The 57,671-nt window shown below is 69.7% G+C and carries 49 protein-coding genes and 1 riboswitch (1 of these 50 running past the window's edge); of the genes, 33 read left to right on the forward strand and 16 right to left on the reverse strand.

The annotated features are described in order from the left end of the window. Positions 1–726 precede the first annotated feature (726 nt). From B0E52_RS11660 to B0E52_RS11670, 3 genes are all read right to left on the reverse strand, one after another. A complete protein-coding gene (locus B0E52_RS11660) occupies positions 727–1,098 on the reverse strand; it encodes a nuclear transport factor 2 family protein (RefSeq protein WP_077484011.1) in 372 nt (123 codons plus the stop codon). 66 nt (positions 1,099–1,164) lie between these two features. After that, positions 1,165–2,769, reverse strand: a complete 1,605-nt coding sequence (locus B0E52_RS11665; protein WP_077484012.1) for a peptidase S10 — start codon at positions 2,767–2,769, stop codon at positions 1,165–1,167. Between the two features lie 117 nt (positions 2,770–2,886). After that, positions 2,887–3,744: an EamA family transporter gene (locus B0E52_RS11670; protein ID WP_077484013.1), complete on the reverse strand. Its 858-nt coding sequence runs from the start codon at positions 3,742–3,744 to the stop codon at positions 2,887–2,889. 315 nt (positions 3,745–4,059) lie between these two features. Here B0E52_RS11670 and B0E52_RS11675 point away from each other — a divergent pair, with 315 nt between their 5' ends. The 6 genes from B0E52_RS11675 to B0E52_RS11700 all read left to right on the forward strand — a co-directional run bounded on the left by B0E52_RS11675 (position 4,060) and on the right by B0E52_RS11700 (position 8,738). Then, positions 4,060–4,572: a GNAT family N-acetyltransferase gene (locus B0E52_RS11675; protein ID WP_077484118.1), complete on the forward strand. Its 513-nt coding sequence runs from the start codon at positions 4,060–4,062 to the stop codon at positions 4,570–4,572. 15 nt (positions 4,573–4,587) lie between these two features. Beyond that, positions 4,588–4,893, forward strand: a complete 306-nt coding sequence (locus B0E52_RS11680; RefSeq protein WP_077484014.1) for a DUF1272 domain-containing protein — start codon at positions 4,588–4,590, stop codon at positions 4,891–4,893. Positions 4,894–5,064: 171 nt separating this feature from the next. Beyond that, on the forward strand, positions 5,065–5,781 hold the full coding sequence (locus B0E52_RS11685) for a hypothetical protein (protein WP_139351662.1): 717 nt from the start codon (positions 5,065–5,067) through the stop codon (positions 5,779–5,781). A 102-nt stretch (positions 5,782–5,883) separates the two neighbouring features. Continuing rightward, positions 5,884–6,474, forward strand: a complete 591-nt coding sequence (locus B0E52_RS11690) for a DUF2239 family protein (RefSeq protein WP_077484016.1) — start codon at positions 5,884–5,886, stop codon at positions 6,472–6,474. Between the two features lie 37 nt (positions 6,475–6,511). Next, positions 6,512–7,804, forward strand: a complete 1,293-nt coding sequence (locus B0E52_RS11695) for an MFS transporter (protein WP_077484017.1) — start codon at positions 6,512–6,514, stop codon at positions 7,802–7,804. Between the two features lie 61 nt (positions 7,805–7,865). Next, a complete protein-coding gene (locus tag B0E52_RS11700) occupies positions 7,866–8,738 on the forward strand; it encodes a PhzF family phenazine biosynthesis protein (RefSeq protein ID WP_254426780.1) in 873 nt (290 codons plus the stop codon). A 13-nt stretch (positions 8,739–8,751) separates the two neighbouring features. Here B0E52_RS11700 and eda read toward each other — a convergent pair whose 3' ends face one another. The 4 genes from eda to zwf form a co-directional block, all read right to left on the reverse strand. Next, positions 8,752–9,396: a bifunctional 4-hydroxy-2-oxoglutarate aldolase/2-dehydro-3-deoxy-phosphogluconate aldolase gene (gene eda, locus B0E52_RS11705; RefSeq protein WP_077484019.1), complete on the reverse strand. Its 645-nt coding sequence runs from the start codon at positions 9,394–9,396 to the stop codon at positions 8,752–8,754. 92 nt (positions 9,397–9,488) lie between these two features. Further along, complete coding sequence (gene edd / locus B0E52_RS11710) at positions 9,489–11,327, reverse strand: phosphogluconate dehydratase (protein WP_343124505.1); 1,839 nt, start codon at positions 11,325–11,327, stop codon at positions 9,489–9,491. A gap of 371 nt (positions 11,328–11,698) precedes the next feature. Beyond that, complete coding sequence (gene pgl / locus B0E52_RS11715; protein ID WP_077484021.1) at positions 11,699–12,403, reverse strand: 6-phosphogluconolactonase; 705 nt, start codon at positions 12,401–12,403, stop codon at positions 11,699–11,701. A 13-nt stretch (positions 12,404–12,416) separates the two neighbouring features. Continuing rightward, entirely contained in the window at positions 12,417–13,883 is a 1,467-nt protein-coding gene (gene zwf / locus B0E52_RS11720) for a glucose-6-phosphate dehydrogenase (protein ID WP_077484022.1), read from the reverse strand. A gap of 217 nt (positions 13,884–14,100) precedes the next feature. Between zwf and B0E52_RS11725 the strand changes: the two genes are divergently transcribed. From B0E52_RS11725 to B0E52_RS11775, 11 genes are all read left to right on the forward strand, one after another. Further along, positions 14,101–14,853, forward strand: a complete 753-nt coding sequence (locus tag B0E52_RS11725) for a GntR family transcriptional regulator (protein WP_077484023.1) — start codon at positions 14,101–14,103, stop codon at positions 14,851–14,853. Positions 14,854–14,898: 45 nt separating this feature from the next. Next, a complete protein-coding gene (locus B0E52_RS11730) occupies positions 14,899–15,930 on the forward strand; it encodes an SIS domain-containing protein (protein ID WP_077484024.1) in 1,032 nt (343 codons plus the stop codon). Positions 15,931–16,158: 228 nt separating this feature from the next. Next, complete coding sequence (gene nagA, locus B0E52_RS11735; RefSeq protein ID WP_077484025.1) at positions 16,159–17,298, forward strand: N-acetylglucosamine-6-phosphate deacetylase; 1,140 nt, start codon at positions 16,159–16,161, stop codon at positions 17,296–17,298. A 101-nt stretch (positions 17,299–17,399) separates the two neighbouring features. Then, positions 17,400–17,930 carry a transposase gene (locus B0E52_RS11740; RefSeq protein ID WP_254426781.1) on the forward strand — a complete coding sequence of 177 codons (531 nt, stop codon included), beginning with the start codon at positions 17,400–17,402 and terminating at the stop codon, positions 17,928–17,930. 135 nt (positions 17,931–18,065) lie between these two features. Beyond that, a riboswitch (cobalamin riboswitch) is annotated at positions 18,066–18,289 on the forward strand. A gap of 128 nt (positions 18,290–18,417) precedes the next feature. Continuing rightward, positions 18,418–20,319: a TonB-dependent vitamin B12 receptor gene (btuB, locus tag B0E52_RS11745; protein WP_077484126.1), complete on the forward strand. Its 1,902-nt coding sequence runs from the start codon at positions 18,418–18,420 to the stop codon at positions 20,317–20,319. 291 nt (positions 20,320–20,610) lie between these two features. Then, positions 20,611–23,772: an efflux RND transporter permease subunit gene (locus B0E52_RS11750; RefSeq protein WP_077484128.1), complete on the forward strand. Its 3,162-nt coding sequence runs from the start codon at positions 20,611–20,613 to the stop codon at positions 23,770–23,772. A gap of 194 nt (positions 23,773–23,966) precedes the next feature. Continuing rightward, complete coding sequence (locus B0E52_RS11755) at positions 23,967–27,143, forward strand: efflux RND transporter permease subunit (RefSeq protein ID WP_077484130.1); 3,177 nt, start codon at positions 23,967–23,969, stop codon at positions 27,141–27,143. 190 nt (positions 27,144–27,333) lie between these two features. Then, positions 27,334–30,507, forward strand: coding sequence for an efflux RND transporter permease subunit (locus B0E52_RS11760; protein WP_077484027.1), 3,174 nt, complete (start codon positions 27,334–27,336; stop codon positions 30,505–30,507). A gap of 172 nt (positions 30,508–30,679) precedes the next feature. After that, positions 30,680–32,059, forward strand: coding sequence for a pitrilysin family protein (locus tag B0E52_RS11765; RefSeq protein WP_077484028.1), 1,380 nt, complete (start codon positions 30,680–30,682; stop codon positions 32,057–32,059). Next, positions 32,056–33,558: a pitrilysin family protein gene (locus B0E52_RS11770; protein WP_077484029.1), complete on the forward strand. Its 1,503-nt coding sequence runs from the start codon at positions 32,056–32,058 to the stop codon at positions 33,556–33,558. Before B0E52_RS11765 ends, B0E52_RS11770 begins: the two co-directional genes overlap by 4 nt. A gap of 324 nt (positions 33,559–33,882) precedes the next feature. Then, positions 33,883–34,410: an acyloxyacyl hydrolase gene (locus tag B0E52_RS11775; protein ID WP_077484030.1), complete on the forward strand. Its 528-nt coding sequence runs from the start codon at positions 33,883–33,885 to the stop codon at positions 34,408–34,410. A 66-nt stretch (positions 34,411–34,476) separates the two neighbouring features. Here B0E52_RS11775 and B0E52_RS11780 read toward each other — a convergent pair whose 3' ends face one another. The 5 genes from B0E52_RS11780 to B0E52_RS11800 all read right to left on the reverse strand — a co-directional run bounded on the left by B0E52_RS11780 (position 34,477) and on the right by B0E52_RS11800 (position 39,639). Beyond that, the gene (locus B0E52_RS11780) at positions 34,477–36,006 is read right to left on the reverse strand and encodes a DHA2 family efflux MFS transporter permease subunit (protein WP_077484031.1); all 1,530 of its coding nucleotides are present in this window, start codon (positions 36,004–36,006) and stop codon (positions 34,477–34,479) included. 130 nt (positions 36,007–36,136) lie between these two features. After that, positions 36,137–37,333: an efflux RND transporter periplasmic adaptor subunit gene (locus B0E52_RS11785; protein ID WP_077484032.1), complete on the reverse strand. Its 1,197-nt coding sequence runs from the start codon at positions 37,331–37,333 to the stop codon at positions 36,137–36,139. Between the two features lie 9 nt (positions 37,334–37,342). Then, on the reverse strand, positions 37,343–38,824 hold the full coding sequence (locus B0E52_RS11790; RefSeq protein ID WP_077484033.1) for an efflux transporter outer membrane subunit: 1,482 nt from the start codon (positions 38,822–38,824) through the stop codon (positions 37,343–37,345). A 34-nt stretch (positions 38,825–38,858) separates the two neighbouring features. Continuing rightward, positions 38,859–39,317 (reverse strand): MarR family transcriptional regulator, encoded by a 459-nt coding sequence (locus B0E52_RS11795; protein ID WP_077484034.1) that lies wholly within the window; start codon positions 39,315–39,317, stop codon positions 38,859–38,861. A gap of 73 nt (positions 39,318–39,390) precedes the next feature. Beyond that, a complete protein-coding gene (locus tag B0E52_RS11800; RefSeq protein ID WP_077484035.1) occupies positions 39,391–39,639 on the reverse strand; it encodes a hypothetical protein in 249 nt (82 codons plus the stop codon). A gap of 167 nt (positions 39,640–39,806) precedes the next feature. Between B0E52_RS11800 and B0E52_RS11805 the strand changes: the two genes are divergently transcribed. Further along, positions 39,807–40,625 carry a helix-turn-helix transcriptional regulator gene (locus tag B0E52_RS11805; protein WP_077484036.1) on the forward strand — a complete coding sequence of 273 codons (819 nt, stop codon included), beginning with the start codon at positions 39,807–39,809 and terminating at the stop codon, positions 40,623–40,625. An 11-nt stretch (positions 40,626–40,636) separates the two neighbouring features. On the opposite strand, the gene B0E52_RS11810 is transcribed toward B0E52_RS11805, so the two are convergent. Continuing rightward, positions 40,637–40,891, reverse strand: coding sequence for a hypothetical protein (locus tag B0E52_RS11810; RefSeq protein ID WP_077484037.1), 255 nt, complete (start codon positions 40,889–40,891; stop codon positions 40,637–40,639). Positions 40,892–41,196: 305 nt separating this feature from the next. Between B0E52_RS11810 and B0E52_RS11815 the strand changes: the two genes are divergently transcribed. From B0E52_RS11815 to B0E52_RS11850, 8 genes are all read left to right on the forward strand, one after another. Next, positions 41,197–42,069 (forward strand): helix-turn-helix domain-containing protein, encoded by an 873-nt coding sequence (locus tag B0E52_RS11815; RefSeq protein WP_077484038.1) that lies wholly within the window; start codon positions 41,197–41,199, stop codon positions 42,067–42,069. Positions 42,070–42,175: 106 nt separating this feature from the next. Continuing rightward, positions 42,176–42,715, forward strand: a complete 540-nt coding sequence (locus B0E52_RS11820) for a DsrE family protein (protein WP_077484039.1) — start codon at positions 42,176–42,178, stop codon at positions 42,713–42,715. 161 nt (positions 42,716–42,876) lie between these two features. Beyond that, positions 42,877–43,815: a substrate-binding domain-containing protein gene (locus B0E52_RS11825; protein ID WP_077484040.1), complete on the forward strand. Its 939-nt coding sequence runs from the start codon at positions 42,877–42,879 to the stop codon at positions 43,813–43,815. Positions 43,816–43,823: 8 nt separating this feature from the next. Then, on the forward strand, positions 43,824–44,477 hold the full coding sequence (locus tag B0E52_RS11830; RefSeq protein ID WP_077484041.1) for a c-type cytochrome: 654 nt from the start codon (positions 43,824–43,826) through the stop codon (positions 44,475–44,477). Then, entirely contained in the window at positions 44,474–45,421 is a 948-nt protein-coding gene (locus B0E52_RS11835) for a c-type cytochrome (protein WP_077484042.1), read from the forward strand. Before B0E52_RS11830 ends, B0E52_RS11835 begins: the two co-directional genes overlap by 4 nt. After that, positions 45,418–45,849 (forward strand): TIGR01244 family sulfur transferase, encoded by a 432-nt coding sequence (locus B0E52_RS11840; protein WP_077484043.1) that lies wholly within the window; start codon positions 45,418–45,420, stop codon positions 45,847–45,849. The genes B0E52_RS11835 and B0E52_RS11840 overlap by 4 nt, the downstream gene beginning before the upstream one ends. Further along, the gene (locus B0E52_RS11845) at positions 45,849–46,616 is read left to right on the forward strand and encodes a sulfite exporter TauE/SafE family protein (RefSeq protein ID WP_077484044.1); all 768 of its coding nucleotides are present in this window, start codon (positions 45,849–45,851) and stop codon (positions 46,614–46,616) included. The genes B0E52_RS11840 and B0E52_RS11845 overlap by 1 nt, the downstream gene beginning before the upstream one ends. 9 nt (positions 46,617–46,625) lie before the next feature. Beyond that, positions 46,626–47,432, forward strand: a complete 807-nt coding sequence (locus B0E52_RS11850; RefSeq protein WP_077484045.1) for a TlpA disulfide reductase family protein — start codon at positions 46,626–46,628, stop codon at positions 47,430–47,432. Positions 47,433–47,482: 50 nt separating this feature from the next. Here B0E52_RS11850 and B0E52_RS11855 read toward each other — a convergent pair whose 3' ends face one another. After that, positions 47,483–48,040, reverse strand: a complete 558-nt coding sequence (locus tag B0E52_RS11855; RefSeq protein ID WP_077484046.1) for a DUF2059 domain-containing protein — start codon at positions 48,038–48,040, stop codon at positions 47,483–47,485. Positions 48,041–48,105: 65 nt separating this feature from the next. Continuing rightward, a complete protein-coding gene (locus B0E52_RS11860; protein WP_077484047.1) occupies positions 48,106–50,562 on the reverse strand; it encodes a prolyl oligopeptidase family serine peptidase in 2,457 nt (818 codons plus the stop codon). 133 nt (positions 50,563–50,695) lie between these two features. Here B0E52_RS11860 and B0E52_RS11865 point away from each other — a divergent pair, with 133 nt between their 5' ends. Together B0E52_RS11865 and B0E52_RS11870 are read left to right on the forward strand one after the other, a co-directional pair. Continuing rightward, positions 50,696–52,849 (forward strand): prolyl oligopeptidase family serine peptidase, encoded by a 2,154-nt coding sequence (locus B0E52_RS11865; RefSeq protein ID WP_077484048.1) that lies wholly within the window; start codon positions 50,696–50,698, stop codon positions 52,847–52,849. A 23-nt stretch (positions 52,850–52,872) separates the two neighbouring features. Continuing rightward, positions 52,873–53,223, forward strand: coding sequence for a cupin domain-containing protein (locus tag B0E52_RS11870; RefSeq protein WP_077484049.1), 351 nt, complete (start codon positions 52,873–52,875; stop codon positions 53,221–53,223). A 15-nt stretch (positions 53,224–53,238) separates the two neighbouring features. Here B0E52_RS11870 and B0E52_RS11875 read toward each other — a convergent pair whose 3' ends face one another. Then, the gene (locus B0E52_RS11875; RefSeq protein WP_077484050.1) at positions 53,239–54,195 is read right to left on the reverse strand and encodes a helix-turn-helix domain-containing protein; all 957 of its coding nucleotides are present in this window, start codon (positions 54,193–54,195) and stop codon (positions 53,239–53,241) included. A gap of 128 nt (positions 54,196–54,323) precedes the next feature. Between B0E52_RS11875 and B0E52_RS11880 the strand changes: the two genes are divergently transcribed. The 5 genes from B0E52_RS11880 to hemC all read left to right on the forward strand — a co-directional run. Further along, entirely contained in the window at positions 54,324–54,968 is a 645-nt protein-coding gene (locus B0E52_RS11880; protein WP_077484051.1) for a cysteine hydrolase family protein, read from the forward strand. 68 nt (positions 54,969–55,036) lie between these two features. Beyond that, positions 55,037–55,705 carry an alpha/beta fold hydrolase gene (locus B0E52_RS11885; RefSeq protein WP_077484132.1) on the forward strand — a complete coding sequence of 223 codons (669 nt, stop codon included), beginning with the start codon at positions 55,037–55,039 and terminating at the stop codon, positions 55,703–55,705. A 30-nt stretch (positions 55,706–55,735) separates the two neighbouring features. Next, a complete protein-coding gene (locus tag B0E52_RS11890; RefSeq protein WP_077484052.1) occupies positions 55,736–56,806 on the forward strand; it encodes a histidine kinase in 1,071 nt (356 codons plus the stop codon). Next, positions 56,784–57,488, forward strand: a complete 705-nt coding sequence (locus B0E52_RS11895; RefSeq protein ID WP_077484053.1) for a LytTR family DNA-binding domain-containing protein — start codon at positions 56,784–56,786, stop codon at positions 57,486–57,488. Before B0E52_RS11890 ends, B0E52_RS11895 begins: the two co-directional genes overlap by 23 nt. Positions 57,489–57,567: 79 nt before the next feature. Then, positions 57,568–57,671: the 5' end (the start) of a hydroxymethylbilane synthase gene (gene hemC, locus B0E52_RS11900; protein WP_077484054.1), read on the forward strand. It continues 808 nt past the right edge of the window; only the first 104 of its 912 coding nucleotides appear in the window; its start codon is at positions 57,568–57,570; its stop codon lies beyond the right edge, outside the window.

Raw genomic sequence — 57,671 nt, forward strand, 5'->3', positions numbered from 1 at the left:
CTGTTTGCGCTGGTCAACCTATGGATGGCGCGCGGGATACTGCTGCAACCGAGATAGGGTTGCTGCGTCCGCCGTGGCCTGAAAAGGCTGGCGGCGGCACGAAGAACATGGAATGGGGCTCGCGGGCAGGAGCATCTTGCCTGCCGCTGGCTCAAATACGCGCCGAGAGCATGAGGCGGTGATTGATCAGACCATCCCTAATGGGTAATGGGCATGGGTAATTAATCCTCGTGTTTTCGCAGCCGCGCAGCGGTTGCGTCCGAGTGCGCGCTTGGAGCGCGCTGCTTTACCCGGGGCCCCTATGGCGCGGCGGGCGGGTGGAGGAAAGTCCGCAGGATGGCTCGCATGGATGCGAGCCAGTTTTCCGCCGGTACAGGGACGTGCCGTCGGAAAACCCCGTAACCCGCCCGTGCACCCGGAAGGCAGGATGCCTGGAGGGCGCGCCATCAGGGTGGCCTCTCTTTTGGTTACTTTTCTCTGGCCACGCAGAGAAAAGTGACTCGGGCCGCGACAGCGGCTCGAAACCGCTTTGAATCTGGCGGGAGAAGAGCAAGAGCCCCTCTCCCCCGGCCCCTCTTCCTCGCTCCTCAAAGCAGGGCCATCCATGGCCCTTCCCCGCGTCCACAAGTGGGAGAGGGAAATGCAGGGAGTCGCGAGCACCCGCCCCTCACCCCGACACTCTCCCCGAAGGGGAGAGGGAGAAAGTGCGGCGCCCCGCGCTAGCCCTCACTCGCTGTAGTCAGCGATATAGATCAGCTTTCCATCATGCTGGCGAAACTCGCTGCGCCCATCCAGCGCGATCGACTGCCCCGCGCGCACCCCATTCGGCAGGTCGACCGCAAACGTGCCCTCGAAATGGATGCTGGCGTGGGCGCTGTCGCCATCCTCGCGCCACGCGGTGATGGTCTGCCGGCGCATCGAGAACAGGTGGCGCGACCTCTCGGCCAGGTGGCGCAGCTCGGCGATGCCCAGCGTGCGCACGCTGAGCACGCCGGCGGTGTAGTTCTCGAACACCACCTCGTCCTGCATCGTGGCCAGCATGGCGGCGACGTCCATGCGGTTGTAGGCATCGAGGTAGCGGTCGACCAGGGCGCGCATACGTTCGTTCCGGCTTGAGGCGGGCCGTGCATTTCAGCACGGGGCCGCCGAGCCTGCCAGTCGGGTTCAGTGCTTCACGTTGTCGGTGCTCTCGATGAAGCGCGCCACGTTGTCGTGCAGCAGCTTCAGCGAGGGCTCGTGGGCGTAGACCATGTGGCCGGAGGGGTACCAGTGGTAGGAGATGTTCTGCTGCAGCGAGTCGGGGATCGGCAGGTGGTGCATCTCGTACTCGGCGGCGTAGAACGGCGTGGCGAGGTCGTAGTAGCCGCCGTTGAGCATCACCTTGAGGTCCGGGTCGGTCTTCATCGCCATCGCGAGGTCCGGCATCACGTTGGTGGACTGCTGCAACGCCTCGTGGCTGCCCGGCGCCTTGTGCGACATGTCCCAGTGGTGGATGTCGGCGTATTCGCGGTAGCGCTGGCCGTCGCCGAACTTCAGGTCCTTGCGCACGTAGTCGTTGAACGCGGCGATGTAGGCGGAGCTGATCGCCGAGGACTGCGGGTCGTATTCCGACTCCTTGCTCAGCGGGTCCAGCGACGGGCCGGAGAAGCGGGTGTCGAGGCGGCCGGTGGTGGTGTCGTCGTTCGCCTGCAGTTCGTGCTCGAACATGCCGCCGGAGACGCGCAGGTTGGCCTTGACCCAGTACGCCGCGGGCAGGCCGGTGTACTGCTGCAGCTTCTCGGCGACGGCCTGCTTGCGCGCGGCGTCCAGCGTGCTGCCGGCCATCAGCGCCTGCGCGTATTCGCCGGTGGCGAACGGTTCCACTTCGCCCAGCAGGGTGTCGAGGTCGGCGGGCGGCGACGGCAACCGGTGGTGGTAGTACGCGGTGGCCGCATAGGTGGGCAGCGCCAGTTCGTAGGGCTGGTCCACGCCGGGGTTGGTCTCCGGGCCGTCGATGCTGTTGTCGAAGCTGAGGATCTGCGACAGCAGGATCACGCCGTTCAAGTCCACGCTGTCCTCGTTGGTGAGGATGTTGGCCACCACCGCCGAGCGGGTGGTGCCGTAGCTCTCGCCGAACAGGTACTTGGGCGAATTCCAGCGGCCGTACTTGGACAGGAACTCGGTGATGAACTGCGCGAACGCGTGGCCGTCGCCGTCCACGCCGTAGATCGCCTTCTCGCGATCCTTCATCTGTTCGGCACGCTTGGCCGGGTCCTTGTCGTCGGCGATCAGCCGGCTGAAGCCGGCGCCCGGCGCATCGATGAACACCAGGTCGGAGGCATCGAGCAGGCTGTAGCTGTTGTTGACCAGCTGGTAGGGCGCGGCCGGCGTGTGGGTGTCGTCGGCGGTCACCACGCGCTTCGGCCCGAACGCGCCCATGTGCAGCCACACCGTGGCCGAGCCGGGGCCGCCGTTGTAGATGAAGGTGACCGGCCGCTCGCTCGCCTTCGCGCCCTTCTTGAGGTAGGCCACGTAGAACATGCTCACCGTGGGCTCGTGCTCCTTGTCGCCCGAGCCGTGCAGCACCAGGGTGCCGGCCACCGCCTTGTAGCCGATGCTGTGCCCTTCCACCGACACCGAACCCTCGCTGGTCGACGACTGCGGCTTCACCAGGGCCGCGTCGGGCGCCTTCGCCGGCTGCTCCTTGTCGTGCTGCTTGCCGGTGTCGGCGGCGACGGCGGTGCTGAGCAGCAGGGCGGCGACGGCCGCGGCGAGGGGCAGCTTGCGCATGGGTGAAATCCTCGGGATGACGGAGGCGCGCGGCGCCTCGGGAAGCGGCCAGCATGGAGCCGCATGCCCGCCCGTGCATGCCCCGGAAGTCACAGCCGTCACGGCAATACCTTGCGCTCAGGCCCAGGCCAGCAAGGCGATCGCCAGCAGTGCCAGCAACAGGCCGGCGAGGTTGATGCGGCTCAGCCGTTCGCGGAACAGCAGCACGCCGGTGAGCGCGCCCAGCACCACCACGCCCAGGTTCATGCTGGCGAACACCAGCGCCGGGTGCTGCGGCAGCGCGCGGTGCGCGCGCAGGTAGAACAGGATGTTGCCGAAGTTGAACAGGCCCAGCAGCAGGCCGCCCAACGCATTGCGCAGGCGGAAGCGCGCGCCGCCGCGCGCCGCCCGCCACGCCGCCAGCGCGAACGCCACCACCAGCGCCAGCGCGAACATCGCGACCAGCGACGTGCCCAGCGGCACGTGCGCCGCGGCGACGCGCTTGAACAGCACGTCGATCGCGCCGAAGCCGGCGAACACCACGAGCGGCCACAGCCAGCGCGCCGAACCGTTGGCATCGTGGCCGTGTTCCGATCGCCACACCATGCCGAGCAGCGCGGCGAGGCCCAGCACGCAGCCCAGCGCCTTGATGGCATCCAGCCGTTCGTCGAACAGCAGGAACGCCGCCAGCAGCGACAGCAGCAGCGACAGCCGCTGCGCCGTGTCCGAGCGCACGATGCCCGCATGCCGTACCGAGGCGCCCAGCGCGAGGAAGATCACCGGCAGCAGCACGCCCAGCCCGGCCAGCGCGAACCACGGCGCGCCCGCTTGCCGCAGCGGCGCCAGCGGGGCCGGCAGCAGCAGTGCGGCGAGCGCGCCAGCCACCACGTAGTTCCACGCCACCGCCTGGCCGATGTCCAGCCCGAAGCGCCGCGCCAGCTTCAGCAGCACCGACACCAGCACGCTGCAGATCGCGCTCGCCAGCACGTAGATCATCGGAGGTTCCCGTGGCGGAAGGATCGCGAGCTTAACGCCTGCGTCGTCGATTGCGATCGGCGTCATTCCCGTGGAACCATGACTGCGCGGCACCTTTGTCCGCAATGCTTCGAAGTGAAGCGACTTTCTCGCTCGTCATTCCAGCGAAAGCCGGGTTTTCAACAGACGGATGCCTGGTCATCCAGTGCCTCTGCCGCGTGCCGAAAGTCACTGGATGACCGGCTTCGCTGTTGTGAAGCGCTTCCGGCTTTCGCCGGGATGACGGTGAGTGACTTCGGAGCATTGCTCTTCCACATGCAGGCACAGGCGACTTCCATGGAAATTCGGCTGCTCGACCGCCGCGATGCCCCCGCTTATCAGGCGCTGCGCCTGCAGGCGTTGCGCGACAGCCCGCAGGCGTTCAGCGCCAGCGTCGAGGACGAGGCGGACCGCAGCGTCGACGCGGTGGCGGCACGCCTCGTGCCGGCCGCGGACGGCTCGGTCCGCACGCTCGGCATCTTCGTGGATGGCGAACTGGCCGGCTTCGTGGCCCTGCTCCATCCGCAACGGGCGAAGCTGAGCCACGGCGCCGAGCTGGCGGGCATGTACGTGGCGCCGGCGCATCGCCAGCGCGGCTGTGGTGCCGCGCTGCTGCGCGCGGCGATTGCGCATGCGCGGGCCATAGCCGGCGTGCGCCAGCTCGGGCTCAGCGTCAACGCCACGAACACGGCGGCGAAGGCGCTGTACCGAACGATGGGCTTCGTGGGTTGGGGCGTGCAGCCGCAGGCACTGCAGATAGCCGGCGTGTTCCACGACGAGGAACATATGCAGCTGCGCCTGGCCCCCTGAGCCGGAGACCTCCGCATGCTGGAACTGCGCCCCACCTGCGAGCACTGCGACAAGCCGCTGCCGCCCGCCTCGACGGAAGCGATGATTTGCTCCTACGAGTGCACGTTCTGCCGCGACTGCGTGGCGCTCCTGCACGACGTCTGCCCGAACTGCGGCGGCGGTTTCGTGCCGCGGCCGATCCGCCCCGCGCAGGAGTGGAGAGGCGGCGTGTGCCTCGGCCGCCAGCCGGCCAGCGACAAGCGCGTGTTCAAGCCGGTGGATCTCGCGGCGCACGACGCGTTCGCCGCGCGCCTGCGCGAGTTGCCGCCCGAACGGCGCTGATCGGGCGCGCGGAGCCCGTCCTGATTTCCCGGGCACCGATCCGGCGCCCGCCGCTTGCGCGGAACCAATTGGCGCGTGCCCGGTCTGCGTCCAGGCCTGTGCGCCGTTCGACGCCGCACGACCGGGAAGGAAGCTCGCCGCGTGATCGGACGGAAGGCATCGGCAAAACGCGTGACATCCGTGCGGCGGCGCCTGCGCTGGACGCGCATCGCCACGCTGGCAGCGGTGCTGCTGATCCATCTGGGCTTCCTCGCCTTCCTGCTCGCGCCATCGTCGGGCTGGCGCTGGCCGACGCAGGAATCGCGAACCGCCGTGCCGGATGCGTTGCTCGTCCGCTTGTTGCCGGTGCGGATCGAACCGGTCACGCCGCCGCAACCCGCGTTGCCGCGTCCCGTGCCTTCCGTGTCGCGCGCACATCGACCGCCACCCGTGGCCTTGCCCACCCTGCCGACGGCACAGGCGACGGCACCGCTATCGCCGACCACGCCACGTGCCGCCGACAGCCTGATCGCCACGCCATCACCGGCATTCATCACCGGAGGCGGACGCTTCGCGGGCCCGGACTACGGCCAGCAGAACGTGCGCGTGCCGGGCAGCGGCGCGCCGATCCGCGGCATGCCGACCTTCCGCATGGCCGATCCGCGCATGCAGGGACTGGCCGGCGTGGTGCGCATCATCGGCGGCCTGACCGGCGCCGTCGATCCGCACTGTCTCCAGCTTGAGCGCCAGCAGGCGATGTCGGTGCAGGAACGGATCAGCCAGCACGTCGACACCGACGACGCGGGGATGGCCGCCATCGCCGCGCGCTACGGCTGTCCCGACCCGCTGAAACCGGGCGCCGCGATGTACAACTTCTACCGCCCGCGGCAGGTCGTCGGCGCGCATTGAGCGCAGTCGTCGCCGTGTGGACGGGTGCCTATTTTGCCCGGGTAGTATTGACAACACATTTGACCCGGGCAAAATAGGTGGCCGGCCACACCCGGATTGCCCATGTCCCCGCACGACAGCCCCAGCTGCACCGCCTTCGACGGCCACGCGCTGATCGCCACCGGTGCACTCGCCGAGGTGGCGGCGGCGGTGAAGCGCCTGCTCGACAAGCACCCCGCGCGCACGCCGCTGATCCTCGACGACGCCACCGGCCAGCCGGTGGAAATCGACTTCCGCGGCAGCGCGGACGAGGTGTTCGCGCGCCTGCGGCCGACCGCGGGCGACGATGCGCCGCGCGGCGCCGGCCGCCCTCGCCTCGGCGTGGTGGCGCGCGAGGTGACCTTGTTGCCGCGCCACTGGTACTGGCTCAACAGCCAGCCCGGCGGCGCCTCGGTCACCTTGCGCAAGCTGGTGGAGGATGCCCGCCGCCACAGCAGCGCGAAGGACCGCGCCCGCCTCGCCGGCGAAGCCGCCGATCGCTTCATGCGCGTGGTCGCGGGCGACCTCGCCGGTTACGAGGAAGCCTCGCGCGCGCTGTGGCGCGGCGACCGCGACGCTTTCAACCGCCATACCCGCGGTTGGCCGAAGGACGTGCGCGAGCACGCTCGCCGCCTTGCCGCGATCGCCCGCGATGCGCAGGCCGAGGCGGGCTGAACCTCCCGCGCAACGCATCGACCCAACGGAATCCCCCATGTCCTCCGCGACTCCCCAAGCTTCGCCGCTCGCCCACCGCGACTTCCGCCTGCTGTTCGCCGGCAGCGCGATTTCCGCGCTGGGCGACCAGTTCACGCTGGTCGCGTTGCCGTGGCTGGTGCTCAAGCTCACCGGCAGCCCGGCCGCGCTGGGCCTGGTGCTGGCGGCGATGGCGCTGCCGCGTGCGGCCTTCATGCTGATCGGCGGCGCGGTGGTGGACCGGCTGTCGCCGCGCCGCGTGCTGCTGTGGGCGCGCGCGATCAATGCCGTGCTGATCGGCGTGCTGACGCTGCTGGTTTTCGCCGGCGCGATCCGCATGCCCGTGGTCTACGCGCTGGCGCTGGGCATCGGCTTGTCCACCGCGTTCGCCTACCCGGCCGGTTCCGCGCTGCTGCCCAGCCTGCTGCCGCCGCAGCAGCTGCAAGCGGCGAATGCGCTGATGATGGGCGCGCGCCAGTTGAGCCTGTTCGTGGGGCCGGGCCTGGCCGGCCTGGTGATCGGCGCCGGCGCCGCGCCTGCCACGGCACACGGCGTGGTGGACGCCAGCGGGCTCGGCGCGGCGTTCGCCGTCGACACCGCGAGCTTCCTCGTGTCGCTGGCGTCGCTGCTGCTGATCCGCCGGCGCGACGACGTGCACGCACGCGTCACCGAAGGCCACGTGCTCGCGAACGTGCTGGGCGGCTTGCGCGCGATCTGGGCCGACCTGCCGCTGCGCGCCTTCATGCTTTACGTGGCGGTGGTGTCGGTGTTCGTGGGCGGGCCGTTGCAGGTGGGCCTGCCGGTGCTGGCCGACACGCGGCTGGACCATGGCGCCGCCTCCCTCGGCATCCTGATGACCGCGAACGGCGGCGGCATGCTGGTCGGCGGTTTCCTGTCCGGCTGGGTCAGCCGGCGCGCGCGTGGACAACTCGGCCTGATGATCCTGTGCATCGACAGCCTCGCCGGCCTGGCGCTGGCCGCGCTGGCCTTCGATCACTCCACCGTGACCGGCGCGGCATTGCTCGCCACCACGGGCCTGCTCGCCGGCATCGCGCAGATCGCCGTGGTCAGCTGGATCCAGCGCCGCGTGCCGCCGGCGATGATGGGTCGCACGATGAGCGTGCTGATGTTCGCCTTCATGGGCCTGGGGCCGTTGTCGGCGGCGCTCGCCGGCAGCCTGCTGAAGCTGGTGTCGCTGCCCGCGATGTTCGCGGCCGCGGGACTCGCGCTCACGGCGATCGCGTTGACCTGCATGAGCAGCCCGGCGTTGCGCGCCATCGGCACGCCGCTGCGCATGCCGGCCGCGGAGTGACCGGCATCGTCCTGTAGGGTAGCGGCACATGCTTGAGGAGACGGGTTGTCCGATGAACACCATGCACACCGTTCGCTTCCGCCAGGTCGACGTGTTCAGCGCGGTGCCGTTCAAGGGCAACCCGCTGGCCGTGGTGTTCGAAGCCGACGGCCTCGACACCGCGCAGATGCAGGCGATCGCGCGCTGGACCAACCTGTCGGAGACCATCTTCCTGCTGCAACCGGATGATCCGGATGCGGACTACCGCGTGCGCATCTTCACCACCGGCGGCGAGCTGCCGTTCGCCGGACATCCCACCCTGGGCACGGCGCACGCGCTGCGCGAAAGCGGCTATCGGCCGCGCCGTCCGGGTCGGCTGGTGCAGCAGTGCGGCGTGGGCCTGGTGGAGCTGAGCGAACGCGACGACGGTTGCTGGGCCTTCGCCGCGCCGCCCGCGCGCATCACGCCGATGCCGGTGGCACGGCATGTCGAACTGGCGCGTGCGTTGCACAGCGATGCGATCGATTTCGCCGCGCCACCCTGCACCGTCGACAATGGTGCCCCGTGGCTGGTGGTGCGCATGCAATCGGCCGCCGACTGCCTGGCCCTGCAACCGGACATCGCGGCGCTCGCGCCGGTGACGCGGGCCGCCGGCACCGACGGGCTGGCCATCTACGGGCCGCACGCCGCCGGCGGCCCGACCGACTTCGAGCTGCGCTGCCTGATGACCGGAGGCAGCTTCGGCGTGGGCGAGGATCCGGTCACCGGCAGCGCCAATGCCGCCCTGGCCTGCCTGCTGGAAGCGCAGGGCGGGCGTCCCGCGGCAAGTTACACGGTGCGCCAGGGCACGGCGTTGCAGCGCGATGGCCGCGTGGCGATCGAACACGACGGAGACGGCCGCATCTGGATCGGAGGCACCTGCGTCACCGTGATCGAAGGCAGTTTCCGCTACTGAAGCGGGACTGCGTTCAGCGCAGTGCCGCCGCCTCGCGCGCCAGCTGTTCGATGCCGGCCCAGTCCCCGGCCACGAGCTTGTCCTTGGGGGTGAGCCAGGAGCCGCCCACGCAGGCCACGTTGGGCAGGGCGAGGAAGTCCGGCGCGCTGGCGAGGCTGATGCCGCCGGTGGGGCAGAAGCGGATCTGCGGCAGCGGGCTGGCCCAGGCGGCCAGCAGTTTCGCGCCGCCCACCGGCACCGCCGGGAACAGCTTCAAGTGCTTGTAGCCGCGTTCGAGCAGGCTCATCGCCTCGCCCGCGGTGGCCACGCCGGGCAGCAGCGGCAGCGCGCTGGCGTCGGCGGCGTCGAGCAGCTTCGGCGAGACGCCGGGCGACACCGCGAAGCGCGCGCCAGCCTGGTGCGCGGCTTCGAGCTGCACGGCGTCGAGCACGGTGCCCACGCCGACCACGGCGCCTTCGACTTCGGCGGCGATGGCGCGGATCGCGTCCAGCGCCACCGGCGTGCGCAGCGTCACCTCGATGCTGCGGATGCCGCCGGCGACCAGCGCGCGCGCCATCGGCACCGCGTGGGCCAGCTCGTCGATGATCACCACGGGTACCACCGGGGCGAGCGCGAGGATCTCGGCGAGGACGGTCTGCTTGTGGTCTTGGGGGGTCATGGGAGGCTCGTGGGAGAGGGTTGATGCCGTAGGAGCGGCTTCAGCCGCGATTCCGTAGCCGGTCGCGGCTGAAGCCGCTCCTACGGTGTTGTTCAAGCGTCGGCGGCGTGGTGGCGGTCGTGCTTGCCGAAGATGGTGGCGCCGGTGTCGGCCGAGCCCACCGCGTTGCGCAGGGAGGCGAACAGTTCGCGGCCCATGCCCACGTGGCTGGCGGAAAGATCCGCATGCACCTGCTCGCGTGCCGCCCATTCGGCCGGGTCCACCTTCGCCTCCAGCGTGCCGGCGATGGCGTCGAGCTTGATGAGGTCGCCGTCGCGCAGCTTGCCCAGCGGGCCGGCGTCGACCGCCTCGGGGGTGACGTGGATCGCCGCCGGGATTTTGCCGGAGGCGCCGGACATGCGCCCGTCGGTGACCAGCGCCACGCGGTGCCCGCGTGCCTGCAGCACGCCCAGCGTGGGGGTGAGCTTGTGCAACTCGGGCATGCCGATCGCCTTCGGGCCCTGGAAGCGCACCACGGCCACGAAGTCGCGGTTGAGCTCGCCGCGATCGAAGGCGGCCTGCACCGCGTTCTGGTCGTGGAAGATCACCGCGGGCGCCTCGATCACCAGGCGGTCGCCGGGCACCGAGGACACCTTGATCACCGCGCGGCCGAGGTTGCCCTTGAGCACGCGCAGGCCGCCGTCGGCACGGAACGGTGCCGTGGCCGGGCGCAGCACGTCGAGGTTGCCGCTCGCCGTGACCGCCTGCCACGCCAGCTCGCCGGACTCGTCCAGCAACGGCAGGCTGCGGTAGGCGTCGAGGCCCTTGCCCCATACCGTGTGCGCGTCGCCGTGCAGCAGGCCGGCGTCGATCAGCGAGCCGATCAGGAACGGCATGCCGCCGGCCTGGTGGAAGTGGTTCACGTCGGCCGAGCCATTCGGATACACGCGCGCCATCAGCGGCACCACGCCGGACAGCGCGTCGAAATCCTCCAGCGTCAGCACGATGCCGGCCGCATGCGCGATCGCCACCAGGTGCAGCAGGTGGTTGGTGGAACCGCCGGTGGCGTGCAGGCCGACCACTCCGTTGACCACGCTGCGCTCGTCGAACATGCGGCCCAGCGGGGTGTAATCGTCGCCCAGCGCCGTGAGCTCCGCGGCGCGGCGCACCGCGGCCGCGGTGAGCGCGTCGCGCAGCGGCGTGTTCGGGTTGACGAAGCTGGAACCCGGCAGGTGCAGGCCCATGATCTCCATCAGCATCTGGTTGGAGTTCGCGGTGCCGTAGAACGTGCAGGTGCCGGGCGAGTGGTACGACGCCGCCTCGGCCTCCAGCAATTCGTCGCGGCTGGCCTTGCCTTCGGCATAGCGCTGGCGCACCGCGGTCTTGGCGTCGTTGGAGATGCCGCTGGGCATCGGCCCGGCTGGCACGAACACGGTCGGGAGGTGGCCGAAGCTCAGCGCGCCGATCATCAGGCCCGGCACGATCTTGTCGCAGATGCCCAGCATCAGCGCGCCGTCGAACATGTCGTGCGACAGCGCCACCGCGGTGGCCATCGCGATCACCTCCCGCGAGAACAGGCTCAGCTCCATGCCGGCGCGGCCCTGGGTGACGCCGTCGCACATCGCCGGCACGCCGCCCGCCACCTGCGCGGTGACGCCGGCCTCGCGCGCCGCGTGGCGGATCAGTTCGGGATAGCGCTCGTACGGCTGGTGCGCCGAAAGCATGTCGTTGTACGCGGTGACGATGCCGAGGTTCGGCGCATGGCCGCTGCGCAGCGCGGCCTTGTCGTCGGTGCCGCAGGCGGCGAAGCCGTGCGCGAGGTTGCCGCAGGACAGCTGGCGGCGGTGCGTGCCGTTGCCGCGTGCGGCATCGATGCGCGCCAGGTAGGCGCTGCGCGAAGCGCGGCTGCGCTCGGCGATGCGGGCGGTGACTTCGGCGAGTATGGGGTGCAGGGTCATGACACGATTCCGGAAATCAACAAACGGAGCGAGCAGCGGGCCACGGATGGCCCGCCCGCGAAGCAGGCGCCGTGGCGCCTGCTTCGGCGGAGCCGGGACCGGACTTTGTCTGGTCCCGGCGAGTCAACCATGGGCAGGAGCCCATGGTTGACATCAGGCACGGCGCTTTTGCTCTGATGCCGTGTCTGCGTCAGGTACGGCGTTCGGCCATGCCTGCAAAAAAACGAAGCCTTGCTCATGCCTTGCGAGTGCCATCCTGCACTCGCTCGGCTCGGCCAGCCCGGCAGCGCCGGTCTGACCTCCGTCGGACAACGGTGAAGCCGTTGCCCGACGTGCGACCCATCCATGGGCCGCGACCGCTCCGGTCAAGGGCACCAGTACACCGCCAGCGGCACGCGCTCCTGCTGCACCACCGCGCGCACCGGATAGTTCTTCGCGTCGGCCAATCCCAGCCGCACGTCGGCCAACAGGTCGCGCTTCTTCTCGCCGCTCACCAGGAGATACAGCGCGAGGGTGTCCAGCAGCACGGGCAGGGTGAGCGTGATGCGCGGTTCGCCGGCGCCGGGCGCCTGCATCGGCAGCACCTTCGCCTTGCCCTGCGGGTCCAGCGCCTCGGCGAGGCGGTCGCCGCCGGGGAAGAACGAGGCGGTGTGGCCGTCCTCGCCCATGCCCAGCACCACCACGTCGAACGGTGCGGGCAGCGCGGCGATGCGCGCCTCGGCCTCGGCCAGCCCGGCCTCGGGCGTGGCGGCGCCGGTATACAGCGGCACGAAGCGGGCGGCTGTTGCGGCGTTCTGCAGCAAGGTGGTTTCCACCAGCTTCGCGTTGGAGCGTGCGTCGCTGTCCGGCACCCAGCGTTCGTCGACCAGGGTGACGGTGACCTTGGCCCAGTCCAGCGCCTGTTTCGACAATTGCGCGAAGAAATCCTTCGGCGTGCTGCCGCCGGAGACCGCGATCACGGCATGGCCGCGCGCCGTGATCGCCTCGCGCAGCTGCGCGGCGACGCGTTCGGCCAGCGCCACGGCCTGGGCACTGCAATTCGTGAAGCTGTGGGTGGTGACGTTCGGCATCGCGTTTGTCCGTTTACTCGCTGTCCTCGTGCCAGGTGCGGCCGTCGCGCTCGATCAGCGCCACCGCTGCGCTGGGGCCCCAGCTGCCGGAAGCGTACGGGCGCGGCGGCTCGCCGCCGGCGGCCCAGGCGGCGAGGATGGGGTCGGCCCAGCGCCATGCCGCTTCCACTTCGTCGCGACGCATGAACAAGGTGGGGTTGCCGCGCACCACGTCGAGCAGCAGGCGCTCGTAGGCGTCGGGCTGCGAGACGCCGAACGCCTCGGCGAAGCTCATGTCCAGCGGCACGTGGCGCAGGCGCAGGCCGCCGGGGCCGGGATCCTTGATGGTGAGCCAGAGCTTCACGCCCTCGTCCGGCTGCAGGCGCAGCACCAGGCGGTTCTGCGCCAGCGGGCCGGCACTGGTACCGAAGATCGAGTGCGGCACCGGCTTGAACGCCACCACGATCTCGGACACGCGCTCGGGCAGGCGCTTGCCGGTGCGCAGGTAGAACGGCACGCCGGCCCAACGCCAGTTCTCGATCTCGGCCTTCAGCGCCACGAACGTCTCGGTATCGGACTTCGCGCCGTTCAGTTCGTCCGGATAGCCCGGCACCGACTGGCCCTCGGCCACCCCGGCGCGGTATTGGCCGCGCACGGTGAGCTGGCTGGCGTTGCTTTCATCGATGCGCTTGAGCGAGCGCAGCACCTTGAGTTTCTCGTCGCGCACGGCGTCGGGCGACAGCGATGCGGGCGGTTCCATCGCCACCATGCACAGCAGCTGCAGCAGGTGGTTCTGCACCATGTCGCGCAACGCGCCGGCGCGGTCGTAGTAGCCGGCGCGGCGGCCCAGGCCCAGCGTCTCGGCCACGGTGATCTGCACGTGGTCGATGTGGCTGGCGTTCCACAGCGGCTCGAACAGCGCGTTGCCGAAGCGCAGTGCCAAGAGGTTCTGCACCGTTTCCTTGCCGAGGTAGTGGTCGATGCGATAGGTCTGCGACTCGGCGAATACCTGGCCCACCGCGTCGTTGATCCGGTTCGCGCTGGCGAGGTCGCGGCCGATCGGCTTTTCCAGCACCACGCGCGAGTGTTCGCCGTTCAGGCCGCACTGGCCGAGCCGGCGGCAGATGTCCTCGAACAGCTCGGGCGAGGTGGAGAGGTAGAACACGCGGATGTGTTCGGGCTGCTCGCCGATCAGCGCGGCGAACGCGTCCCAGCCCTCGTCCTTGCGCGCGTCCAGCGGGCGGTAGCCGACCAGCTGCAGGAAGGCGTCGAGCTTCGCAGGGTCGGCGCCGTTGCCGGCCAGCGTGTCGCGCAGCTGGGCGCGGTAGCCGGCGTCGTCCAGCGGCTCGCGGGCCACGCCGATGATGCGGCTGCCGGCCGGGATCTGGCCGTCGGCGTGGCGGTGGAACAGTGCAGGCAGCAGCTTGCGCAGGGCGAGGTCGCCGGTGCCGCCGAAGATCACCAGGTCGAAGGCGTCGACCTTCTGGAAAGTAGCCGTCACGCAATCACCTCGATACAGGGGTAAAGACGGGCAAGCGGGAGGGGAGCGGCCCGTTCCGTGACGATAGTACCAGTGGAATACCAGAGCAAGCACCCCCTTGCATACGAATTCATGATTGTCGTGCAGGTCGCTTCGGAGGCGGGTTTTCGCCAAAAGAGGTGAAAATGGATGGCCAGACGACTTGCGGCCAATGGTTTGCTATTGGTATCTTCTCGGGATGGAAACCGCCCTGGCCCGCGAATACCGCCGCATCTGCCGTGACCCGGCCAGCCATCAGCCGCTGGCCTACCTGCGGCTGCGCCGCGCGATCCGCAACGTGGTCGAGCACCGCGACATCGAGCCCGGCCAAGCGTTGCCCAGCGAGCGCGACCTGTCGCAGGCGCTGAAGCTGTCGCGCGTCACCGTGCGCAAGGCGATCGCCGGCCTGGTCGAGGAAGGCCTGCTCACCCAGCGCCATGGCGCCGGCACCTTCATCGCCGAGCGCATCGTCAAGCCGATGTCGCGGCTGTCCAGCTTCACCGAAGACCTGCGCGACCGTGGCCTGCATCCGCGCTCGGAGTTCTTCGAGCGCAGCGTGGGCGAGGTGACGCCGGAGGAGGCGATGGCGATGAACCTGTCGCCCGGCTCGCTGGTGGCGCGCCTGCACCGCGTGCGCTACGGCCAGGACGAACCGCTGGCGATCGAGCGCAGCGTGGTGCCGGCCAGCGTGCTGCCCGACCCGATGGTGGTGCGCGACTCGCTGTACGAGGTGCTGGAGACGCTGGGCTGCCGCCCGAAGCGCGCGCTGCAGCGGCTGCGCGCGGTGTCGCTGGGCGTGCAGCACGCGCGCCTGCTGCACGTCGCCGCCGGCAGCGCCGGGCTCAACATCGAGCGGCGCAGCTTCCTCGACGACGGCCGCGTGGTCGAGTTCACCTGCTCCTGGTACCGCGGCGACATCTACGACTTCGTCGCCGAGCTGCACGCCGACTGATTCCCCGTCGCGCGCGGCGCGACGCTTCCCCGACACGAGAAAGCCATGCAAGCCAGCGACACCCTGATGTTCCGCGAAGACCACGAATCCGCCGACGTGGTGGCGCGCCAGTTCGCCGCCAACGAGCGCGTGGTGGCGGAACTCGCCGCTGTGCTGCGCGCGCAGCCGCCGCGCTTCATCGTCACCTGCGCGCGCGGCAGTTCCGACCACGCCGCCGCCTACGCGAAGTACGTGTTCGAGACCCAGCTCGGCATCGTCACCGCCTCGGCCTCGCCCTCGGTCACCTCGGTATACGCGGCGCCGCAGCAGTGGGACGGCGCGCTGTTCATCGCGATCTCGCAGTCGGGCAAGAGCCCCGACCTGGTGCGCAACGCGCAGGCCGCCAAGATCGCCGGCGCGCGCGTGGTGGCGATGGTCAACGTGGAGGATTCGCCGCTGGCCGCGATCGCCGACACGGTGATCCCGCTGCACGCCGGCCCCGAGCGCAGCGTGGCCGCCACCAAGAGCTACCTCGCCGCACTGGCCGCGATCCTGCACCTGTGCGCGCGCTGGCACGGCGACGCGAAACTCGCGGCCGCGCTGGAAGCGCTGCCCGGTGCGCTGCGTGCGGGCTGGGACGCCGACTGGTCGGCGCTGGTCGACGGCCTCGCCGACGCGCACAACCTGTTCGTGGTGGGCCGCGGCTTCGGTTTCGCCGCCGCGCTGGAGGCGGCGCTGAAATTCAAGGAAACCTGCGGCCTGCACGCGGAGGCGTTCAGCGCCGCCGAGGTGAAGCACGGCCCGATGGCCCTGGTCGGTCCCGACTTCCCGGTGCTGTGCTTCGCCCAGGACGACGACACGCTGGAAAGCACGCTGGCGGTGGCGCGCGAATTCCGCGGCCGCGGCGCGAACGTGCTGGTGGCCGCGCCGGGCCAGACCGGTGACGGCTTCCTGCCGCTCGCCGCCGGCCTGCCCGCGCTGTGCACGCCGCTGCTGACCATCCAGAGCTTCTACCGCGCGACCAGCGCGCTGGCCCTGCGTCGTGGCTACAACCCCGACGTGCCGCCGCACCTCAACAAGGTCACCGAGACGGTGTGAGCGGCAGCGAGCTGCCGCTCACACCGTCTCGCGGCCCACGGATGGGCCGCACGCAAACCGCCCGCATGGCGGGCGGTTTGCGGAGCCCGGGCCAGCCGAAGGCAGGACCGGGCGAGTCAGGGAAAGTGCGTGACGCACTTTCCCTGACATAGGCAAGGGCTTCGGCTCGACCACGGCCTTGCGTCAGCACTCAGCACGCCGTTCCACCCGGCTACACAGGCCACTTCCATGAACACCGCCCTCACCCATGCCCGCGTCCTCACCGCCCACGGCTGGCGCGACGATCTCGCCGTGCTGGTCGCGGGCGAACGCATCGCCGCGCTGCTGCCGCACGACCATCCGCAGGTGCGCGCCGCGCCGGCGCAGGATCTCGAAGGCGCGCTGCTGGTGCCCGGCTTCATCGACGTGCAGGTGAACGGCGGCGGCGGCGCGTTGTTCAACGCCTCACCCACGGTGGCGACGATCCGCACGATCGGCGCCGCGCACCGGAAGTTCGGCACCACCGGCTTCCTGCCCACCTTGATCAGCGACAGCACGGACGTGATGCGCGCCGCGCTGGCCGCGGTGGACGCCGCCTTCGACGCGGGCGTGCCGGGCCTGCTCGGCGTGCACCTCGAAGGTCCGTGGCTGGCGCCCGCACGCAAGGGCGTGCACGATCCGAAGTGGTTCCATGTGCCGGGTGAAGACGAACTCGCCATGATCTGCGCGCCGCACCGCGGCGTGCGCCTGGTGACGCTGGCGCCCGACCAGGTGCCGCACGAGATCATCGCGCGGCTGGCCGCCGCCGGCGTGATCGTCAACGCCGGCCACACCGCCGCCGACCACGCCACCATCCGCGCCGCGCTGGCCGCGGGCGTGCGCGGCTTCACGCATCTGTTCAACGCGATGACGCCGCTGGGCAGCCGCGAGCCCGGCGTGGTGGGCGCGGCGCTGGACGATCCCGGCAGCTGGTGCGGCATCATCGTCGACGGCCACCACGTGCACCCGACCAGCCTGCGCAACGCGATCGCCGCCAAGCCGCGTGGCAAGACCGTGCTGGTCACCGACGCGATGCCGCCGGTGGGCGCGGACTCCCCCGAGTACGTGCTCAACGGCGAAACCATCATCGCGAAGGACGGCATCTGCCAGACCGCGAACGGCGTGCTCGCCGGCTCCGCGCTGGACATGGCCACCGCCGTGCGCAACACGGTCGACCTGCTCGGCCTGCCGCTGGACGAGGCGGTGCGCATGGCCAGCACCTATCCCGCCGACTTCCTCGGCCTCGGCGCCAGCCACGGCCGCATCGCGGTGGGCTGTCGCGCCGATCTCGTCGCGATGGATGCCGGATGCAACGTGCGGCGGACCTGGATCAGCGGTTTGTCGGGATAAATCCCGACCCACGAACACCGCCGTATCCGTAGGTCGGGCCTCAGCCCGACAACGCCAGCCGCCAAACCCGACAAAACGCCAAGCCAGACAACGGCACCGCCATGGCGTCTGCCCGGCATGTCGCAGACAGGCATCGTGGCACCGTGGTCGGGATGAATCCTGACCCACGCCGACGGGCGCGCGCGATGACCTGGAACGATCTGCGCAAGGGGCGCGCGTCGCTGCCTGGCAATGCCTACCACATCACCACCGTGACCCGGAATCGGACGCCGTACTTCGCTGCGCTCGACAACGGCCGCAAGTTGGTGCGGGAGCTGATGGCGCTGCAAGCCGAAGGGCGCTGCGAAACCCTGTGCTACGTGGCGATGCCCGATCACCTGCATTGGCTGATGGCGCTTCGCGCCGGCACCCTGGCCGACGCTGTGCGTCTGTTGAAGGGGCGCTCGGCGCGTGCCATCAGCCGTGCGATATGGCAGCCGAACTATTTCGACCATGCGGCGCGCAGCGAGGAGGATCTGCGCACGATGGCACGCTACATCGGGGCCAACCCCTTGCGAACCGGACTGGTCGAACGCATCGGCGACTACCCGCTGTGGGAGGCGATCTGGCTGGACGAAACGCTGTCCCTGTAGGTCGGGCTTCAGCCCGACATCAGGCGCCACGAGCAGAGTCGTCGGGGGTGAATCCCGACCCACGAGGGCCGTGGGGTTTCAATCCGGCAAACGTTTTCGACAAACGCTCTCGTTGCCGCGCATGGCCACCCAAAGCTAGACTTCGCCTGTTCAGGTGTCCCGAAGGCGTTCGCCGGAGGGATGAAACGGGAAGCCGGTGCGTGGTTCGTCCACCATTCCGGCGCTGCCCCCGCAACGGTAAACGAGTACAGGCGCGGCCATCCGCCACTGTGTCGAACGACACGGGAAGGCGCCGCGCCAGACGGTCGAAGCATCGTCGCTCGCAAGCCCGGAGACCGGCCCGGACATGACTGCTGGCTCGCGGTGGGCGAGGCTGGACAGACGCGTCCGGCGCTTGCCGTGCCTGCCTGCTCCTGCCTCTTCCGATCCGCCTGCCGGTCCATGGAACACCATGCGCCGTGCGGTGTGCGCGGCCGAGGAACGAGACGTGAAGAAGACCCTGCTGGCCGCGGCGCTGCTGTGCTGCCTCCCCACCGCCTACGCCGCCGACCAGAACGACGCCAGCGCGCTGGCGCCGGTGGTCGTCACCGCCACCCGCACGCCGATCACCGCCGACGATGCGCTGTCCTCGGTCACCGTGATCACCCGCGCCGACATCGAGCGCCTGCAGCCGCTGTCGGTGGCGGACCTGCTCACCGGCCTGCCGGGCATCAGCTTCGCGCAGAGCGGCGGCCTCGGCCAGCTCGGCACGCTGTTCCTGCGCGGCACCAATTCCACCCACACCCTGGTGCTGATCGACGGCATCCGCGTGGGCTCGGCCACCGCCGGCTTCGCCCGGCTGGAGCAGATCCCGGTGGAGCAGATCGAGCGCATCGAGATCGTGCGGGGCCCGCGTTCCAGCCTGTACGGCTCCGACGCGATCGGCGGCGTGATCCAGATCTTCACCCGCCACGGCCAGCCGAACGGGGGCACCGAGCCTTCGTTCAGCACCACGGTCGGCAGTCATGGCCTCGCCGGTGCGACCGTCGGGCTGTCCGGCGGCGACGCGCACGCCTGGTACAACGCCAGCCTCGGCGGCCAGTACACCAGCGGCTTCCCGGCCTGCCGTTTGGGCGCGGGCGAGGTGTTCGCCGGCTGCTTCGTGGACGATCCGCGCAACGACGCGTTCCGCGACTGGAACGGTGCGCTCAACGCCGGCTACCGCTGGGACAACGGCACCGAGCTGGCCGGCGACTGGCTGCGCAGCAAGAGCTTCGTGGAATACGCGGGCAGCCCGTTCGGCAGCAACCGCGCGGTCGACGAGCAGCGCGTGGCTGGTGCGCGGCTGAGCTTCTCGCCGCTGGAGGCGTGGAAGGTCACGCTGAACGCGGGGCAGAGCAAGGACCTTTCCACCACGTATTACCAGGGTACCTACCTCGGCACGTACTACCCGCTGCAGCAGACCGGTTTCTCCGACTCGCGACGCAACCAGGCCTCGTGGCAGAACGATCTCGCGCTGGCCGCGAACCAGCTGCTGACCGTGGGCGTGGACTGGCAGCAGGAGCAAGTGGACAGCAACACCGCCTACCTCACCACGCACCGCACCGATACCGGCGGCTTCGCCCAGTACCAGGGCACGTTCGGCCGCAACGAGCTGCAGGCCTCGGTGCGCCGCGACCACAACAGCCAGTTCGGCAACCACGACACCGGCGCACTGGCTTGGGGCTACGCGTTCGACCACGGCCTGCGCCTCAGCGCCAGCTATGGCACCGCGTTCCACGCGCCGACCTTCAACGACCTGTACTTCCCGCCGTTCTTCGGCACGCCGTCGGCCAACCCGCAGCTGCGGCCGGAAGCCTCGCACAGCACCGAGCTGGGCCTGCAGCAGCAACTGGACGCCTGGCACTGGGCGGTGAACGCCTACGAGACGCGCATCAACCAGATGATCGTGCTCGACCCGGCGCAGAACTACGTGCCGTTCAACCTCAGCCGCGCGCGCATCCGCGGCGTGGAAGGCCAGCTCGGCGCCACCGTGGCCGGCTGGCAGTTGCAGGGCTACCTCACGCTGCAGCAGCCGAAGAACGACGACGGCGGCGCCGCCAACGGCAACGTGCTGCCGCGTCGCCCCGAGCGCACCGCGCGCATCGACCTCGACCGCCGCTTCGGCGCGTTCGGCGTGGGCGGCACCTGGTACGCGGCCGGCCGCAGCTACGACGACGTGGCGAACCTGCATCCGCTGGGCGGCTACAGCACGCTGGCGCTGCGCGCGAGCTGGCAGTTCGCGCCGGGCTGGCAGGTCGAGGGCCGCCTCGCCAACGCGTTCGACCACCGCTACGAGACGGTCTGGTACTACAACCAGCCTGGTCGCACCTGGTCGCTGACGCTGCGCTACAGCCCCGCCGCGCGCTGAGCGCGGGACGGTGAACGCGATGGGCCACGGAAGGCCGGTCGTCGCAGGAAGCACGCGCCCCTGTCGCGCGTGCTGACACGGTGGGCATCGGAGCATGCCACCGATGTCGTGCAGGGACGGGGGGGGAGACACGAACAGGGACGTTCACCCCTGTCTTTCGACAGGGGCCGCCTTCAGGCACATACGCGGTGGCCCCCGTCCACGGCATAAGGGGCGCATGATCGGAAGCCGTTTCAGGTTGCCGACTGCCGCGCGCGTTCTCCCACTATGCTGGCGCGCCACGGAGGACACGTGAACATTTTTGCGCCCATGATTCGCCGACCCATCGGCACCGTGCTGTTGGCCTGCGGGCTGGCGCTGGCCGGCGCGTGGGCCTACCTGTTGCTGGGCGTGGCGGCGTTCCCGTCGATGGAATTCCCGTTCATGGGCGTGAACGCGCAGCTGCCCGGCGCCAGCGCGCAGGTGATGGCCACCTCCGTGGTGGCGCCGCTGGAGCGGCATCTGGGGCGTATCCCGGGCGTGCAGCACATCACTTCGACCGCCACCGAGGGCGGCGCGCAGATCGGCCTGCAGCTCGACTTCGGCCGCAACCCGGACCAGGTAGCGCACGACGTGCAGGCGGCGATCAATGCGGCGATCCCGGATCTGCCCAACGACATGCCGAGCCCGCCGAGCTACTTCAAGGCGAACAGCACACAGATCCCGATCCTGCTGGTGGCGCTGACGTCGAGCAGCCTGCCGCCGGACAAGCTCTACGACCTCACCGATACGGTGCTCAAGCCCGCGGTGGCGCAGATCCCCGGCGTGGCGCAGGTGGATGTGGGTGGCGGCACGCCGCATGCGGTGCGGGTGGCGCTGAACAGCGCCGCGCTGGCGCATGCCGGGATCACCGCGAACGACGTGGCGAACGCGCTGCGCGCGGCCAACGTCACCTCGCCGCAGGGCGTGATCGGCAACGGCGCCACCCAGCTGACGGTGACCGCGAACGACTCGCTGCACAGCACCCAGGATTTCGCCGACCTGGTGATCGCCAGCCGCAAGGGCGTGCCGATCCGGCTGTCCGACGTGGCCACGGTCAGCAGCGGCCAGCAGAACCGGTACACCGCGGCCTGGTTCAACCAGCATCGCGCGGTGGTGCTGCGCATCACCAAGCGCGCCGATGCGAACGCCGTGGCCACGGTGGACGCGATCCGCGTGCGCCTGCCCGAGCTGCGCAGCCTGCTGCCCGCCGACGTGAGGATCACCCCGATCTTCGACCTCACGCCCACCACGATGTCGGCGCTGCACGAGGTGGAAGTGGCGCTGCTGATGGGCATCGTGATGGTGGCGCTGGTGATGCTGGTGTTCCTGCGTCGCGCGCGGCCTACCGTGATCGCGATGTTCAGCATCCCGCTGTCGCTGGCCGGCGCGCTGGTGGTGATGTGGATGCTGGGTTTCACGCTCAACATCTTCTCGCTGGTGGCGCTGGTGCTGTGCGTGGGTTTCGTGGTGGACGACGCGATCGTGGTGATCGAGAACATCGTGCGCCACATGGAGCAGGGCAAGCCGGCGCTGCAGGCGGCGCTGACCGGCGTGCGCGAGATCGGTTTCACGGTGATCTCGATCACGCTGTCGCTGATCGCGGTGTTCGGGCCGATGGTGTTCGGCAACAACACGTTCACGATGCTGATGCGCGAGTTTTCGGTGACCCTGATCGCGACGATCGTGATCTCGGCGCTGGTCTCGCTGACGCTTACGCCGGCGCTGTGCGGCAGCTGGCTGGCGCACGACGACGTGGCGGCCGCGCGCACGCCGGGGCGGCTGGAGCGCTGGGCCGAACGCTTCGACCGCTGGATGCTGCGCATCTACGAACGTGGACTCGATTGGTCCATGCACCACCGCCGGTTGATGCGCTGGCAGCCGCCGATCCTGCTGGTGCTGACGATCGTGCTGGCGGTGCTGGTGGGCATGACCGCGGGTGGCGGCATCATGCCGAAGGAGGACACCGGGTTGATCCGCGCGCACATCACCGCCGACGCGAACATCTCGCCTACCTTGATGATGCAGCGCACGCGGGAGATCGTGGACCGGATCCATGCCGACCCGGCCGTGCTCGACGTGACCGCGTTCTACGGCAGCGGCAACAACGGTGCGAGCAGCAATGAGTCGCGCATGTTCATCGACCTGAAGCCGCTCGGCGACGGGCCGGGCGAGCGCCGCGACGGCGCGCAGCAGGTGGTGGACCGGCTGAACAAGCAGTTCAAGCCGCTGGCCGACCTCGACGTGACGCTGACCACGGTGCAGTTCATCAACATGGGTGGCGGCGGCCAGGGCCAGGGCCAGTACAGCTTCAACCTGGTCAGCACCAGCGGCGCGTCGCTGCAGCAGCCCACGCTGGGGCTGGCCAAGGTGATGCGTGGCATGAAGCAGTTCCGCGACGTCACCACCAGCTTCGACAGCATCGGCAAGCAGCAGATGCTGGACGTCGACCGCGCCGCGGCGGCGCGGTTGCAGATCAGCATGGGCGCGATTGACGACGCGCTGAACAAGTCGTTCGGGCAGACGCCGGTGTCGACAATCTACTCGGACATCAACCAGTACTACGTGGTGCTCACCTCCGACCGCGCCGATACGCTTAGCCCCGACACCTTGCTCAACACTTACGTGCGCAACGCGCAGGGCAAGATGATTCCGCTGTCGGCGGTGGCGCAGATCCGGCCGAACATCGCGCCGGTCAGCGTCGACCACTACGACCAGGTGGAGTCGTCCTCGATCAGCTACAACCTCGCCAAGGACGTGACCCAGGCCGAAGGACTGCAGCGGGTGAGCCAGGCGATCTTCGCCGCCCACCTGCCGGCCGGCGTGCAGAAGCAGTACACCGGCGAGAACCAGGATCTGCTCGATGCGCTGAGCAACGCGCTGTTGCTGCTGCTCGCGGTGATCGGCGCGATGTACGTGGTGCTGGGCATCCTGTACGAGAGCCTGATCCACCCGCTGACCATCATCTCCACGCTGCCCGCCGCGGGCATGGGCGCGTTCCTGGCGATGCTGCTCACGCATACCCAGCTCACCACGATGTCGGTGATCGCGGTGCTGATGCTGATCGGCATCGTGAAGAAGAACGCGATCCTGATGGTGGACTTTGCCCTGGTCGCCGAGCGCGAGCACGGCATGGATCCGCCCGCGGCGATCCGCGAGGCGGCGCTGGTGCGCTTCCGCCCGATCACCATGACCACCCTGGTCGCGATGGGCGCGGCGTTGCCGCTGGCGGTGGGTTTCGGTGCGGGTTCGGAGATGCGCCAGCCGCTGGGCATCGCGATCCTGGGCGGCCTGTTCGTGTCGCAGCTCCTGACCCTGCTCTCGACGCCGGCGATCTACCTGTGGCAGCACGACCGCCGCGAGCGCAAGGCGAGGCGCAGCGAGATCCGTCGCCAGCGCTTGCTGGCGCGCCAGGTGCCGGCACTGCCGAAGTAGTCGCCGCGAGCTGCGACCCGGGCGTGGGCGCAGTCTGCCCCGCCTGCGAGCCCCTGCCTTTCGACAGGGGGCCGCCTTCAGGCACATACGTCGACTCGCCGGATCGTGCATAAAGGGCACCTGATCGGGGACCGTTCCATGCCGCCCTTGGCCGCGCGCGTTCTCCCGCTATGCTTGCGCGCCACGGAGGACACGTGAACATCTTCGCCCCCATGATTCGCCGGCCTGTCGGCACCGCGCTGCTGGCGATCGGCCTGGCCATCGCCGGCTTCTGCGCCTACCTGCTGCTGGGCGTGGCGGCGTTGCCCTCGATCGAGTTTCCCGGCGTGGGCGTGCAGGCGGCGGTACCCGGCGCCAGCGCGCAGGTGATGGCCAATACCGTGCTGTCGCCGCTGGAGCGGCATCTGGGGCGCATACCCGGCGTCAAGATGATGTTCGGCAACGCCAGCGAGGGTTCGGCGCAGATCCAGATCATGTTCGACATGAGCCGCAGCGCGGACCAGGCGGCGCGCGACGTGCAGCAGGCGATCAACGCGGCCCAGCCGGACCTGCCCACCGGCATGCTGCCGCCGCAGTATTTCAAGTTCGACACCTCGCAGATCCCCATCCTGCTGGTCACGCTGACCTCGACCAGCCTGCCGCCGGACAAGCTCTACGACCTCACCGACACGCTGCTGAAACCGGCGGTGGCGCAGATCCCCGGCGTGGCCCAGGTGGGCGTGGGCGGCGGCACGCCGCACGCGGTGCGCGTGGCGCTGAACAGCGCCGCGCTGGCGCATGCCGGGATCACCGCGAACGACGTGGCGAACGCGCTGCGCGCGGCCAACGTCACCTCGCCGCAGGGCGCGCTCGGCAACGGCAGCACCCAGATGACGGTGACCGCGAACGACGCGTTGCACACCGTGCAGGATTTCGCCGGCCTGGTGATCGCCAGCCACAACGGCGTGCCGATCCGCCTGTCCGACGTGGCCACCGTCACCGGCGGGCAGGAGGACAAGTACGCCGCGGCCTGGTTCAACGGCGAGCGCGCCGTGCTGATGCAGATCAACAAGCGGGCGGACGCGAATTCGGTGGCCACCGTGCAGGCGATCCTCGCCCGCCTGCCCGAGCTGCGCGGCCTGCTGCCGGCCGACGTGCAGATCCATCCGGTGTTCGACCTCACCGGCACCACCAAGTCGGCGCTGCACGAGGTGGAAGTGGCGCTCATGATGGGCGTGGTGATGGTGGCGCTGGTGATGCTGGTGTTCCTTCGCCGCGTGCGGCCCACCGTGATCGCGATGTTCAGCATCCCGCTGTCGCTGGCCGGTGCGTTCGTGCTGATGTGGGCGATGGGCTTCACGCTCAACATCCTGTCGCTGGTGGCGCTGGTGCTGTGCGTGGGTTTCGTGGTGGACGACGCGATCGTGGTGATCGAGAACATCGTGCGCCACATGGAGCAGGGCAAACCGGCGTTGCAGGCGGCGCTGACCGGCGTGCGCGAGATCGGTTTCACGGTGATCTCGATCACGCTGTCGCTGATCGCGGTGTTCGGGCCGATGGTGTTCGGCAACAACATGTTCACCTTGCTGATGCGCGAGTTCTCGGTGACCCTGATCGCGACGATCGTGATCTCGGCGCTGGTCTCGCTGACGCTTACGCCGGCGCTGTGCGGCAGCTGGCTGGCGCACGACGACGTGGCGGCCGCGCGCACGCCGGGGCGGCTGGAGCGCTGGGCCGAGCGCTTCGACCGCTGGATGCTGCGCATCTACGAACGTGGACTCGATTGGTCCATGCACCACCGCCGGCTGATGCGCTGGCAGCCGCCGATCCTGCTGGTGCTCACCGTGCTGCTGGCGGTGCTGGTGGGCATGACCGCCGGCGGCGGCCTGATGCCGAAGGAGGACATCGGCCTGCTGCAGGCGCAGCTCGGCGCGGACGCGAACATCTCGCCCACCTTGATGGCCAAGCGCACCCAGGACGTGACCGCGGCGATCCAGGCCGACAAGGACGTGCTCGACATCACCACCATCCTCGGCGGCAACAACAACGCCGGCGGCGTGGGCAACCACTCCACCCTGTTCATCGACCTGAAGCCGCGCGGCGACAAGCCCGGTGACCGCGGCGACACCGCGCAGCAGGTCGTCGAGCGTCTCACCAAGCAGTTCAAGGACCTGCCCGACCTGACCGTGTCGCTGACCCCGGTGCAGTTCCTCGGCGGCGGCGGGGGCGGCAGCAGCAGCGGGCCGATGTTCTCGTTCCAGCTCACCAGCACCACCGGCACGTCGCTGCAGCAACCCACGCTGGACGTGGCGCGGGTGATGCGCGGCATGAAGCAGTTCCGCGACGTCACCACCAGCTTCGACAGCATCGGCAAGCAGCAGATGCTGGAAGTGGACCGCGCCGCGGCGGCGCGGCTGCACCTGGGCATGAGCCAGGTCGACGACGCGCTGAACGACGCGTTCGGCCAGACGCCGGTGTCGGTGATCTACTCGGACATCAACCAGTACCAGGTGATCCTCACCTCGAACAAGGCCGACACGCTGAGCCCGGACGCCCTGCTCAACACCTATGTGCGCAACACGCAGGGCAAGATGATCCCGCTCGCGGCGGTGGCGCGCATCCGGCCGCACATCGCGCCGATCTCCATCCAGCATTTCGACCAGATCGAGTCCTCGGCGGTCAGCTACAACCTCGCCAAGGGCGTCAACCAGATCGAGGCCTTGAAGCTGGTGGACCAGGCGATCTACGCCGCGCACCTGCCGGACGGCGTGCAGAAGAAGTACACCGGCCAGAACAAGGACATGCTCGATGCGCTGGTCAACTCGCTGCTGCTGCTGCTCGCGGTGATCGGCGCGATGTACGTGGTGCTGGGCATCCTGTACGAGAGCCTGATCCATCCGTTGACGATCATCTCCACCCTGCCCGCCGCGGGCATGGGCGCGTTCCTGGCGATGCTGCTCACGCATACCCAGCTCACCGTGATGAGCGTGATCGCGGTGCTGATGCTGATCGGCATCGTGAAGAAGAACGCGATCCTGATGGTGGATTTCGCCCTGGTCGCCGAGCGCGAGCACGGCATGGATCCGCCCGCGGCGATCCGCGAGGCGGCGCTGGTGCGCTTCCGCCCGATCACCATGACCACCCTGGTGGCGATGGGCGCGGCGTTGCCGCTGGCGATCGGCTTCGGCGTGGGCTCGGAGATGCGCCAGCCGCTGGGCATCGCGATCCTGGGCGGCCTGTTCGTGTCGCAGCTCCTGACCCTGCTCTCGACGCCGGCGATCTACCTGTGGCAGCACGACCGCCGCGAGCGCAAGGCGAAGCGCAAGCTGCTGCGCGAGGAGATCCGCCGCCAGCGCGTGCTGGCGCAGCAGGTGCCGGCGCTGCCGAAATAGGCTGCGCCGGGCCGCGGACCCCGGGCGGCAGCGGCGCTGCCGTTCGGCCCCTGTCTTTCGGCAGGGGCCGCCTTCAGGCACATACGCAGACACGCGAAGCCGAGCATAAAGAGCGCATGACCGGGAACCGTTCCATGCCGCTGGCGGTCGCGTATGTGCTCTCGACACGCATGCGTGCCACGGAGGCCGCGTGAACGTCTTCGCTCCCATGATTCGCCGGCCCGTCGGCACTACCCTGCTGGCCATCGGGCTGGCGCTGGCCGGCACCTGGGCTTATCTGCTGCTGGGCGTGGCGGCGTTGCCGTCGCTGGATTTTCCAGGCGTCTACGTGGTGGCCAACCAGCCGGGTGCCAGTGCGCAAACCATGGCCAACACGGTGCTGGCACCGCTGGAACGCCATCTGGGCCAGATTCCCGGCATCGACGACATGTACGGCAATGCCACCGAGGGTGCCGCATCGGTGAGCGTGCGCTTCAACTTCTCGCGCACCGCGGACAGCGCGGCACGCGACGTGCAGGCGGCGCTCAACGCGGCCGCGATCGACCTGCCGCCGGGCATGCCGACGCCGCCGCAGTTCTTCAAGTTCGACACCTCGCAGATCCCGATCGTGTTCATCACGTTGACCTCGACCGGATTGCCCCGGGACGGGCTGTACGACCTCGCCGATACGCTGCTCAAGCCGGCGGTGGCGCAAATCGACGGTGTGGCACAGGTGCAGGTGTTCGGCGGCACGCCGCATGCGGTGCGCATCGAACTGGACAACAACGCGCTGGCGGCGAAGGGACTCACTTCGAACGATGTCGCCAACGCGCTGCGTGCGGCCAATGTCACCTCGCCGCAGGGCACGCTGAGCGACGGCCGCACGCAAATGACGGTGACTGCCAACGACGGCTTGCGCCAGCCGGCTGATTTCGCCCACCTGTTGATCGCGGTGAGGAACGGCGTCCCGGTACGCCTGTCCGATGTGGCCCGGGTCTACGGCGGCGAGCAGGACGAATACCAGGGGGCATGGTTCAACGACCAGCATACGGTGGGCCTGCAGATCACCAAGCGGCCGGAAGCCAATGCGGTGGCGACGGTGGAGGCGATCCGCGCCCGGTTGCCGCAACTGCGCGCGTCGCTGCCCTCCAACATCACCCTCACGCCGGTGTTCGACCTGACCCAGACCACCAAGTCGGCGCTGCACGAAGTGAAGGTGGCGCTGCTGATCTCGATCGCGATGGTGGTGCTGGTGATGCTGGTGTTCCTGCGCCGGCTGCGCCCGACCATGATCGCCACGCTGAGCGTGCCGCTGTCGCTGGCCGGCGCGTTCGTGGTGATGTGGGCGCTCGGCTACACGCTCAACACCTTGTCGCTGGTGGCGCTGGTGCTGTGCATCGGTTTCGTGGTGGACGATGCGATCGTGGTGATCGAGAACATCGTGCGCCACATGGAGCGCGGCATGTCGCCGATGCAGGCGGCGCTCACCGGCGTGGGCGAGATCGGTTTCACGGTGATCTCGATCACGCTGTCGCTGGTGGCGGTATTCGCGCCGCTGCTGCTGGGCAACAACATGCTGATCATGCTGCTGCGCGAGTTCTCGGTGACGCTGACCGCGGCGGTGGTGATCTCGGCGCTGGTCTCGCTCACGCTGACCCCGGCGCTGTGCGCCCACCTGCTCAAGCACGAGCCGGTGGACCGGAAACCGCCGGGCCGGCTGGAGCGCGCGGTCGAGCGCTTCGACCGCGGCATGCTGCGCGTCTACGAACGCGCACTGGACTGGGCGATGCGGCACCGGCGGATCATGCGCTGGCAGCCGCTGACCCTGCTGGTCGTCACCGTTCTGCTCGGCATGGCGGTGGTGAAGACCGCCGGCGGCACCTTCATGCCGGAAGAGGACACCGGACAGCTGCAGGTGGATATCAGCGCCGATGCCAACATCTCGCCGGCACAGCTGGCCGAGCGCACCAGGGCGGTGATGAAGATCATGCTGGCCGACCCGGCCGTGCTGGATCAGCTGACCATGCTCGGCGGCAATGACGCCGGCGGCGCGGTGGGCAATTCGGCGCAGATGTTCGTCGACCTGAAGCCGCGCGGCAGCGGCCCGGGCGAACGGCCGGAGAACATCAAGAAGGTCATCGAGCGCCTGTCGAAGAAGTACGACAAGCTGCCCGACGTGAAAGTGTCGGTCAGCGCCTCGCAGTTCCTCGGCGGTGGCGGCAGTGGCGACAAGGGCGGCCAATACGAATTCCAGCTGATCGACAGCAACGGGGGCGACCTGCAGCCGTCGGCACTGAAGATGGTGCGGCGGATGCGCACGATGAAGGAATTCCGTGATGTCAGCAGCAACTTCGACCAGGTCGGCAAACAGCAGCTGCTCATGGTCGATCGCCAGGCGGCCAGCCGCCTGCAGGTCGGCATGGGCGACGTGGACACGGCGCTGTACAACTCGTTCGGCCAGCACCAGGTCTCGACGATCTATTCGGACATCAACCAGTACGCCGTGGTGCTCACCGCCGGTACGGCGGAGAGCGTCAGCCCGGAAGGATTGCTGAACCTGCGCGTGCGCAACCACCAGGGGCGGATGATCCCGCTGTCCGCGCTGGCGCACGTCGCACCCAACAGCAGCCCGTTGCGCATCCGCCATCACAACCAGATGGAAGTGGCCACGATCACCTACAACCTCGCCGAAGGCGTGCAGCAGGATCGCGGCATCAAGCTGGTCGAGCAGGCGGCCTACGCGGCCGGGCTGCCGACCGGCGTCCGGGTCGATTTCACCGGCCGCAACCAGCGCCTGCAGCAGGCCCAGTCCAACGGCATGGTGCTGCTGATCGGCTCGATCATCGCGATGTACATCGTGCTCGGCATCCTCTACGAGAGCCTTGGCCATCCGCTGACGATTCTTTCCACCCTGCCTGCCGCGGGTGCCGGTGCCTTCCTCGCCATGCTGGTGACGCAGACGCAGCTCTCGCTGATGGCGATCATCGCGATCCTGATGCTGATCGGCATCGTCAAGAAGAACGCGATCCTGATGGTCGACTTCGCCCTGGTGGCGGAGCGAACGCGCGGCGTGCCCGCGCCCGAGGCCATCCGCGAGGCCGCGCTGGTGCGTTTCCGTCCGATCACCATGACCACCCTGGTGGCGATGGGTGCGGCGCTGCCGCTGGCGATCGGCTTCGGTATCGGTTCGGAAATGCGCCAGCCGCTGGGCATCGCGATCGTCGGAGGCCTGATGGTGTCGCAACTGCTGACCCTGCTCTCCACGCCGGCGATCTACCTGTGGCAACACGACCGCCGCGAGCGCAAGGCGAAGCGCAAGGCGCTGCGCGAGGAGCGCCGCCGCCAGAAGCTGGTGACCAAGCAGATGCCGGCGTTGCCGGGGTAGGAGCGGCTTCAGCCGCGACTGGCGGAGGAATCGCGGCTGAAGCCGCTCCTGCGGCCGCTCCTGCGCCGCGCCTGCGATCCGGCAAACACGGAGCGCCCGCAGGGCACGATCGCGGGCACGATTCAGCGGGGCTTGCTATGGTTCGGGCTTCCTGCCGAACGGACCCAAGCCCATGCGCCTGTGCCCGGCCGCCTTGCTGGCCAGCCTCACCTTTTGCGTCGCCACGCTGTCGCCGCCGCCCGTCGTGGCGGCGGAGAGCCTCGGCATTCCGCCGATCCAGTACCGCGAGCGCACGCTGCCGAACGGCCTGCAGGTGCTCAGCATGGAGGACCATGCCAGCCCCAACGTGGCGGTGCAGGTGTGGTACCACGTGGGCTCCAAGGATGATCCGCAGGGCCGCTCGGGCTTCGCGCACCTGTTCGAGCACCTGATGTTCAAGAGCACCAAGCACATGCATGCCGAGCAGATGGACCGGCTCACCGAGGACGTGGGCGGCGCCAACAACGCCTCCACCGGCGACGACATCACGAACTACTACGAAGTGGTGCCCAGCAACCATCTGCAGACCCTGCTGTGGGCCGAGGCCGAGCGGCTGTCCAATCTCAACGTGGACGAGGCGAACTTCAAGTCCGAGCGCGCCGTGGTGGAGGAGGAATACCGCCAGAGCGTGCTGGCCCAGCCCTACGGCAAGCTGTTCAACGCGATCGACGAATACTCGTACCAGGTGCACCCGTACAAGCGGCCCACGATCGGCAGCATCCCCGACCTGGAGGCCGCCTCGCTCAAGGACGTGATCGCGTTCCACGACACGTACTACCGTCCCGACAACGCCACCCTGATCGTGGCCGGCGACTTCGATCCCAAGCAGCTGGACGCCTGGGTCGACCAGTACTTCGGCTGGATTCCGAAGCCGGCCACGCCTATCCCGCAGGTGGACGCGAAAGAGCCGAAGCGCAAGAAGGACGCACGCTACACCGTGACCAGCGAGACCGCGCCGCTGCCCGCGGTGGCAGTGACCTGGCTGATCCCGTCCGCGCACGACGCCAAGGACCTGATCCCGCTGCAGGTGGCCGCCGCGCTGCTGGCGCAGGGCGATTCCTCGCGGCTGTACCAGTCGCTGGTCTACCGCCACCAGGTGGCGCAGCAGGTCGGCGCCGACGCCGATGGCCGGGTCGGGCCGGGGCTGTTCACCGTCTACGCGATCCTCGCCAGCGGGCACACCACGAAGGAGGCGGAGAAGCTGCTGCACGAGGAAATCGTCTGGCTCGCCACTCAGCCGATTCCCGCGGCCGAGCTGGACAAGGTGAAGACCCAGCTGCTGACCAGCGAGCTGAAGCAGCGCCAGACCGCGCAAGGCATCGCCTTCGCGCTGGGGCAGGCCACGCTCACCGAGGGCAGCCCCGCGCGAGCCAACAGCGACCTCGACGCGCTGCAGCAGGTCACCGAACAGGACGTGCACCGCGTGCTGCGCGACTACGTCACCGGTGCCCGCAGCGTCACCATCGACTACATGCCAGAGTCCAGCGCCGGCAAGCAGGGAGACGCGAAATGATCCGTCGCCATCGTTCCGGTGGTTTGCTACGTTCGGCCGTCTTTACGGCCATCCTGTGCGCCATCGCCGGCAGTGTGTTCGCGGCGGATGCCGGCGCCGGCTTCCCAGTCACGCCACCCGCACCCGGCCCCGCGCCGCAGCTCAACGTGCCCGTGCCGACCGCACAGACCCTGTCGAACGGCCTGGTCGTGGTCAGCGTGCGCCGTGCCGGGCTGCCGCTGGTTACTGCGCAACTGGTGCTGCGCAGCGGCGGCGAGATGGACCCGGCCAACGAGGCCGGCCTCGCCGACCTCACCGCGAACCTGCTGACCAAGGGCGCCGGCGGCAAGAGCGCGCCGCAGATCGCCGCCGCTGCCGAGGCGCTGGGCGGTTCGCTGCAGGCCGCCGCGGGCTGGGACGAGAGCGCGGTGGGCATCACCGTCATCACGCCGAAATTGCCCAAGGCGCTGGACCTGCTGGCCACCGTGGTGCGCCATCCCGACTTCGCACCGGACGAGCTGAAGCGTGCGCAAGCGCAGGCGGCGGACGACCTGCGTCTCGCGCTGAGCCGGCCGATCGCGCTGGCTTCGCTGGCCGCCGGCCGCGCGGTGTTCGGCGACGGCGCCTATGGCCATTCGCGCACCGGCACGCCGGCCTCGATTGCGCGCATCACCCGCGCCAATGTCGAACGCCTGCATGCGGAGCTGTACCGGCCGGACAACGCGATCCTCGTGCTCGCCGGCGACATCACGCCGGCACAGGCGGCGCAGTTGGCGCAGGCCAGCTTCGGCGACTGGAAGAATCCCGCCACACCGTTGCCGGCGAAGCCCAAGGGCAGCACCGACAGCAAGCTGCCCGCGCTGCTGCTGATCGACCAGCACGGCGCCGGCCAGGCGGGCGTGGTCGCCGCGCACGCCGCGCCGCCGCGCAAGGACGCCGGCTACTACACCGGCGTGGTCGCCAACGCGGTGCTGGGCGGTTCCTATTCGGCACGGCTCAACGAGGAGATCCGCATCAAGCGTGGACTGTCCTATGGCGCCAGCAGCCGGCTGCAGCCGATGGCCGACGCCGGCCTGTGGCTGGCCGCGGCGCAGACCAAGAATCCCTCCGCGCCGCAGGTGGTGGCACTGATGCGGCAGCAGTTCGCGGCACTCGGCGACGGCCAGGTGCCGGCGGCGGAACTGGCCGCGCGCAAGGCCACCCTGGTCGGCGGCTACGGCCGCAGCCTGGAGACCACCGCCGGCCTCGCCGAGCAGGTCGCCGAACTCGCGGTCTACGGCCTGCCGCTGGCGGACATCGGCCAGTACATCGCCAAGGTGCAGGCGGTCACGCCGAAACAGATCGAGGCCTACGCGCGCAAGCATCTCGATGCGAAGTACACCCGCGTGGTGGTGGTGGGCGACGCCACCCAGTTCGCGCCGGCGCTGCGCAAGGCCGATCCGAAGGCCGCGTTGCTGGAGGCCGGCCAGCTGGACCTGGACAGCCCGAGCCTGCAGCCGGCGGCCGCCGTCCGACCCTGATCCGCCGCTTCGCGTTGCCTCCGACCCCGGCTCCGTCCGGGGTTTTTCTTTTTTTGAAGAGTGCGGCCATGGATGGTCGCCCGTGTGATCTTCGCGATCACGGAAGATCGCAAGAGGATTAAGCCGGGCGGCCACGGGTGGCTGCCCGTTTGACCTTCGCGGTCATGGCTGATCGCCAAGGGCCCGGTGGGGTGCCCCGCATGGTTGCCGCAGGCGAAACGCTGTGTTTCCGGTCGTCGCAGGCACCGGTCGAGTACGGTTCATTTACAATACCGTGCGGTATAGTTCATGAATTAGATCCTCTGTCCCCGCAGGTATTTCTTCATGTCCCGCTCCCCGCGTTTCCTTCGCCCCCTCGCGGCGATCGCTCTGGCGTTCGCGGCCCTGCCGGTCGCCGCCGCCCATATCGAACTGCAGGCCGGCCGCAGCTACATGGACAGCCGCGCCGCCAACGCCGTGTTCGTCGAAAGCGTGTTCGCCGCCCACCCGCTCGGCGACACCGGCGTCCGCTGGGCACCCGATCTCTCGCTGGGCTGGATCAACGGTCGCGATATCGAGCGTTACCGCCATGCCCACTACGGCACCAGCGACGACATCTGGCTGGCCGCCGGCGGCGTGCGCCTCAGCGCGGGCGGCCCCGGCGACTGGTACAGCCATTTCTTCTACGGCTTCCAAGTCGCGCTGCACAGCGGCCGCACCCAGGCGCTCAGCAGCGCCTACGAATTCGTCAACACCGTGGGCTGGCAGTGGCGCCACCTCAGCTTCCAGGTCCGCCACATCTCCAACGGCAAGCTGCACGAGCCTAACCGCGGCGAGACGATGGCCTTGGTGGGCGTGGGCTTCGATCTGTAGGCACTGCGTCACCCCCACACGACAACGGCCCCGAACGGGGCCGTTGTCGTGTGGGCCGTCCGTGCGTCAGTGACCGCCGGCCGGTGCGCCTTTCGTCTTCGGCGTGAATGGTGGCTTGGCCAGCCAGATCACCGCGATCAGGGCAATGAAGATCCAGCCCAGCACGTAGAACACCTCGTTGAACGAGAGTTGGAAACTCTGCTGGGTAATCATGCCGTTGATCACGCTGCCGCCCAATTGCGGGTTGCCGTGGCCCAGGTGCTGCATCGCCGCCTGCGATACCGGGTTGTACGGATTGATGTGCTCGGCCAACTGCTCGTGGTGGGTCACCGCGCGCCGCGTCCACATCAGCGTGGTGATCGATGCCGAGAAGCTGCCGCCCAGCGTACGCAGGAAGGTCGACAACCCCGAGCCCGCGGCGATCTCGTTGCCTTGCAGGTCCGACAGCAGGATGGTCAAGGTGGGCATGAAGAACAACGCCACGCCCAGACCCTGCCACAGCTGCACCATCGCCACGTGGTAGAAATCGACTTGCAGGTAGAAGTCCGCGCGCATGAAGCAGGTGGCGCCCATCACCATGAACGACAGCGCAGCCAGCAGGCGCAGATCCATGCGCGTGGCGTACTTGCCGACGAAGAAGGTCAGCAGCACCGGGATCACGCCCAGCGGCGCGGTGGCGAAGCCGGCCCAGGTCGAGGTGTAGCCCAGGTTCTGCTGCAACCACAGCGGCACCAGCAGCGCGATCGAGAAGAACGCCGCGTAACCCAGCACCATCGCGATGGTGCCGGTGGTGAAGTTGCGGTGCCGGAACAGCTTGAGGTCGACGATCGGGTCCTTGTCGGTCAATTCCCAGATCAGGAAGATCGCCAGCGAGATGGCCGACACGATGCTGGTGATGATGATGAAGTTGGAATGGAACCAGTCCGCGTCGTTGCCCTTGTCCAGCACCACCTGCAGCGCACCCACGCCGATGATCAGGGTGATCAGGCCGACGTAATCCACCCGCGGTCGCTCCAGTTTCTCCAGCTTCTCGCGCAACTGCGCAGCCACCACCACGCTGGCGAAGATGCCGATCGGCACGTTGATGAAGAAGATCCACGGCCATGAGTAGTTGTCGGTGATCCAGCCGCCCAGGATCGGGCCGGCGATCGGCGCCACCACCGTCACCATCGACAGCAATGCCAGCGCCATGCCGCGCTTTTCGTTCGGATAGACACCGATCAGCAGGCTCTGCGTCACCGGGTACATCGGTCCGGCCACCGCGCCCTGCAGCGCGCGGAACAGCAGCAGCATGCCCATGCTCTGCGACACGCCGCACATGAACGAGGTCAGCGAAAACAGCAGCGTGCACCACACGAACAGCTTCACCTCGCCGAAGCGGCGGGTGAGGAAGCCGGTCAGCGGCAACGAGATCGCCATGCTGACCGCGAACGAGGTGATCACCCAGGTGCTCTGGTCGTTGCTCACGCCGAGGTTGCCGGCGATGGTCGGCAGCGACACGTTCGCGATCGTCGTGTCCAGCACCTGCATGAAGGTGGCCAGCGACAGGCCGAACGTGGTCAGCGCGAGATTCGGTGGACGGAAATGGGTGCTCATGGAGTCTGGTCAGTGCGGTGGAGTTGCTCCTCCCCCTGCGTGCAGGGGGAGGTCGGGAGGGGGTGGCTTTTCGCCGAGCCAAGGCACCCCACCCCAACCCTCCCCTGCGCGCAGGGGAGGGAGTCAGACGTCACTTGGAATTGCCCGCCATGTTGGCGTGGATGATCTCGGCGATCAGGCCGTCGGCCTTGTGTGCCTGCTGTTCGTAGACATCGGTGCTGAAGGCCGGTTGGGTCGGCGGCTGCTGCGCCAGCATCGGGCCGTTCTGGTCGTGCAGGCTCACGTCCACGTTGAGCGACATGCCGATGCGCAGCGGGTGCTGGTCGAGCTGCTTCGGGTCGGTGAACACCACGCGCACCGGGATGCGCTGCACGATCTTGATCCAGTTGCCGGTGGCGTTCTGCGCGGGCAGCAGCGAGAACGCGCTGCCGGTGCCGATGCCGAGGCTGGACACCTTGCCCTGGTACTTCACCTTGCCGCCGTAGACGTCGGACTCGATTTCCACCGGCTGGCCGATGCGCATGTGGGTGAGCTGGGTTTCCTTGAAGTTTGCGTCGATCCACACCTCGTGCAGCGGCACCACCGCCATCAGCGGCGTGCCGGGCGCCACGCGCTGGCCCAGCTGCACCGAGCGCATCGCCACATAGCCGGTCACCGGCGCCACCAGGGTGGTGCGCTCGTCGTCGAGGTAGGCGGCGCGAAACTGCGCCGCGGCGGCCTGCACGTCGGGATGCGAGGCGACCACGGTGTCGTCCACCAGCACCTTGCTGGTCTGGTACTGCTGCTGGGCGGCGACCAGGGCGCTCTGCGCGGCAGTCAGCTCGTCGCGGGCGTGCGACAGCTCCTCGGCCGAGATCGCGCCGGACTTCGCCAGCCCCGTGCGGCGGTCGTAGTCGGCCTTGGCCTTGGCCACCGCGGTCTCGCGCGCGGCGACCAACGCCTGCTGGCCGTTGACGCTGGAATACAGGCCGCGCACCTTGCGCACGGTGGCGGCGAGATTCGCCTTCGCCTCGGCCACCGCCACGTCGGCGTTGGAGCGGTCGAGCTTCACCAGCACGTCGCCCTGCTTCACCAGGTCGCCGTCGTCGGCGCCGATGGTGACCACGGTGCCGGGGATCTGCGGGGTGAGCTGCACCACGTTGCCGCCCACGTAGGCGTCATCGGTGCCCTCGTGCCAGCGGCCGTCGAGGAAATACCACAGCGCCCAGGCGATCGCGGCGAGTACCACGATCGCAGCTAGCGCGCGCAACAGGAAGCCGCGGCGCTTGTTGTTCTGCGGCGGCTGGGCGGCCGGGGTGGCGGCCGCGGTGGGGTTCTGGCTGGACATGGAGCTGCCTCAGGAATGGTGTGCGGATGCGGGGGAAACGGATGCGGCGGACGCCGGCGCCGGCTGCTCGGCCGGCTGGTCGGGCGTGGGGCGGTAGCCCCCGCCGAGGGCCTGGATCAGCTGCACCGACCGGTCGGACTGCTGCGCCTGCAACGCGGCCATGCGCTGCTCGGCGGCGAGCAGCTGCTGGCGCACGCTCAGCGCCTCCAGATAGCTGCCCACGCCGGCCGTGTAGCGCTGTTCGGCGAGCTTCCACGCGTCGCTCGCGGCATCCACGGCGCGCTGCTGCGCGGAGGCCTGCTCCTTGAGCGATTGCAGCGCGTCGACATCGTCGGCCGCTTCGTTGACGGCGCTCACCAGGGTCTGGTTGTACTGCGCCACGGCGAGGTCGTACTGCGCATCCTTGCCGCCGAGGTTCGCGCGCAGCCGGCCGCCATCGAAGATCGGCAGGCTGAGCGACGGGCCCACCTGATAGAACCGCGACGAGGCCTCGAACAGGTTGCCGCCGCCCAGGCTGAGCAGGCCGGCCATCGCGCCGAGACTCACGTTCGGCAGGAATTCGGTCTTGGCGACCTTGATGTCCTTGCTCGCCGCTTCCACCCGCCAGCGCGCGGCGACCAGATCGGCGCGATGGCCGAGCAGATCCACCGGCAGATTCGCCGGCACGCTCAGGGTCGACGGCGTCAACAGCCGCGGTCGGCTGATGTCGAGGCCGCGATCCGGGCCCTTGCCCAGCAGCACCGACAGTGCGGACTGCGCCGCGTCGATCGCGCGGGCGGCCACGGCCTGCTGTTCCTCGGCGCTCGCCACCTCGGCGTCGCCCTGCTTCAGCTGCAACTGGTTGTCGATACCGGCGGCGACACGCTGACGGGTCAGCTCGCGCGACTCGTTCGCGCGTTGCAGTTCGGCCTTCGCCACGTCCTGCTGCGCATAGGCGTAGCCCAGCTGCACGTAGGCGCGCGCCACGTTGCCGGACAGCTCGATACGCGCGGCCTGCGCCTCGACCTCGGCGGCGCGGGCCTGGCCCACCGCCGCTTCCCAGGCGGCGCGCTTGCCGCCCCACAGGTCGAGATCCCACTTGAAGCTGGCGTAGCCGTACTTGGCCATCGAGAAGTGCGCCAGCTTGCTGCCGAACGCGCCCGGCGGACGGGCGCCGGCGATCGCGGCACCGCCGTTCACGCTGGGCCGGCGCGCAGCCTCGGCGACACCGGCCGCGGCCTGCGCTCCGCGAGCGCGTGCATCGGCGACGGCGAGGCTGGGGTTGTCGTGCAGCGCCTCGGCGATCAGCGCGTCGAGCTGAGGATCGCCCAGCCCGGTCCACCAATCCGCCTGCGGCCACGCGGCGTCGGCCGGCACGTGGGCGAGGCTGCGTCCGGCCTGGAGTGAGGACGGGTCGATCGGCGTGCCGTCCGGATGCAGCCCGCCGCTGCTGGCGCAACCGGCCAGCGCGAGGGTCAGTCCGACCGCTGCCGCAAGGAGATGCAGACGCATGAGCTTTCGGTCTCGAAACAGGTGGGAGTAGGGGTCAGTCTTTGTTGCGCAGCGCGTGCAGCACGCGCTCCAGGTAGTCGTGCAGCCGGTCGCGCTCGTCGGCATCCAGCGAGGCCTGGGCCGCGGCCAGCACGTGTTCGTTGCAGCCGTTGAGCTGCCGCCACAGCGCATCGCCTTCGGCGGTGAGCTCGATGCGCAGCGCGCGCCGGTCCTGCTCGTGCGGGCGCCGGCGCAAGTAACCCTTGCGTTCGAGCTGGTCGAGCTGGCGGGTCATCGCGCCGCCGTCCAGCTCCACCGAACGGGCCAGCTCGGTGGCGCTCATCGGGCCCAGCCGGGCCAGCCGCTTCAGTATCAGGAACTGGGTGAATTTCAGCTCCAGACCCTTGGTCGTGATCTCCGCCTCCATGGCGCGCACGATCTCGGTGCGCACCAGGCCCAGCAGGACGCCGAGGCTCTCGCGCGGGCTGGAGAAGGCGATGGATTCGGTGTTCATGGCCGCGCATTCTATTGCCAAAATTATATTTGTCAAGGCAAATATATGTGCGTCGAATTTTGTCCCGGCAAGATCAGCCGTGGCGCTGCCGGCGCGCCTCCAGCTCGTCGCGCACCATTGCGGCCAAGGCCGGGTCGCGGATCGAGAACAGCTCGAACACGCCCAGCGCCTGCAGCGCGGGCAGCACGGCCAGCAGGCGGGGTTCGGCGCGGCGGCGCGCGGCTTCCGGCGTGGCCGGATCGAGCATCTCGTGGGCGCAGGCGACGAAGGTTTCCAGCGGCGAACGGAACGGAACGGCAACGGACAGCGTGGACGGGGGCATGCGGACTCTCCGGTGGGGACGCTGGAGCGGCGAGCGGGGAGGCGGGGAACCGCGGGCGATGGCAGCGGCAGCGCGATCCGGCGGTCGGTGCCGGACGTCGGCCAGCTTACGCACGCGCGGCGGCAAACTGATAACGTTACTTGGTCAATAAATGTCGAGAATCGGACATGGGCGCCTGGCACCAACAGCTGCACGACCGCATCGAGAGCGCCGACGGCCCCGCCGTGATCGCCTACTGGGACGAGGGCGAGGCGGCCAGCGAGCAGGACGGGGAAACCCGTACGCACGACTGGCACCGCCACCTGCGCGGGCAGGTGTACTGCATCGAGAGCGGCTTGCTGCACGTGCACACCCGCTACGGTTCCTGGCTGCTGCCGCCGCACCGTGCCGGCTGGATGCCGCCCGGCGAACTGCACACGGTGAGCGTGAGCGGGCCGATGAGCGGCTGGGGCCTGTTCCTCGCGCCCGATGTCTGCGCGGGTCTGCCCGAGCGCCCTTGCGTGCTCGGCACCAGCGAGCTGATGCGCGCGCTGGTGCGGCGCGCCAGCAGCTGGGTGCTGGCCGAGCGCCTGGAATCGGAACAGGAGCGCGTGTCCGTGGTGTTGCTGGACGAGTTGCGCCGTGCGCCGCAGGAGCCGCTGCACCTGCCGATGCCGGTCGACCGCCGCCTGCTGCGCATCGCCCATGCGGTGCTGAAGGCACCGCAGGACAACCGCAGCCTGGAGGACTGGGCCGGGCACGCCGGCCTGTCGGCGCGCAGCCTCAGCCGGCTGTTCCGTCACGAGACCGCGCTGAGTTTCGCGCAGTGGCGCCAGCAAGCGCGACTGAGCCGCGCGCTGGAACGGCTGGCCGAAGGCATGCCGGTGGCGCAGGTGGCCGAGGCCACCGGCTATGCCAACACGAGTGCCTTCATCGCGATGTTCCGGCGCGCCTGCGGGCAGTCGCCGGCACGCTACTTCGAACGCGCGCCTGCGGTGTCCGCCTGAGCCGGCCTCGCTCAGCGCCGGTCCTCCGGCAATTCGTCGCGCACCATCGCTGCCAGCGCCGGATCGCGGATCGCGAACAGTTCGAACACGCCCAGCGCCTGCAGCGTGGGCAGCAGGGCCAGCAGCCGCGGCTCGGCCTCGCGGCGCACCGGCTCGGGCGTGGCCGGGTCCAGCATCAGTTGCGCATTGACCACGAAATCGGTCAGCGCATCGGGTTCCGCCAGCACGCGGCTGGCGGCTTCGCGGTCGGTGATCAGCAACGACATGTCGATCTCCTTGCATGGCAACAGGGACGTGGGACGTGGCCTCGACGTTACCGGCGGCACGCGCGGAGCTTCCATCCGGAGCGTGCGGGGAACGGGGTGCGAGGCGGCGAAGGGGTTGCGCGTTGCACGCAACCGCGGGATATCCCGGCCCGGCAGTGCCATCCATGACGGACGGGCCGGGACATCCGTTGGATCTGGGGAGTAGCGTTGGATCCGATGGGTAGCGTCACCATAAATCGCCGTCAGCAGCATGGGGAGACAGTTCCCGCTGCTGGTATTCCTACTACCACCCCGGCCCCGCACGCATGCAGCATTCCCGGCAACGCACCGAGTTGAAGGCCTTCCTGCGCACTCGCCGCGCCGCGCTCGCGCCCGAGGCGGTGGGCCTGCCGCGCGGCGGGCGCCGGCTCACGCCCGGCCTGCGCCGCGAGGAAGTGGCCGCGCTGGCCGAGGTGGGCCTCACCTGGTACACGTGGCTGGAACAGGGGCGCGCGATCAACGTGTCCGCCGCGGCGCTGGCGCGCATCGCGCGGGCGCTGCAACTGGACGCCACCGACGAGGCCTACCTGTTCGCGCTGGCCGGGCTGGCGCGCGCGGAGCCGGTGCGCAACCACGTGCTGCTGCCGCCCACGGTGCAAGGCGTGCTCGACCTTTACCAGGCGCCGGCCTTCGTGCTCGATCCGGTGTTCGACGTGCTGGCCTGCAACGCACTGGCCGAGCGGCTGTACCGGTTCGGCGAATGCCGCGGCCGCTTCGCCGCCAACCACCTGTGGAACGCGTTCATGAACCCGGCGCGGCGGCGGCTGTACGAACCCTGCTTCGAGCCGGGCCTGCTCAACCTGCTCGGCATCTTCCGCGTGAACCAGGCGGCGCACCCCGACGATCCCCGCTTCGAGACACTGATCGAGGCGCTCGGCGCGGCCAGCCCCGAGTTCCCCGCGCTGTGGCGGCGCCACTACACCGCGCCACTGACCGCGTGGTCGGGACATTTCCGCCATCCCGAATTCGGCGAGGTGCGCCTGCATTCCAACCGCTTCCCGCTGCGCGACGCCGACGGCACCGCCAGCGGCGCCACCGCGTTCTTCTTCGTGCCGGAGGACGCCGCGACCGCGACCAGCTTCGCGCGCATCGCGCGCCGGCTGCAGCATGCGGGCGAGGCGGAGCCGGAGCTGGCCTGATAAGACGTGTTTATCGTCACCATCATCAAAACCGTCTTGGCTTATCGATGCGGGCCGGCCTAGCATGCAGCGTCGCTCATCCGCGTCGCCATGCATCGAGGTCGCCATGCTCCGTCCGCTGCTCTCCGGATTGCTCGTGCTCAGCCTGCTGCCCGCCGCCGCGATGGCGGCCGACAACCCGGCACCCGTCATCACCGCCGCCGGCGCGTTCCACCCGGTGCCGCACGCGGCCTACCTGCCCGATCGCAACGCCACCTACAAGGTGGTGTTCGCGATGACCAAACCCGGCGACAAGCCCGACCACGTCAACCCCGCGCTGGAGCGCGTGGCGCGCACGGTGAACTTGTACGCCGCCGCGGGCGTGCCGCTCGACCACCTGAAGTTCGTCGCCATCGCCTACGGCCCGGCCACCGCGCTCGTGCTCGACGACGCGCACTACCGCGCGAAGTTCGGCGTGGCCAACCCCAACCTCGCCGCGATCGCGCAGCTGCGCAAAGCCGGCGTCACGGTGGCGGTGTGCGGGCAGGCAGTGATCGAGAACCACTTCGAGGACGCCTGGGTGGCGAAGGACGTGGAGGTGGCGCTGTCCGCGCTCACCACGATCACCGAGCTGCAGCAGCAGGGCTATGCCCTGATGCCCCTGTAAAGGGGCATCAGCCGGGCCATGGATGGCCCGACGTCGAACCGGCGCGGCACGCGCCTGCTCGATCGGAGCCGGGTCCGGCCTTGCCGGGCTCGGCGAGCCAAAAAAGTGCAGGGCGCACTTTTTTGGCATCAAGCACGCGCTCTTGCTCTTGGGGAATACCAATGAAGCACAAACACTCGTGGCTGCTTGCCCTCGCGCTCGGCGCACTCTGCGCCGCCGCCCAAGCCGCCGCCCAAACCCAGCCCGACTACCTTCCGCCCTGGAACCCGCCGCCCGCGGGCCTGCAATTCAGCGTGCCGCCGTTCGACGCGATCGCCGACCTGCACGGCGACGTGGTCGATCCGCAGCTCACGGTGTTCTTCGCCGGCAACCAGTTCATGGTGGTGCACGACCTGGTCGCGGCGTTCAAGCAGGCGCATCCCGAATACCAGCGCGTGTTCGTCGAGACCCTGCCGCCCGGCATCCTGGCGAAGCAGATCGCGAGCGGCGCGCTGGTGATGGGCAACTTGCGCCTGGCGTTGAAGCCGGACGTCTACACGGCCGGCAAGGGCGCGGTCGAGCGGCTGCAGAAGGAGCACGGCTGGTTCGCCGCCACCGCCGACTACGCGCGCAACCCGCTGGCGATCCTGGTGGCGAAGGGCAATCCCAAGCACATCGAGGGATTGAAGGATCTCGGTCGCCCCGATGTGCGCGTGAGCATGCCGAACCCCGCGTGGGAAGGCATCGCGAAACAGATCGAGGCCGGCTACCGCAAGGCCGGCGGCGAGGCGCTGGATCATGAAATCATGGTGACCAAGGTGCAGGACGGCAGCACCTTCCTCACCCACATCCACCACCGCCAGTCGCCGCTGCGCGTGCTGCAGGGCGAGTCCGACGCCGCGCCGGTGTGGTCCACCGAGGCGTATTTCCAGCAGCAGATCCTGCATCACCCGGTCGAGACGGTGGCGATCCCCGCGAACCAGAACGCCGTCGCCACCTACACCGCCGCGCGCCTGAAGGCCGCGCCGCATCCGCAGGCGGCGAAGGACTTCCTTGCCTTCATGCAAAGCCCGATCGCGCAGGCGATCTACCGCAAGTACGGCTTCCAGCCGCCGAAGTGAGGCCTGCCATGCTGCGCATCCTTGCCCTGCTCGCTCTGCTGGCGCCACTGGCCGCCGGCGCCACCGATGCCGCCACGAGTGCCGCCAAGATCGTCAAGCAAGGCAACGGCAAGGGTGCCGCGCCCTGCATGGCCTGCCACGGCGTCGACGGCGGCGGCATGGAAGCCACCGGCTATCCGCGGCTCGCCGGGCTCGACGCGGCCTACCTGCAGCGCCAGCTCGACGACTTCGCGAACGGCGCGCGCACGAATCCGGTGATGCAGCCGAACGCGAAGGCGCTCAGCGAAGACGAGCGCGCGGCGCTGGCGCAGTACTACAGCGCGCTGCCGCTGCCGGCGCAGTTGGCCAAGCCGGCCGCGGCGAAGCCCGCTGCCGAAGGCGAACGCCTGGCCACGCGCGGCGACTGGAGCCGCGCGCTGCCCGGCTGCGTGCAATGCCATGCGCCCGGGGGCGTGGGCGTGGGCGCGAACTTCCCGCCGCTGGCCGGCCAGCCGGCGGCCTACATCGAGTCGCAGCTGCGTGCATGGCAGCAGGGCACGCGCCGCAACGATCCGCTGGCGCTGATGCAGCACGTCGCGAAGCAGCTCACGCCGCAGGAGATCCAGGCCGTGGCCGGCTGGTTCGCCGCGCAGCCGCTGCCGGCCAGAGGGAGCACGCCATGAAACATTTGCCGATCGCGTTGCTCGGCACGCTGGTGCTTGCCGCGTGTTCGCATCCCGCGTCCGAGGCGCCGGTCGCCGCGAAGCCGGCGCCCGCTGCCAGCGTGGCGAAAACGACGAGCGAACCGACGCAGGCCAAGGCGCCGCCCGCATTCACGCCGCCGGCTGAAGCCGAGATTCCCGCCGGCCCGCTGGGCGACGAGATTCGCCGCGGCATGGCGATCTTCACCGACACGCCCGCGCACGCGCACGACTACGTGGGCAACGGCCTCAGCTGCAGCAACTGCCACCTCGACGCGGGGCGCCTCGCGAACTCCGCGCCGCTGTGGGGCGCCTGGGGCGTGTACCCGCAATACCGCAAGAAGAACGGCCGCGTGAACAGCTTCGGCGAACGCCTGCAGGGCTGCTTCCGCTACAGCATGAACGGCAAGGCGCCGCCGCTGGACAGCGACGTGATCGTGGCGCTGCAAACCTACGCGTGGTGGATGGCCAAGGGCGCGCCCACCGGCGTGAAGCTGGCCGGCGCGGGTTATCCGAAGCAGGGCTTCAAGCCGCCGCAACCGCCCGACTACGCGCGTGGCGCCGCGGTCTACGCGAAGGACTGCGCGCTGTGCCACGGCGCCGACGGCCAGGGCCAGCAAGTGAACGGGCGCAACGTGTTCCCGCCGCTGTGGGGACCGCAGTCCTTCAACTGGGGCGCGGGCATGCACCAGCTCGACAACGCCGCCGCCTTCATCAAGGCGAACATGCCGCTGAGCCGCGGCGGTACGCTCAGCGACCAGGACGCCTGGGACGTGGCGATGTACATGGATGCGCACGAGCGCCCGCAGGATCCACGCTACGCCGGCGACGTGGCCGCCACGCGCGCGAAGTACCACGACACCCCGATGTCGCTGTACGGCACCACGGTCAACGGCCACCTGCTTGGCAGCGGGGCGGCGAAATGAGCACGCCCGTGCATCGCCTCACGCCCGCGTTCGGCGTGGCCGGGCAACTCGATGCGGACGACATCGCCGCGCTGGCTGCGCAAGGCTGGCGCAGCCTGCTCTGCAATCGCCCCGATGGCGAGACGGCAGACCAGCCGGCCAGCGCCGAACTCGTGCAGGCCGCGGCAGCGCACGGGCTCGCGTGGCGTCACATTCCCGTCGTCTCCGGGCAATGGCGCGACGCCGATGTCGCCGCGTTCGCCGAGGCGTTGCGCACGCTGCCCGCGCCGGTGCTGGCGTTCTGCCGCACGGGCACGCGCTCGATCCACCTGTGGGCGTTGGCGATGGCGGGCACGCGGGATGCGGAAAGCCTCCAGCGCATCGCCGCCGATGCCGGCTATGTGTTGCACCCCGCGGTGCTGCGTCGCGCACCGGGGGCGTCGCCCTGATGCTGCCTGCCGACCTGCTGGCGCTGGCCTGCGGCGGGCTGGTGGGCTTCTCGCTGGCGCTGATCGGCGGCGGCGGCTCCATCCTGGCCACGCCGATGCTGTTGTACGTGGTGGGCCTGCCCGATCCGCATCTCGCGATCGGCACCAGCGCAGTGGCGGTGGGTGCGAACGCCTGGGCGAACCTGATCCCGCACGCGCGCGCCGGCCACGTGCGCTGGCCGGCCGCGCTGGCGTTCGCGGCGGCCGGCGTGCTGGGCGCGTTCGCCGGCTCCACGCTGGGCAAGCGCGTGGACGGCCACCATCTGCTCGTGCTGTTCGCAGTCCTGATGCTGGTGGTGGCGGTGCTGATGCTGCGCGGCCGGCGCAACGGCGCGGAAAACCGTTACCCGAAGCCGCGGCTGTTTCCCCGGCTCGGCGCCACCGGCTTCGGCGCGGGCGCGCTGGCCGGCTTCTTCGGCATCGGCGGTGGTTTCCTGATCGTGCCGGGGCTGATCTTCGCCAGCGGCATGGAAATCATCGCCGCCGTAGGCAGCTCGCTGGTCGCGGTGGGTGCGTTCGCCTCCACCACCGCGATCAACTACGCCACCTCCGGCCTGGTCGACTGGCGCGTGGCCGCGCTGTTCGTGGCTGGCGGCATCGTCGGCGGCTGGCTTGGCGCACGCCTCGCGCGGCGACTGGCGCGCACCCGCGGCGCGCTCAACCTGGTGTTCGCGCTGGCCATCGTGGCGGTGGCCGTGTACATGCTGGTGCGCAACCTGCATTTCTGAGCACCGCTTGTGAACCTTGGTCCCTTCGCTTTTCCCACCGGCTTGATCGCCCTGCTGTTCGGCCTGGTCGCCGCGCTGGGCACCGCCGGCTTCCTGCGCAAGCGCGGCCTGCCCGACGCCGGCGCCGCCTTGTACCTGGCCGTGATCGCCGGCCTGCTGCTGGCGCGCGTGGCCTACGTGCTGCGCTGGCGGCAGCAATATCTGGAGCAGCCGTTCGGCATCCTCAACCTGCGCGACGGCGGTTTCGATCCCGTGGCCGGCGTGGCCGGCCTGGTGCTGGCGGCGCTGCTGATCGGCTGGCATCGTCCTGCCCTGCGCAAGGCGCTGGCCGCGGGCGCGCTGGCGGGCGTGGCCGCCTGGGGCTTCGCCACGCTGACCGCGCAGCTCCTTCGCGAGGCGACGCGGCAGCCCATGCCTGCCGTGGTGCTGCGCGATCTCGAAGGGCACGAGGTGGCCATGCAGTCGCTGCGCGGCAAGCCGCTGGTCGTCAACCTCTGGGCCACCTGGTGCGGGCCGTGCCGCAGCGAACTGCCGATGCTGGTGGACGCACAGCGTCGGATGCTGCAGTTGCGTTTCGTGTTCGCCGACCAGGGCGAGGATGCCGCGACCGTGGCGGACTACCTGCGCCGGGAGCGATTGGCGCCGCAACTGGTGCTGATCGACGGCAAGCTCGACTTGTCCGCCCATTACGGCGCGCACGGCTATCCCACCACGCTGTTCCTGGACGCCGACGGCATCTTGCGCGACCAGCACATGGGCGAACTGTCGCGCGCCACCCTGGCCGACCGGCTGCGACGCATCGCGCCGCAGCCGTAGTCGCCGGCCGTGTCACCCCGATGCTGAAAGCCTGACCGGGGTGACGGGCATCACTTGGCCTTGGTGGCGGGTGCCGCGGCGCTCTGCTTGCTCGCCTCATAGGCCTTGAGCTGGCTCGCCGTGTCCTCGGAAATCTGCCGCAGCTGCGGCGCCAGGGTGGCCATCTTGCCCTGCATGGTCTGCATGACCTGCCCCATCACTGCCGGCATCTTCGCCACCATCGACTGGCCCGAGGGCGACTTGTAGAAGGCGATCATGTCGTCGACCTCCTTCTGAGTGAAGCTCTGGCGGTAGATGTCGACGTACATCGGCTCCAGCGAGTCCCACGACAGCTGATTCTTCATCAGGGTGCTCAGCTTGGCCATCTGCGCGTCCATGATCTTCTGTTCGCCGGCGTCGGCAGGCTGTCCAGCCAAGGCCTGTTCGCTGGCCTGGCGCATCATTCCATCCATCCGCGCCTTCATGGCATCCAGCATCTTGTGCGACTGGGTCACCTGCAGCAGCTCCTGGATCGAGGCAGCGCTGGGCGGTTGGCTTGCCGTCGTGGCGGCGGCGGCTGAGCCGCAGACGAGGAAGCCGGCCAGCAGGCCGAGGGTGAGCAGACGCATGTGTACTCTCCTTGAGTATGGGTTGGGTGCGCGGCTGCCATGGTGGCAGCCGCGCCATTCTGCACTCAGTTCGGGCCTTGCGCCGGACGCTGTTTCACATACGTATCGAACAACTCATCGATGCGCCGGTACTCGTCGTACCAGTCGTCGGCGTGCTTGAAGTCGTGGCGTTCCAGCGGGTACAGCGAGATCCAGAAATTCTTCTTGTGCAGCTCGACGAAGCGCTGATACAGGCGGATGGAATCGCTGGCCAGCACGTTGTCGTCGATCAGGCCGTGCTCGATCAGCAGCGGGTCCTGCAGGTTCGCCGCGTACTCGATCGGCGAGCTGGTCTTGTAAGCCTCGGGATCGAGCTGGGGATCGTTGAGGATGTTCGAGGTGTACTCGTGGTTGTAGGTGGCCCAGTCTGCCGGCGGGCGCAGCGCGGCACCCGCCGCGAACTGGCCCGGTGCGCGCAGCAGCGCCATCTCGGTCATGAAGCCACCGTAGCTGCCACCATAGATGCCCACCCGCTTCGGGTCGACGCCGTGGTGCTTGGCCAGCCAGGCCTTGCCGTCGAGCAGGTCTTCCAGCTCGGGGTGGCCCATCTTGCGGTAGATCGCGTCGCGCCAGTCGCGGCCGTAGCCGGCGGAGCCGCGGTAGTCCAGGTCCAGCACCACGTAGCCCTGCTGCACCAGCAGGTTCTGGAACATCTGCTCGCGGATGTAATAGGTCTCTTGCTTGGACACGTCCTGCAGGTAGCCGGCGCCGTGCACGAAGATCACCGCGGGGCGCGAATCAGGCGCATCGGTTTCGTTCGCGGAGCCGTAGTACTTCGCGTGGATCGTGCCGGCGCCGTGCGAGGACGGTACCTCGACGAATTGCGGCTGGATCCAGGCGCGCGTGGTGTACGCGCTCTTCATGGTGTCGGTGAGTTCGCGCGGTGTGCCGCCGGCGGCGTCCAGCACCGCGAGCTGGCTGAGCCGGTACGGCGCCGAGTGCAGCACGGCGAGCCGGTTGCCGTCGGGCGACAGTGTGAAACCGTCCACGCCTTCGTACTGCGTCACGCGGGTCAGCGCACCGCCGCCCACCGGCACGCGGTAGACGTCGTAGCTGTACGGCGCGATCTTGTTCGCCAGCAGGTAGAACCACTTGCCGTCGGGGCTGAGCGCGGGCTGGCTCACCTCGTAGCGCGTGTTGTCGGTGAGCACCCTGGCCTTGCCATCCAGCGGCTTCGCGTAGAGCCGCGACCAGCCGCTGGCCTCGCTGAGGTACCACAGCGTGCGGCCGTCCTTGAGCCAGCCGAAGTCGTTGAAGCTCCAGTTGATCCACGCGTCGTCGTGCAGGCGATCCTGCGATACCAGCGCGTGCTTCGCGAAGTCGACGCTGGCGATCCAGCGGTCCTTGTTGTCGATCGCGCGCAGCTGCACGGCCGCCTGCGTGCCGTCCTCGTTCCACACGACGCCGCCGCCGCTGCCCTCGTTGGCGATGGTCACCGGGCGCACCGCGGGCGCCTTAAGCGCCTTGGCCTCATCGGCGTGCCCGGCCTTTTCCAGCGCGGCGACGGTGCGCTCGCGGATCGCCTTCAGCGGATCGTCCTTGATGCCGGGCAGCGTGTCGGTGGCGAGCGGCCACGCCTTGTGCGCGGCAAGATCGAGCAGCAGCAACGATTGCGGCGCGGGATCGTTGCGGCCCACGTAGTCGCGCGCCTTCTGCACTTCGGTATAGCCGGAGTCGGTGACGTAGTGGATCACGCCCGGCGCCTTGCCGTCGTCGTGGTGCGCCGGCTCGGTGATCACCAGCATCCAGCGGCCATCGGGCGACAGCTCGGTGTCCACCGCCTTGACCTTGTCGCCCAGCCAGAACGGCTGCGGCGCGCGGCTGGCGTCGGCGGCTTCCAGCGCCTGCTGCTGCGCGCGGTGCGCGTCGCGGTCGGCCTTGATCTCGCGCAGCGTGCTGAACAGCGCGAGCTGCTGGCGCTCCATCGCGTCGGGTTTCTTGTCGGCCGGGTTGTCGGCGAATTTCAGGATCGTGACGGGCGCGGTGACGCCGCTGGCGAGGTCGTAGCCGTACCAGTCGTTGCCGTCGCGGAACTGCAGCGCGCGGCCGTCGGCGCTGAACTGCGGCGAGGATTCCGGCTGCGGCGAGCGCGTCACCTGCACGCGACGGCCCGAGGCCAGATCGACCAGGAACACGTCGCCGTGCAGGATGTAGGCCGCGTGCGTGTGCGTGCGGTCGACCACCGACGGGCCGTCGGCGGCTGCCATCGCGACGGGATCCAGCTTCGTCGCTGCACCGCCCGCCGCGCTCACCCGGTAGAGATCGCGCACGCTGTCGCCGTCGCGCTTCAGTGTGTAGTAGAGGCTCTTGCCGTCCACGCTCCAGTACGGCGCCTCCACCGGATGGCCGATCCAGTCGGGGCTGGCCATGATGGTGGCCAGGTCCAGCGGTACGCTGGCGGCGGTCGGTGCCGCGGGGGCGGCGAAGCTCGCCGCGGGCAGCGTGGCGAGAGCGATCAGGCCGGCGAGCAGCAATCGGCGCATGGGAGTTCCTGGCGGGGAAACCTTCAGGATACCGGGCGCGGCGGAGGCGCAGCCGCGCCTGTGCCGAAAGTCAGGTGCATGGGCCGGGAGCCGGGGTTACCCTCGGGGGCGGTCCCACGGTCGGAGAATCCGCATGCGTCCCGTACTTGCCCTGTCGCTTGCGTTGTTCGCGGGCATGGCCGCCTGCATCGCCGATGCCCGGCAGATGCCCACGCCTCCGCAACGCGACGTGTCGCTGATCGGCGGCCACATGCCGGAACCGCCCGCCACGCCGCGGCACGACGACGCCAGCGTGCTGCACGGTGTCACTGTGGCCGACCCGTACCGCTGGCTGGAAAACCCCGCCGACCCCGCGGTCGCGGCCTGGATCAAGGCGCAGAACGCGTATACCGAGCAGGTGCTGGCGACGATGCCGGACGGCCAGGCGATGAACGCGCGCGTGCGCGAACTGGCGATCACCTCCACCACCCGCTCCGGCCCGCTGCTGGCCGGCGGCACGCTGTTCTATATGCAGGAGACGCCGCCGCAAGCGCAGCCGCAGCTGATCGCGCAGCCGTGGCCGCACGGTGCGCCGCGCGTGCTGGTGGACCTCAACGCGAACGGCGGCAACACCGCGATCACCGGCTACTGGCCCTCGCCCAGCGGCCGCTACCTCGCCTACGGCACGGCCGAGGGCGGCAGCGAGCTCACCACCCTCCACGTGCTCGACGTGAAGAGCGGCCAGACCTTGCCCGACGCCCTGCCCTGGGCCGGCGGCGGCACCACGCCGCAGGGTCTGGCCTGGGATGCGAACGAGCGCGGCTTCACCTACGTGCGCTTCCCGCCGCCGCCCAAGGGCGAGGACGTCGTGCAGTTCCACGCCGCGCTGGTGCATCACGTGCTGGGCGAACCCGCGGCGAAGGACGTCGCGGTGTTCGGCAAGGATTTCTCCAAGGTGGCCGAGTACCGCCTGCTGAGTTCGCCCGGCGCGAAGCAGCTCGCCGTGCTCGCGAACGTGGGCGACGGCGGCCCGGCCGAGGTGTGGCTGCGCGAAGGCGATGTATGGAAGAAGGTGCTGGGCGACGCCGCCGACGTGCGCTTCGCCGGCTGGGTGGGCCAGCGCCTGTTCGTCGCCAGCTTCGCCGGCGCGCCGCGAGGCAAGCTGCTCGCCGTAGCCGCGAACGGCAAGGCCGGCGAGGTGCTGGGCCAGCGTGAAGGTGCGCTCCAGGACGTGGCGCCGATCGCCGACGGTTTCCTCGTGGTGCGCAGCTGGGGCCCGGACTGGTGGGTGGAGCAGTACGACCACGCCGCGAAATTCGTGCGCCGCCTGCCATTGCCCGCGCACGGCATCGGCATCGGCGGCATCGCCGGCGAGGCGGGCCAGGCGCGCGCGCTGATCGGCTACGGCGGCTGGACGCTGCCCTCGCGCTGGGCCGAGTACGACGCGAAAGCCGGCACGCTGAAGACCGTGTTCGCGGTGAAGGCCGCCGCCGACTACTCGAAGATCGAGGCGCACCGTATCGACGGCGTATCTAGGGACGGCACGAAAATCCCGGTCACCGTGCTGGCGATGAAGGGCATCACGCCGAACGGTCAGCGGCCGGCCATCCTCTACGGTTACGGCGGCTTCGACATACCCGTGGCGCCGCATTTCGTGGGCGCCGAGCTGGCCTGGCTGGAGCGCGGCGGCGTGCTCGCCTACGCCAACCTCCGTGGCGGCAACGAGAACGGCGAGCTGTGGCACGCGCAGGGCCAGAAGCTGCACAAGCAGAACGTGTTCGACGACTTCCACGCCGCCGCGCTGGCGCTCATCGACACGCACTGGACCGACCGCGAGCACCTGGGCGCGCTGGGCGGCAGCAACGGCGGCCTGCTGATGGGCACGCAGATCGTGCAGCACCCGGGCGACTACCGCGCGGTGGTGGCGATGGTCGGCATCCACGACGTGATCCGCCACGAAACCGAGTTCGCGAACGGCGCCTACAACGTGCCCGAATACGGCACGGTGGCCGATCCCGCGCAGTTCAAGGCCACGCTGGCGTATTCGCCGCTGCAGAACGTCAAGCCGGATACCGCCTACCCCGCCGTGCTGCTCACCACCGGCGCGAACGACCCGCGCGTGGCGCCGTGGCAGTCGCGCAAGTTCGCCGCCACGCTGCAGAACGCCAGCAGCTCGAAGCAGCCGATCCTGCTGCTCACCCGCATGAACGCCGGCCACGGCATCGGCGCGCCGTTCTCCCAGCGCGTGGGCAATACGGCGTTGCTGCTGACGTTCTTCGCGCAGGAGCTGGGGCTGCCCACGCCGTGAATGCCCCCGCGCCCGCCATCCTGATGGCACGCTCCGCGGAGTTCTTCACGGCGGAGCTTTGTCACATCACCGAGCTCTCCAACTCGCCCGCGGACGAGGCGCTGTTGGTGGCGTTGGCGCGGGTGGGACCCGGCGTCACCACACGCTGGCACCGTCTGCGCGGCATCGACGAGCGCTACGTGATCCTCGCCGGCCACGGCGTGATGGAACTGGGCGGGTTGCCGCCGCAGGCCGTGGCGCCCGGCGACGTCGTCGTCATTCCCGCCGGCTGCCGCCAGCGAATCACCAACGACAGCGCAGGCGACCTGCTGTTCCATGCACTGTGCACGCCGCGCTTCCGGCCCGAGGCCTACGAGGACCTGGAAGGCACCTGAGCAGACGCGCGGGCGCTAACCGCCACGGAACTCGCGCCGGTACAGCGACGGCGTGGTGTGCAGCGCGGTGCCGAAGTGCTGGCGCATGGACAGCGCGGTGCCGAAGCCGGCGCGTTCGGCGACGCGTTCGATCGGCTGCGCGGTGGTTTCCAGCAGGCGTTGCGCCAGCGCCAGCCGCTGCGCGAGCAACCACTGGCCCACGGTGGTGCCGGTGTGCTGGCGGAAGTGGCGGGTGAAACTGCGCCGGCTCATCGCGGCGCGCGCGGCTAGCGAGTCGAGGCTGTGCACGGCGTCGAGGTGGCGCGCGGCCCAGTCCAGCGTCTTCGTCAGCGGCGTGTCGCGCGCGGTCGCCAGCACCGGCAGCTCGATGTATTGCGCCTGGCTGCCCTGCCGGTGCGGCGGCACCACCAGGGTGCGCGCCATGCGGTTCGCCGCTTCCGCGCCGAGGCGCTGGCGCAGCAAGTGCAGGCAGCAGTCGATGCCGGCGGCGGTGCCGGCCGAGGTGAGCACGTCGCCCTCGTCCACGTACAGCACGTCCGGGTCGAGCCGCACCTGCGGGTAGTGCTGGGCGAAACGCGCGGCCCAGCGCCAGTGCGTGGTGGCGCGGCGGCCGCCGAGCAGGCCGGCCTCGGCCAGCACGAAGGCGCCCACGCACAAGCCCACGATCAGCGCGCCGCGCGCGTGCGCCCGCCGCAGCGCGGCCAGCAGCGGCGCGGGCGGCGTTTCGTGCGGATCGCGCCACGACGGCACCACCACGATGTCGGCCCAGGCCAACGCGCGCAGGCCATGCCGCGCCACGATGCCGAAGCCGGCCTGGCTGCGCAGTTCGCCCGGCTCGACCGCGCACACGCGCAGCTCGAACGGCGACGCCGCGCCGTCGGAGGTTTCGCCGAACACCGCGCACGGCACCGACAGATGGAATGGTCGGATGCCGTCGAACGCCACCACCGCCACGCGCTGCCTCGTCGTCATATGGATGTCCTACGCCAATGTGGCCCGATGCTAACCAGAATTGGCATTCGGGCCACTGCTGCCGGAGCCGGCGGGCGCGGATCATGGCGTCACCGGGACGAAGCGTCCCATCCCCGAGACATGCCGCCATGACCCAGACCCACATCCCCCGCCGCGCCCTCGTCGTGGTCGACGTGCAGAACGAATACGAGAGTGGCGGCTTGGGCATCGAGTATCCGCCGGTCGCCGATTCGCTGTGCCGCATCGGCGCGGCGATGGACGCCGCCCGTGCCGCCGGCATCCCGGTGATCGTGGTGCAGCAGATGGCGCCCGCCGACGCCCCGCTGTTCGCCGAAGGCACGCACGGCTGGCAACTGCACGAGGTGGTCGCCAGCCGGCCGCGCCAGCACTTCGTGCAGAAGAAGCTGCCCAGCGCGTTCGCGGGCACCGATCTCGGCACTTGGCTGACGGCCCACGGCATCGACACGCTGGCGGTGGTCGGCTACATGACCCACAACTGCAACGACACCACGATCAAGCACGCCTTCGATGCGGGGCTGGCGGTGGAATTCCTGATGGACGCCTCCGGCAGCGTGCCCTACGCGAACCGCGCGGGAGCCGCCACGGCGGAGGAGATCCACCGCGTGTTCGCGGTGGTGGAGCAGTCGCGCTACGCCGCGGTGATGACGACCGACGAATGGATCGGCCACCTCGCCGCAGGCACCGTGCCGGAGCGCGACACCATCCACGCCTCGCACCAGCGGGCGCTGGCGCAGCTGGCCGTGGCGGCCTGAGGCAGGGAGGCGGAGATCGCAGGCTCGACAGGCGCTAAGCTGTGCGCCTTTCCGCCGCGATCTCCGCCATGCCCGAGTTGCTTCCCGCCGTCGAACACGAAACCGCCGCCAGCCCCCGCCACAGCATCATCTGGCTGCATGGCCTGGGCGCGGACGGCCACGACTTCGCGCCTGTCGTGCCGGAGCTGGTGGCGGCGGACTGGCCGGCGCTGCGCTTCGTGTTTCCGCATGCGCCGGTGCGGCCGGTGACGGTGAACGGCGGGCTGCCGATGCGCGCGTGGTACGACATCGTCGGCTTCGACCTGCTGGCGCAGCAGGACGAGGCGGGCATCCGCGCCTCGATCGCCGCCACCGCGGCGCTGATCGCGCGCGAGAACGCGCGTGGCGTGCCCGACGAGCGGATCTTCCTCGCCGGCTTCTCGCAGGGCGGCGCGATCGCGCTGGCCGCGGGCCTGCGCCACGCATCGCGCCTGGCCGGCATCGTGGCGCTGTCCACCTACCTGCCGATCGCCGACACGCTGGCCGCCGAGCGCAGCGCGGCGAACGCAGACGTGGGGATCTTCCAGGCGCACGGCAGCTTCGATCCGGTGGTGATCCCGCCGCGCGGCAGTGCCAGCCGCGACCTGTTGCAAGGCCTGGGCTATCGCGTGGACTGGCACAGCTACCCGATGGCGCACGCGGTCTGCGCCGAAGAGATCGCCGACCTGCGCCGCTGGCTGGGCGCCAGATTGAGCTGAACTGGCGCGACGCTGCGGCATACTGCGCGCATGCGCGAGCCCTTCTTTCGCCACCCCGACGAACCCAGCCCGTTGCCGGACTTCTGCAGCCTGCCGGTGCTGTTCACCTTGCTGGTGACCGGTGCGCTCGCTGCCACCGTGGTGTGGCTGGCGGCGGGTGACCATCGCGATCTATCCGGCTACAGCGTGGGCATCCTGTTCGTGACCTGGCTGGCGCTGGTGATCGGCGTGGTGCTGTGCCTGTTGCGGGCGTGGCTGCAGCGGCTGCCGGGCCACCTGCCCTACCTCGCCGCGTGGCTGCTGATGATGCCGATCGTGGGCGCGGCGAGCTGGATGGCGCACGGGCTGGACGAGGCGCTGCAGATGGGCCTGGTGCGCGACGGCGCGGCGGCCTTCGTGCGCGACAACGTGCTGATCGCCGCCCTGCTCGGCGCGGCGATCCTGCGCTACTTCTACGTGGCCGCACAGTGGCGGCTGCGCCTCGCCGCGGTGAGCCGGGCGCAGGTGGAGGCGTTGCAGGCGCGCATCCGCCCGCACTTCCTGTTCAACAGCATGAACACCGTGGCGGCGCTGATCCCGCTCGATCCGGCGGCGGCCGAACGCACGGTGGAGGACCTGGCCGAGCTGTTCCGCGCCGCGCTGGGCCAGCACGAGCAGGGCGACGGCACGCTGGGCGAGGAACTGGCCTTGCTCGACCGTTACCTCGCGATCGAACAGCTGCGTCTGGGCGAACGCCTGCGCGTCGAGCGTGCACTGGACGATCTGCCGCAGGCGTTCCCGCTGCCGCGCCTGCTGTTGCAGCCGCTGGTGGAAAACGCGGTGCGCCACGGCATCCAGCCGCTGCGCGAAGGCGGCGTGGTCACGCTGCGCGGCGAGCGCCGGGGCGACGCCGTCGTGATCGAGATCGCCAACCCGTTGTCGTCCGCGCCCGCGCGCGGCGGCAACGGCCATGGCCTGGACAACGTGCGCCGACGCGTGGCGTTCCGCTACGGCCCGCGCGCCGTGGTGCAGGCGGGGGCGCAGGGTGAGCGCTACGTGGTGAGCCTGCGACTGCCGTTCGAGACGAAGGGGAATGACGATGCGCGTACTGATCGTCGATGACGAACCGCTGGCGCGCATGCGACTCGCCACGCTGCTGGGCGAATGCGAAGGTGCCGTGCTGGCCGGCAGCGTGGGCGACGGCGAGGCCGCGCTGGCCGCGCTCGCCGAACTACGGCCCGACCTGCTGCTGCTCGACATCAACATGCCCGGCCTCGACGGCTTGGCGCTGGCCGCGCGGCTGGCCGGCCGCGCGCGGCCGCAGGTGGTGTTCTGCACCGCCTACGAGAACCACGCGCTGCACGCCTTCGAGCTGGACGCGGTGGACTACCTGCTGAAGCCGGTGCGGCTGGAGCGCCTGCGCGAGGCGCTGCAGCGCGCGCGCAAGCGGCAGGCGGACGCGCCGCGGGCCGCCACCGCGTGGTTGCACGCGCGCGTGCGCGACGAACAGGTGCGCGTGGCGCTGGACGAGGTGATCTGCCTGCTCGCCGAGGAGAAATACGTGTGCGTGCGGCACGCCGGCGGCGAGCTGCTGATCGACGAATCGCTGCGCCAGCTGGAGGAGGCCTATCCCGAGCAGCTGATCCGCCTGCATCGCAATTGCCTGGTGCCGCCCGCCCGCCTGCTGGGGCTGAAACCGCTGTCCGACGGTCGCGTGCTGGCCCGCCTCGCCGGTACCGACTTCAGCCCCGAGGTGAGCCGGCGCAACCTGCCGGCGCTGCGCAAGCTGCTCAGGATGGGCTGAGCTGCGTCGATCCGTCGCTTGCCGCGCCGCGTGCGGCCGCATCGGTGACAATGGCGCAACGCCGAACCGTGGAGCCCGCATGACCCCGACCACCCTGCGCATCGCCACCCGCAAGAGCGCGCTCGCGCTGTGGCAGGCCGAGCACGTGGCGGCGCTGCTGCGCGCGGCGCATCCGGGGCTGGC

Origin of the sequence: Rhodanobacter sp. C06, assembly GCF_002001105.1 — a bacterium.
GTDB lineage: Bacteria > Pseudomonadota > Gammaproteobacteria > Xanthomonadales > Rhodanobacteraceae > Rhodanobacter_A.

Excerpts from the sequence above, each read along its gene's own strand:
- B0E52_RS11660 (WP_077484011.1), bottom strand. The coding sequence starts at position 1,098 with ATGCGCGCCCTGGTCGACCGCTACCTCGATGCCTACAACCGCATGGAC.
- B0E52_RS11665 (WP_077484012.1), bottom strand. The coding sequence starts at position 2,769 with ATGCGCAAGCTGCCCCTCGCCGCGGCCGTCGCCGCCCTGCTGCTCAGC.
- B0E52_RS11670 (WP_077484013.1), bottom strand. The coding sequence starts at position 3,744 with ATGATCTACGTGCTGGCGAGCGCGATCTGCAGCGTGCTGGTGTCGGTG.
- B0E52_RS11675 (WP_077484118.1), top strand. The coding sequence starts at position 4,060 with ATGGAAATTCGGCTGCTCGACCGCCGCGATGCCCCCGCTTATCAGGCG.
- B0E52_RS11680 (WP_077484014.1), top strand. The coding sequence starts at position 4,588 with ATGCTGGAACTGCGCCCCACCTGCGAGCACTGCGACAAGCCGCTGCCG.
- B0E52_RS11690 (WP_077484016.1), top strand. The coding sequence starts at position 5,884 with ATGTCCCCGCACGACAGCCCCAGCTGCACCGCCTTCGACGGCCACGCG.
- B0E52_RS11695 (WP_077484017.1), top strand. The coding sequence starts at position 6,512 with ATGTCCTCCGCGACTCCCCAAGCTTCGCCGCTCGCCCACCGCGACTTC.
- B0E52_RS11700 (WP_254426780.1), top strand. The coding sequence starts at position 7,866 with ATGCACACCGTTCGCTTCCGCCAGGTCGACGTGTTCAGCGCGGTGCCG.
- eda (WP_077484019.1), bottom strand. The coding sequence starts at position 9,396 with ATGACCCCCCAAGACCACAAGCAGACCGTCCTCGCCGAGATCCTCGCG.
- pgl (WP_077484021.1), bottom strand. The coding sequence starts at position 12,403 with ATGCCGAACGTCACCACCCACAGCTTCACGAATTGCAGTGCCCAGGCC.
- B0E52_RS11725 (WP_077484023.1), top strand. The coding sequence starts at position 14,101 with ATGGAAACCGCCCTGGCCCGCGAATACCGCCGCATCTGCCGTGACCCG.
- B0E52_RS11730 (WP_077484024.1), top strand. The coding sequence starts at position 14,899 with ATGCAAGCCAGCGACACCCTGATGTTCCGCGAAGACCACGAATCCGCC.
- nagA (WP_077484025.1), top strand. The coding sequence starts at position 16,159 with ATGAACACCGCCCTCACCCATGCCCGCGTCCTCACCGCCCACGGCTGG.
- B0E52_RS11740 (WP_254426781.1), top strand. The coding sequence starts at position 17,400 with ATGGCGTCTGCCCGGCATGTCGCAGACAGGCATCGTGGCACCGTGGTC.
- B0E52_RS11765 (WP_077484028.1), top strand. The coding sequence starts at position 30,680 with ATGCGCCTGTGCCCGGCCGCCTTGCTGGCCAGCCTCACCTTTTGCGTC.
- B0E52_RS11770 (WP_077484029.1), top strand. The coding sequence starts at position 32,056 with ATGATCCGTCGCCATCGTTCCGGTGGTTTGCTACGTTCGGCCGTCTTT.
- B0E52_RS11775 (WP_077484030.1), top strand. The coding sequence starts at position 33,883 with ATGTCCCGCTCCCCGCGTTTCCTTCGCCCCCTCGCGGCGATCGCTCTG.
- B0E52_RS11780 (WP_077484031.1), bottom strand. The coding sequence starts at position 36,006 with ATGAGCACCCATTTCCGTCCACCGAATCTCGCGCTGACCACGTTCGGC.
- B0E52_RS11785 (WP_077484032.1), bottom strand. The coding sequence starts at position 37,333 with ATGTCCAGCCAGAACCCCACCGCGGCCGCCACCCCGGCCGCCCAGCCG.
- B0E52_RS11790 (WP_077484033.1), bottom strand. The coding sequence starts at position 38,824 with ATGCGTCTGCATCTCCTTGCGGCAGCGGTCGGACTGACCCTCGCGCTG.
- B0E52_RS11795 (WP_077484034.1), bottom strand. The coding sequence starts at position 39,317 with ATGAACACCGAATCCATCGCCTTCTCCAGCCCGCGCGAGAGCCTCGGC.
- B0E52_RS11800 (WP_077484035.1), bottom strand. The coding sequence starts at position 39,639 with ATGCCCCCGTCCACGCTGTCCGTTGCCGTTCCGTTCCGTTCGCCGCTG.
- B0E52_RS11805 (WP_077484036.1), top strand. The coding sequence starts at position 39,807 with ATGGGCGCCTGGCACCAACAGCTGCACGACCGCATCGAGAGCGCCGAC.
- B0E52_RS11810 (WP_077484037.1), bottom strand. The coding sequence starts at position 40,891 with ATGTCGTTGCTGATCACCGACCGCGAAGCCGCCAGCCGCGTGCTGGCG.
- B0E52_RS11815 (WP_077484038.1), top strand. The coding sequence starts at position 41,197 with ATGCAGCATTCCCGGCAACGCACCGAGTTGAAGGCCTTCCTGCGCACT.
- B0E52_RS11820 (WP_077484039.1), top strand. The coding sequence starts at position 42,176 with ATGCTCCGTCCGCTGCTCTCCGGATTGCTCGTGCTCAGCCTGCTGCCC.
- B0E52_RS11825 (WP_077484040.1), top strand. The coding sequence starts at position 42,877 with ATGAAGCACAAACACTCGTGGCTGCTTGCCCTCGCGCTCGGCGCACTC.
- B0E52_RS11830 (WP_077484041.1), top strand. The coding sequence starts at position 43,824 with ATGCTGCGCATCCTTGCCCTGCTCGCTCTGCTGGCGCCACTGGCCGCC.
- B0E52_RS11835 (WP_077484042.1), top strand. The coding sequence starts at position 44,474 with ATGAAACATTTGCCGATCGCGTTGCTCGGCACGCTGGTGCTTGCCGCG.
- B0E52_RS11840 (WP_077484043.1), top strand. The coding sequence starts at position 45,418 with ATGAGCACGCCCGTGCATCGCCTCACGCCCGCGTTCGGCGTGGCCGGG.
- B0E52_RS11845 (WP_077484044.1), top strand. The coding sequence starts at position 45,849 with ATGCTGCCTGCCGACCTGCTGGCGCTGGCCTGCGGCGGGCTGGTGGGC.
- B0E52_RS11855 (WP_077484046.1), bottom strand. The coding sequence starts at position 48,040 with ATGCGTCTGCTCACCCTCGGCCTGCTGGCCGGCTTCCTCGTCTGCGGC.
- B0E52_RS11860 (WP_077484047.1), bottom strand. The coding sequence starts at position 50,562 with ATGCGCCGATTGCTGCTCGCCGGCCTGATCGCTCTCGCCACGCTGCCC.
- B0E52_RS11865 (WP_077484048.1), top strand. The coding sequence starts at position 50,696 with ATGCGTCCCGTACTTGCCCTGTCGCTTGCGTTGTTCGCGGGCATGGCC.
- B0E52_RS11870 (WP_077484049.1), top strand. The coding sequence starts at position 52,873 with ATGGCACGCTCCGCGGAGTTCTTCACGGCGGAGCTTTGTCACATCACC.
- B0E52_RS11875 (WP_077484050.1), bottom strand. The coding sequence starts at position 54,195 with ATGACGACGAGGCAGCGCGTGGCGGTGGTGGCGTTCGACGGCATCCGA.
- B0E52_RS11880 (WP_077484051.1), top strand. The coding sequence starts at position 54,324 with ATGACCCAGACCCACATCCCCCGCCGCGCCCTCGTCGTGGTCGACGTG.
- B0E52_RS11885 (WP_077484132.1), top strand. The coding sequence starts at position 55,037 with ATGCCCGAGTTGCTTCCCGCCGTCGAACACGAAACCGCCGCCAGCCCC.
- B0E52_RS11890 (WP_077484052.1), top strand. The coding sequence starts at position 55,736 with ATGCGCGAGCCCTTCTTTCGCCACCCCGACGAACCCAGCCCGTTGCCG.
- B0E52_RS11895 (WP_077484053.1), top strand. The coding sequence starts at position 56,784 with ATGCGCGTACTGATCGTCGATGACGAACCGCTGGCGCGCATGCGACTC.